Annotated in this window: 55 protein-coding genes and 1 riboswitch (1 of these 56 cut by a window edge); of the genes, 34 read left to right on the top strand and 21 right to left on the bottom strand. The window is 71.0% G+C overall.

From position 1 onward, the window contains the following. Positions 1-732, bottom strand: the 5' portion of a protein-coding gene (locus AB0H84_RS50035; RefSeq protein WP_357620917.1) for a carbohydrate kinase family protein. It extends 459 nt beyond the left edge of the window; 732 of the gene's 1,191 nt are visible here — the first part of the coding sequence; it begins with the start codon at positions 730-732; its stop codon lies beyond the left edge, outside the window. 140 nt (positions 733-872) lie between these two features. Between AB0H84_RS50035 and AB0H84_RS50030 the strand changes: the two genes are divergently transcribed. After that, on the top strand, positions 873-1,652 hold the full coding sequence (locus tag AB0H84_RS50030; RefSeq protein WP_357620909.1) for a DeoR/GlpR family DNA-binding transcription regulator: 780 nt from the start codon (positions 873-875) through the stop codon (positions 1,650-1,652). 10 nt (positions 1,653-1,662) lie between these two features. Further along, entirely contained in the window at positions 1,663-3,024 is a 1,362-nt protein-coding gene (locus AB0H84_RS50025; protein WP_357620907.1) for a 6-phospho-beta-glucosidase, read from the top strand. Here the strand turns inward: AB0H84_RS50025 and AB0H84_RS50020 are convergent. After that, a complete protein-coding gene (locus AB0H84_RS50020; protein WP_357620905.1) occupies positions 3,012-4,445 on the bottom strand; it encodes an amidase in 1,434 nt (477 codons plus the stop codon). The two genes, AB0H84_RS50025 and AB0H84_RS50020, sit on opposite strands and share 13 nt — an antisense overlap. Before the next feature lie 113 nt (positions 4,446-4,558). On the opposite strand from AB0H84_RS50020, the gene AB0H84_RS50015 reads away from it, so the two are divergent. From AB0H84_RS50015 to AB0H84_RS49985, 7 genes are all read left to right on the top strand, one after another. Next, entirely contained in the window at positions 4,559-4,972 is a 414-nt protein-coding gene (locus tag AB0H84_RS50015) for a CoA-binding protein (RefSeq protein ID WP_357620903.1), read from the top strand. 168 nt (positions 4,973-5,140) lie between these two features. Further along, a complete protein-coding gene (locus AB0H84_RS50010; RefSeq protein ID WP_357620901.1) occupies positions 5,141-5,284 on the top strand; it encodes a putative ATP-grasp target RiPP in 144 nt (47 codons plus the stop codon). Between the two features lie 17 nt (positions 5,285-5,301). Next, complete coding sequence (locus tag AB0H84_RS50005; protein WP_357620899.1) at positions 5,302-6,384, top strand: MvdC/MvdD family ATP grasp protein; 1,083 nt, start codon at positions 5,302-5,304, stop codon at positions 6,382-6,384. After that, positions 6,377-7,357 carry a TIGR04500 family putative peptide maturation system protein gene (locus AB0H84_RS50000; protein WP_357620898.1) on the top strand — a complete coding sequence of 327 codons (981 nt, stop codon included), beginning with the start codon at positions 6,377-6,379 and terminating at the stop codon, positions 7,355-7,357. Before AB0H84_RS50005 ends, AB0H84_RS50000 begins: the two co-directional genes overlap by 8 nt. Beyond that, the gene (locus AB0H84_RS49995) at positions 7,342-7,533 is read left to right on the top strand and encodes a hypothetical protein (RefSeq protein ID WP_357620896.1); all 192 of its coding nucleotides are present in this window, start codon (positions 7,342-7,344) and stop codon (positions 7,531-7,533) included. The genes AB0H84_RS50000 and AB0H84_RS49995 overlap by 16 nt, the downstream gene beginning before the upstream one ends. Further along, positions 7,530-9,671, top strand: a complete 2,142-nt coding sequence (locus tag AB0H84_RS49990; protein ID WP_357620894.1) for a peptidase domain-containing ABC transporter — start codon at positions 7,530-7,532, stop codon at positions 9,669-9,671. Before AB0H84_RS49995 ends, AB0H84_RS49990 begins: the two co-directional genes overlap by 4 nt. A 78-nt stretch (positions 9,672-9,749) precedes the next feature. Beyond that, positions 9,750-10,007 (top strand): hypothetical protein, encoded by a 258-nt coding sequence (locus tag AB0H84_RS49985; RefSeq protein WP_357620892.1) that lies wholly within the window; start codon positions 9,750-9,752, stop codon positions 10,005-10,007. On the opposite strand, the gene AB0H84_RS49980 is transcribed toward AB0H84_RS49985, so the two are convergent. The 6 genes from AB0H84_RS49980 to AB0H84_RS49955 all read right to left on the bottom strand — a co-directional run bounded on the left by AB0H84_RS49980 (position 9,958) and on the right by AB0H84_RS49955 (position 14,656). Further along, positions 9,958-10,755, bottom strand: a complete 798-nt coding sequence (locus AB0H84_RS49980) for an amino acid ABC transporter permease (RefSeq protein WP_357620890.1) — start codon at positions 10,753-10,755, stop codon at positions 9,958-9,960. The two genes, AB0H84_RS49985 and AB0H84_RS49980, sit on opposite strands and share 50 nt — an antisense overlap. A 43-nt stretch (positions 10,756-10,798) precedes the next feature. Continuing rightward, positions 10,799-11,467, bottom strand: a complete 669-nt coding sequence (locus AB0H84_RS49975) for an amino acid ABC transporter permease (RefSeq protein WP_357620888.1) — start codon at positions 11,465-11,467, stop codon at positions 10,799-10,801. 4 nt (positions 11,468-11,471) lie between these two features. Next, on the bottom strand, positions 11,472-12,308 hold the full coding sequence (locus tag AB0H84_RS49970) for a glutamate ABC transporter substrate-binding protein (RefSeq protein WP_357620886.1): 837 nt from the start codon (positions 12,306-12,308) through the stop codon (positions 11,472-11,474). Positions 12,309-12,317: 9 nt separating this feature from the next. Next, positions 12,318-13,061: an amino acid ABC transporter ATP-binding protein gene (locus AB0H84_RS49965; protein WP_357620884.1), complete on the bottom strand. Its 744-nt coding sequence runs from the start codon at positions 13,059-13,061 to the stop codon at positions 12,318-12,320. A gap of 81 nt (positions 13,062-13,142) precedes the next feature. Beyond that, a complete protein-coding gene (locus tag AB0H84_RS49960) occupies positions 13,143-13,973 on the bottom strand; it encodes a glutamate ABC transporter substrate-binding protein (RefSeq protein ID WP_357620882.1) in 831 nt (276 codons plus the stop codon). After that, complete coding sequence (locus tag AB0H84_RS49955) at positions 13,970-14,656, bottom strand: response regulator (protein WP_357620881.1); 687 nt, start codon at positions 14,654-14,656, stop codon at positions 13,970-13,972. Before AB0H84_RS49955 ends, AB0H84_RS49960 begins: the two co-directional genes overlap by 4 nt. Positions 14,657-14,819: 163 nt before the next feature. Here AB0H84_RS49955 and AB0H84_RS49950 point away from each other — a divergent pair, with 163 nt between their 5' ends. The 4 genes from AB0H84_RS49950 to AB0H84_RS49935 all read left to right on the top strand — a co-directional run bounded on the left by AB0H84_RS49950 (position 14,820) and on the right by AB0H84_RS49935 (position 19,605). Next, the gene (locus AB0H84_RS49950) at positions 14,820-17,654 is read left to right on the top strand and encodes a response regulator (RefSeq protein WP_357620879.1); all 2,835 of its coding nucleotides are present in this window, start codon (positions 14,820-14,822) and stop codon (positions 17,652-17,654) included. 83 nt (positions 17,655-17,737) lie between these two features. Further along, a complete protein-coding gene (locus AB0H84_RS49945) occupies positions 17,738-18,397 on the top strand; it encodes a hypothetical protein (RefSeq protein ID WP_357620877.1) in 660 nt (219 codons plus the stop codon). Beyond that, positions 18,397-19,275, top strand: coding sequence for a hypothetical protein (locus AB0H84_RS49940; RefSeq protein WP_357620875.1), 879 nt, complete (start codon positions 18,397-18,399; stop codon positions 19,273-19,275). The genes AB0H84_RS49945 and AB0H84_RS49940 overlap by 1 nt, the downstream gene beginning before the upstream one ends. A gap of 21 nt (positions 19,276-19,296) precedes the next feature. Then, entirely contained in the window at positions 19,297-19,605 is a 309-nt protein-coding gene (locus AB0H84_RS49935) for a YbaB/EbfC family nucleoid-associated protein (protein WP_357620873.1), read from the top strand. A 221-nt stretch (positions 19,606-19,826) separates the two neighbouring features. Here the strand turns inward: AB0H84_RS49935 and AB0H84_RS49930 are convergent, their stop codons facing one another. After that, complete coding sequence (locus AB0H84_RS49930) at positions 19,827-20,894, bottom strand: DUF5685 family protein (RefSeq protein WP_357620871.1); 1,068 nt, start codon at positions 20,892-20,894, stop codon at positions 19,827-19,829. A gap of 112 nt (positions 20,895-21,006) precedes the next feature. Here AB0H84_RS49930 and AB0H84_RS49925 point away from each other — a divergent pair, with 112 nt between their 5' ends. Genes AB0H84_RS49925 through AB0H84_RS49910 form a run of 4 tightly spaced genes read left to right on the top strand, consistent with a single transcriptional unit; the run spans position 21,007 to position 24,725 of the window. Then, entirely contained in the window at positions 21,007-21,912 is a 906-nt protein-coding gene (locus AB0H84_RS49925; RefSeq protein ID WP_357620869.1) for an ATP-binding cassette domain-containing protein, read from the top strand. Then, positions 21,909-22,700 (top strand): ABC transporter permease, encoded by a 792-nt coding sequence (locus AB0H84_RS49920; RefSeq protein ID WP_357620867.1) that lies wholly within the window; start codon positions 21,909-21,911, stop codon positions 22,698-22,700. Before AB0H84_RS49925 ends, AB0H84_RS49920 begins: the two co-directional genes overlap by 4 nt. A 43-nt stretch (positions 22,701-22,743) precedes the next feature. Then, positions 22,744-24,090 carry a histidine kinase gene (locus tag AB0H84_RS49915; protein ID WP_357620865.1) on the top strand — a complete coding sequence of 449 codons (1,347 nt, stop codon included), beginning with the start codon at positions 22,744-22,746 and terminating at the stop codon, positions 24,088-24,090. Continuing rightward, positions 24,081-24,725 (top strand): response regulator transcription factor, encoded by a 645-nt coding sequence (locus tag AB0H84_RS49910; protein ID WP_357620863.1) that lies wholly within the window; start codon positions 24,081-24,083, stop codon positions 24,723-24,725. The genes AB0H84_RS49915 and AB0H84_RS49910 overlap by 10 nt, the downstream gene beginning before the upstream one ends. A gap of 22 nt (positions 24,726-24,747) precedes the next feature. Here AB0H84_RS49910 and AB0H84_RS49905 read toward each other — a convergent pair whose 3' ends face one another. Then, entirely contained in the window at positions 24,748-25,455 is a 708-nt protein-coding gene (locus tag AB0H84_RS49905) for a sulfotransferase family protein (RefSeq protein ID WP_357620861.1), read from the bottom strand. A 133-nt stretch (positions 25,456-25,588) separates the two neighbouring features. Continuing rightward, a complete protein-coding gene (locus AB0H84_RS49900; RefSeq protein WP_357620859.1) occupies positions 25,589-26,347 on the bottom strand; it encodes a maleylpyruvate isomerase family mycothiol-dependent enzyme in 759 nt (252 codons plus the stop codon). Positions 26,348-26,410: 63 nt separating this feature from the next. Between AB0H84_RS49900 and AB0H84_RS49895 the strand changes: the two genes are divergently transcribed. From AB0H84_RS49895 to AB0H84_RS49880, 4 genes are all read left to right on the top strand, one after another. Then, positions 26,411-27,331 (top strand): MerR family transcriptional regulator, encoded by a 921-nt coding sequence (locus AB0H84_RS49895; RefSeq protein WP_357620857.1) that lies wholly within the window; start codon positions 26,411-26,413, stop codon positions 27,329-27,331. 68 nt (positions 27,332-27,399) lie between these two features. Then, on the top strand, positions 27,400-28,917 hold the full coding sequence (locus AB0H84_RS49890; RefSeq protein ID WP_357620855.1) for a circularly permuted type 2 ATP-grasp protein: 1,518 nt from the start codon (positions 27,400-27,402) through the stop codon (positions 28,915-28,917). A 19-nt stretch (positions 28,918-28,936) separates the two neighbouring features. After that, positions 28,937-29,827 carry an alpha-E domain-containing protein gene (locus tag AB0H84_RS49885; protein WP_357620854.1) on the top strand — a complete coding sequence of 297 codons (891 nt, stop codon included), beginning with the start codon at positions 28,937-28,939 and terminating at the stop codon, positions 29,825-29,827. Continuing rightward, entirely contained in the window at positions 29,812-30,618 is an 807-nt protein-coding gene (locus tag AB0H84_RS49880; RefSeq protein WP_357620852.1) for a transglutaminase family protein, read from the top strand. Before AB0H84_RS49885 ends, AB0H84_RS49880 begins: the two co-directional genes overlap by 16 nt. Here the strand turns inward: AB0H84_RS49880 and AB0H84_RS49875 are convergent. After that, positions 30,605-31,828 carry an MFS transporter gene (locus AB0H84_RS49875; protein ID WP_357620850.1) on the bottom strand — a complete coding sequence of 408 codons (1,224 nt, stop codon included), beginning with the start codon at positions 31,826-31,828 and terminating at the stop codon, positions 30,605-30,607. The two genes, AB0H84_RS49880 and AB0H84_RS49875, sit on opposite strands and share 14 nt — an antisense overlap. A 54-nt stretch (positions 31,829-31,882) precedes the next feature. Between AB0H84_RS49875 and AB0H84_RS49870 the strand changes: the two genes are divergently transcribed. Beyond that, a complete protein-coding gene (locus AB0H84_RS49870) occupies positions 31,883-32,812 on the top strand; it encodes a LysR family transcriptional regulator (RefSeq protein WP_357620848.1) in 930 nt (309 codons plus the stop codon). Between the two features lie 131 nt (positions 32,813-32,943). Here AB0H84_RS49870 and AB0H84_RS49865 read toward each other — a convergent pair whose 3' ends face one another. Together AB0H84_RS49865 and AB0H84_RS49860 are read right to left on the bottom strand one after the other, a co-directional pair. Continuing rightward, positions 32,944-33,420: an NUDIX hydrolase gene (locus AB0H84_RS49865; RefSeq protein WP_357620846.1), complete on the bottom strand. Its 477-nt coding sequence runs from the start codon at positions 33,418-33,420 to the stop codon at positions 32,944-32,946. Between the two features lie 30 nt (positions 33,421-33,450). Further along, positions 33,451-34,587, bottom strand: a complete 1,137-nt coding sequence (locus AB0H84_RS49860; RefSeq protein ID WP_357620844.1) for a helix-turn-helix transcriptional regulator — start codon at positions 34,585-34,587, stop codon at positions 33,451-33,453. Between the two features lie 1,004 nt (positions 34,588-35,591). Next, positions 35,592-35,691, top strand: a riboswitch (SAM riboswitch). A 7-nt stretch (positions 35,692-35,698) separates the two neighbouring features. Here AB0H84_RS49860 and AB0H84_RS49855 point away from each other — a divergent pair. Beyond that, on the top strand, positions 35,699-37,273 hold the full coding sequence (locus AB0H84_RS49855) for a GNAT family N-acetyltransferase (protein ID WP_357620842.1): 1,575 nt from the start codon (positions 35,699-35,701) through the stop codon (positions 37,271-37,273). Here AB0H84_RS49855 and AB0H84_RS49850 read toward each other — a convergent pair. From AB0H84_RS49850 to AB0H84_RS49825, 6 genes are all read right to left on the bottom strand, one after another. Then, the gene (locus AB0H84_RS49850; RefSeq protein ID WP_357620840.1) at positions 37,270-38,787 is read right to left on the bottom strand and encodes an acyl-CoA synthetase; all 1,518 of its coding nucleotides are present in this window, start codon (positions 38,785-38,787) and stop codon (positions 37,270-37,272) included. The two genes, AB0H84_RS49855 and AB0H84_RS49850, sit on opposite strands and share 4 nt — an antisense overlap. A 55-nt stretch (positions 38,788-38,842) precedes the next feature. Next, positions 38,843-39,598, bottom strand: a complete 756-nt coding sequence (locus AB0H84_RS49845; protein ID WP_357620838.1) for an aminotransferase class IV — start codon at positions 39,596-39,598, stop codon at positions 38,843-38,845. A gap of 5 nt (positions 39,599-39,603) precedes the next feature. Beyond that, entirely contained in the window at positions 39,604-40,626 is a 1,023-nt protein-coding gene (locus AB0H84_RS49840) for a hypothetical protein (protein ID WP_357620836.1), read from the bottom strand. Further along, positions 40,623-41,147, bottom strand: coding sequence for a SigE family RNA polymerase sigma factor (locus AB0H84_RS49835; protein ID WP_357620834.1), 525 nt, complete (start codon positions 41,145-41,147; stop codon positions 40,623-40,625). Before AB0H84_RS49835 ends, AB0H84_RS49840 begins: the two co-directional genes overlap by 4 nt. 105 nt (positions 41,148-41,252) lie before the next feature. Then, positions 41,253-42,218 (bottom strand): adenylate/guanylate cyclase domain-containing protein, encoded by a 966-nt coding sequence (locus tag AB0H84_RS49830; RefSeq protein ID WP_357620832.1) that lies wholly within the window; start codon positions 42,216-42,218, stop codon positions 41,253-41,255. A gap of 59 nt (positions 42,219-42,277) precedes the next feature. Further along, a complete protein-coding gene (locus AB0H84_RS49825) occupies positions 42,278-43,030 on the bottom strand; it encodes an FCD domain-containing protein (RefSeq protein WP_357620831.1) in 753 nt (250 codons plus the stop codon). 88 nt (positions 43,031-43,118) lie between these two features. Between AB0H84_RS49825 and AB0H84_RS49820 the strand changes: the two genes are divergently transcribed. From AB0H84_RS49820 to AB0H84_RS49785, 8 genes are read left to right on the top strand one after another with little or no spacing between them, the layout of a single operon-like run. Then, positions 43,119-44,615 (top strand): ABC transporter substrate-binding protein, encoded by a 1,497-nt coding sequence (locus AB0H84_RS49820; protein WP_357620829.1) that lies wholly within the window; start codon positions 43,119-43,121, stop codon positions 44,613-44,615. Beyond that, positions 44,612-45,550 (top strand): ABC transporter permease, encoded by a 939-nt coding sequence (locus AB0H84_RS49815; protein WP_357620828.1) that lies wholly within the window; start codon positions 44,612-44,614, stop codon positions 45,548-45,550. The genes AB0H84_RS49820 and AB0H84_RS49815 overlap by 4 nt, the downstream gene beginning before the upstream one ends. An 8-nt stretch (positions 45,551-45,558) precedes the next feature. Next, a complete protein-coding gene (locus AB0H84_RS49810; protein WP_344984243.1) occupies positions 45,559-46,380 on the top strand; it encodes an ABC transporter permease in 822 nt (273 codons plus the stop codon). Next, positions 46,367-47,281, top strand: coding sequence for an ABC transporter ATP-binding protein (locus tag AB0H84_RS49805; RefSeq protein ID WP_357620826.1), 915 nt, complete (start codon positions 46,367-46,369; stop codon positions 47,279-47,281). Before AB0H84_RS49810 ends, AB0H84_RS49805 begins: the two co-directional genes overlap by 14 nt. Continuing rightward, positions 47,250-48,050 (top strand): ATP-binding cassette domain-containing protein, encoded by an 801-nt coding sequence (locus AB0H84_RS49800; RefSeq protein ID WP_357620824.1) that lies wholly within the window; start codon positions 47,250-47,252, stop codon positions 48,048-48,050. Before AB0H84_RS49805 ends, AB0H84_RS49800 begins: the two co-directional genes overlap by 32 nt. Further along, positions 48,047-49,219, top strand: a complete 1,173-nt coding sequence (locus AB0H84_RS49795; RefSeq protein ID WP_357620822.1) for a M20 family metallopeptidase — start codon at positions 48,047-48,049, stop codon at positions 49,217-49,219. Before AB0H84_RS49800 ends, AB0H84_RS49795 begins: the two co-directional genes overlap by 4 nt. Beyond that, positions 49,219-50,664 (top strand): P1 family peptidase, encoded by a 1,446-nt coding sequence (locus AB0H84_RS49790; RefSeq protein ID WP_357620820.1) that lies wholly within the window; start codon positions 49,219-49,221, stop codon positions 50,662-50,664. The genes AB0H84_RS49795 and AB0H84_RS49790 overlap by 1 nt, the downstream gene beginning before the upstream one ends. Next, positions 50,661-52,118, top strand: coding sequence for an aldehyde dehydrogenase family protein (locus tag AB0H84_RS49785; RefSeq protein ID WP_357620818.1), 1,458 nt, complete (start codon positions 50,661-50,663; stop codon positions 52,116-52,118). Before AB0H84_RS49790 ends, AB0H84_RS49785 begins: the two co-directional genes overlap by 4 nt. Here the strand turns inward: AB0H84_RS49785 and AB0H84_RS49780 are convergent. Next, positions 52,115-52,567: a hypothetical protein gene (locus tag AB0H84_RS49780; protein WP_357620817.1), complete on the bottom strand. Its 453-nt coding sequence runs from the start codon at positions 52,565-52,567 to the stop codon at positions 52,115-52,117. The two genes, AB0H84_RS49785 and AB0H84_RS49780, sit on opposite strands and share 4 nt — an antisense overlap. A 358-nt stretch (positions 52,568-52,925) precedes the next feature. Between AB0H84_RS49780 and AB0H84_RS49775 the strand changes: the two genes are divergently transcribed. The 3 genes from AB0H84_RS49775 (at position 52,926) to AB0H84_RS49765 (ending at position 55,325) form a co-directional block, all read left to right on the top strand. Then, the gene (locus tag AB0H84_RS49775) at positions 52,926-53,126 is read left to right on the top strand and encodes a hypothetical protein (protein WP_357620816.1); all 201 of its coding nucleotides are present in this window, start codon (positions 52,926-52,928) and stop codon (positions 53,124-53,126) included. A gap of 164 nt (positions 53,127-53,290) precedes the next feature. Beyond that, positions 53,291-54,766, top strand: a complete 1,476-nt coding sequence (locus tag AB0H84_RS49770; RefSeq protein ID WP_357620814.1) for a hypothetical protein — start codon at positions 53,291-53,293, stop codon at positions 54,764-54,766. Between the two features lie 76 nt (positions 54,767-54,842). Then, positions 54,843-55,325, top strand: coding sequence for a hypothetical protein (locus AB0H84_RS49765; RefSeq protein ID WP_357620812.1), 483 nt, complete (start codon positions 54,843-54,845; stop codon positions 55,323-55,325). The last annotated feature ends 230 nt before the right edge of the window (positions 55,326-55,555 follow it).

Raw genomic sequence — 55,555 nt, 5'->3', positions numbered from 1 at the left:
GGCCATGGCGCCGTTGGCCCCGTCGGTCACCACAGCGACGGGCACCTTGTCGGCGATCACGTAGAGGGCGTCACGCGGGGTGTCGACGCCGGTGTAGGCCATCGCCTCGACCGCGTTGGGCATGAACGCGTGGCAGAGCGCGAGCTGGTCCAGCAGGGAGCGCGACCACACGCCCGAGGGGTCCCAGCCCACGTCGGCGAAGATGAGGGCGCCGTCGCGGCGGGCCAGCTCGGCCCAGTTGGACGGACTGTCGGGGGAGTCGAGCGGCTCCTCGGTGGAGAGCGGCACGATCACCGCCTTGGAGCGAGGCGGCTTGCCGATCATCTCGGAGGCCGCCATGGGCGCCGGGTGGCCGTGCGTCACCATGCTCCGGTCGCGGTCGACCGCCATGGAGACCGTCACCGGCGAATGCCACTGCTTGAACCGCCGCGACCTGGACAGATCGACCGACTCCTGCTCCTCCAGCGTCCGCCAGCAGAAGTCGCCGTAGTCGTCGTCGCCGAACGCGGCCGCCAGCGAGGTGCGCAGCCCCAGCCGGCTGGTCGCGATGGCGAGGTTGGCGATGCCGCCGGGGCACGAGCCCATGCCCTCGGCCCAGATCTCGGTGCCGGCCGCCGGCATCGCGGGCAGGCCGGTGAAGACGATGTCGAGAAAGACCGTGCCCGCCAGGAAGACGTCGAACTGCGGCGCGTCCGGGGTGCGCTCGTCGGCGAGAGGGTCGTAGGCCTGCATGGACACGGGAATACATCCTCCCCGGCACGAATCGAGATGTGGGAAATCTTGCACGTTTGCGCGCGCACTTCAAGTCTCTCCTGGGAGTTTTTGGTCAAAGGTGCATGTTCCTGCGCGAAACTGACTGATACACTCGCGCCGTGCTTCAGCGCCTCAGGCATGCGGAGATCATGCGCCGGGTCCGACTCTCAGGCGCCACCAGCGTTCGCGATCTCGCCAGCCAGCTCGGCGTGAGCCCGTCCACCATCCGCAGGGACCTCGAGGTGCTCGACCGCGACGGCACGCTGCGGCGCGTCCGCGGCGGAGCCCTGCTCCTCGACGACGGGGCGAGCGTCGACGCCGACGCGGACGCCGACCGGCCGTTCGCCGAGGTGGCGGTCGTGGACGAGCAGGACAAGGAGGCGGTCGCGGCCCGCGCCGCCGAGCTCGTGAGCGACGGCGAGGTGCTCCTGCTCGACATCGGCACCACGACCATGCGCCTCGCCCGCCGGCTGCGCGGGCGCCGCGTCACCGTGGTCACCTCGAGCCTCGCCGTGCTCGACGTGCTGCGCTCCGATCCCGAGGTCGAGCTGCTGCTGCTCGGCGGCATGGTGCGCCGGCCGTACCACTCGCTGGTCGGGGTGCTGACCGAGGCCGCGCTCAGCCAGGTGGTCGCCGACCGCGTGTTCCTGGGCGTCAGCGGCGTGCGGCCGGACGGGCAGCTCGTGGACACCACCCTGGCCGAGGTGCCGCTGAAGCGGGCGATGATCGCGGCGGCGGGACAGGTGGTGCTGCTCGTCGACCGGCACAAGTTCCCCGGCACCGGCGCTCTGCGGGTGTGCGGTCCCGACGACATCGACGTGATCGTGACGAACGAGGGCGCCGACGAGGCGACGCTGCGCACCTGCGCGACCGCCGGCGCCGAGGTCCTGCTGGCGTGAAGGGAATCCGATGAGACTGGCCGTTCTCGGGGGCGGCGGCTTCCGTGTGCCGCTCGTGTACGGCGCGCTCCTGCGCGACACCGCCAAGCCGCGCGTGGAACAGGTGGTGCTGTACGACGTGTCGCAGGATCGCCTCGAGGCCATCCGCCACGTGCTGCGCCGGCTCGCCGCCGGGCACGACGAGCCACCGGAGATCCAGATCACCACCGACCTGGACACCGCGCTCCGCGACGCCGCGTTCGTCTTCTCCGCCATCCGGGTCGGCGGCCTGGCCGGCCGCATCGCCGACGAGCGGGTCGCGCTGGACCTGGGCCTGCTCGGCCAGGAGACGACCGGTCCCGGCGGCATCTCGTACGGCCTGCGCACCATCCCCGTCGCGATGCGCGTGGCCGAACGGGTGGCCGCGCTCGCGCCCCAGGCCTGGGTCATCAACTTCACCAACCCCGCGGGCATGATCACCGAGGCCATGCGCCATGTGCTCGGCGACCGGGTGATCGGCATCTGCGACTCGCCGATCGGGCTGATCAGGCGGGCCGCCGCCGCGCTCGGGCTCGACCCCGCGCGCGTGTCGCCCGACTACGTGGGGCTCAACCACCTCGGCTGGCTGCGCGGCCTCGGCCACGACGGGCGCGACGTGCTGCCGGGGCTGCTCGCGGACGACGCCGCGCTGCGGCAGGTGGAGGAGGCGCGCATCTTCGGTGCCGACTGGGTGCGCACGCTGGGCGCGCTGCCCAACGAGTACCTGTACTACTACTACTTCACCCGGGAGTCGGTGGCCGCGATCTCCGGTCAGACGCGCGGGGAGTCCCTGGTGCGGCAGCAGGACGACTTCTACGCGGCCGCGCGGGCGCGCCCCGACGACGCGCTCGCCGAGTGGGTCAGGACGCGCAGGCTGCGCGACGAGTCGTACATGGCCGAGGCCCGCGACGCCACCGAGGCCGGCGAGCGCGCCGCCGCCGACCTGGAGGCGGGCGGGTACGAGGGCATCGCGCTGGCGCTCATGGCCGCCATCGCCCGCGGCGAGCCCACCTCCATGATCCTCAACGTGCGCAACGGCGCCGCGGTGCCCGGCCTGCCCGCGGACGCGGTCGTCGAGATCCCGTGCGCGGTGGACGGCTCAGGCGTCCGCCCTCTGGCCACCCGGCCCCTGCCGGGCCGCTTCCTGGGGCTGATGCAGCAGGTCAAGGCGGTGGAGCAGACCACCATCGAGGCCGCCATGACCGGGTCGGCCCGCCTGGCGGTCGAGGCTTTCGCCCTGCATCCCCTCGTGGACTCGGTGACGACGGCCCGTCGGCTGCTCGACGGCTACCGGGCCCGCATCCCTGAGCTCGCCGCCGCGATCCCCGGCTCCTCCGACTCTCAGAGGCCGTGACCGGCGGCCTCTTCGAGAGGACGGCCGGTGGCCTCTTGGAGGGGACGGCCGGTGGCCTCTTGGAGGGGACGGCCGGTGGCCTCCTGGACGGGGCGGCCGAGGGACCGGGCGGCGGCCTGGAAGAGGTGGAGCTCGCGCCCGGGACGGCAGACGAGCTGCAGCCCCACCGGCAGGCCGGCCACGGTGCCTGCGGGCACGGTCAGCGCGGGCAGCCCCAGCACGTTCCACGGACTGGTGAGGGCGAGCAGGGCGGCACGCACGGCGACGGTCCTGCCGTCCACCTCGGTCTCGCGCTGCTGGAGCAGCGGGGCCACGATGGGCACGGCCGGCAGGGCGAGCACGTCGTGCCGCTCGAACAGCGCCCCCACCTCCCGGGCGAGCCGGGAGCGCGCGGCCAGGGCACGGACGTACCGCCAGCCGGGCAGCTCGGCGGCCACGCGCAGGCGTTCCAGCACCTCGGGGTCGAATAGCTCGGGCGCCGCGGCCAGCCGGTCGGCGTGCACCGCCGCCGCCTCGCAGCTCTGGATCGCCGTGTACGTCTCCCGCAACTCCTCGTCCAGCCCCGGCCGCAGCCGCAACTCGCCCTCGTGACCCGACACGTCCCGCACCGCGCGCACCACCCGCGGGTCCGCGGCGAACAGCCCGGCGGGATCGAGCCAGCCCACCCGCGCCGGACCGGCGTCCTCGCGGAGCTGGGCGGAGGCCAGGCAGCGGTAGGCGATCAGGCAGTCGCGCACGTCGCCCGCCAGGATGCCGACATGGTCGAGGCTCTGCGACAAGGGGAACACGCCGTCCGCCGGTATCGCGCCGTACGCCGGCTTGAACCCGGCGACCCCGCACAGAGCGGCCGGGATGCGCACCGAGCCGCCGGTGTCGGTGCCGAGCGCGAGCGGCACCATGCCCGCCGCCACGGCCGCGGCGCTGCCGCCGCTGGAGCCACCGGTCATGCGCGCCGGATCCCTGGGGTTGCGTGACGGGCCGTTGGCCGAGCGGTCGCCCATGGGGCCGTACGCGAACTCGTGCGTGGTCGTCTTGCCCACGATGACCGCTCCGGCCCGGCGCAGCCTGGTCACGCATTCGGCGTCGGTGTCCGGGACGTGGCCGGCGAAGTGCCGCGAGCCCATCGTCGCGGGGATCCCCGCCACGTCGATGAGATCCTTCACGCCGACCGGCACGCCGTGCAGCGGACCCCGGTCGGTGCCCGCCGCCAGCTCGGCGTCCGCCCGCAGCGCCGCGGCCCGCGCCCCGTCGGCGTCCACGGTGACGAACGCGTTCAGCTCGCGGTCCTGCCCGGCGATGGCTTCGAGGGCCCGTTCGACGAGCTCTCCGGAGGTGGTGCGGCCTTCGCGCAGGTCCTCGGCGAGGCCGATGACGTCACGGCCGGTGAAGGGGCCGGTGAAGGGGCCGGGGGAGATCGGCATGGAGTCCTTTCCAGGCATCGTCGGGTGACGGATCCCACTGAACACCATGCGCCTGCCTCTTTCGAGGGCGGGTTTCCGGGAAGCTCAGGCCCGCCCGCCGTGTTGCTGCCGGCATGGACAAGCGTTTCGCGGACGGCGATGTCATCAAGCGGCTGCTGCACGAGGCACAGACCTGGGCCTTCGTCGGGCTGAGCGACAACCCCGAGCGTACGGCCTACGACCAGGCGCGGCTGCTCCAGGCGAGAGGCAAGCGGATCATCCCCGTCCATCCTGCCGCCGAGACCGTGCTGGGCGAGACCGGATACCCGTCGCTCGCCGAGGTGCCGGAGAAGGTGGACGTCGTCGCCGTCTACCGGCGCTCCGAGGTCGCGGGGGAGTCGGTCGACGAGGCGGTGGCGATCGGAGCCGGGGCGGTCTGGCTGCCGCTCGGCGTCATCGACGAGGCCGCGGCCCAGCGCGCTTCGGACGCCGGCCTCGACGTCGTCATGGACCGCTGCCCGGGCGTCGAATGGGCCTTGCGCCGTTAGGGCTCCTGCGCTTCCGTGACCAGCTCATGGGGCGACAAGTCACTACAAGTCCGATCCAAGTGCTCTTCAAGTCGTGATCCCTAACTTCGTCATCACAAGCACGACAGGTTCCACGGAATACCGGGGGAACGAGAACACGCCGCGGAAGCGGTGAAAAGGGGAGACGACATGTCGAAGATCACGCTCAACGACCTTGCCGTTGACGGTGCCGAGCTGACCGACGCCGAGCTGGGCGACGTGGCCGGTGGCCGGATGTCCGTGTCCTGGTACATCGGTGGCAAGCCCGCCGAGTGGGAGGGCACCAACAACTGACCCGTACCGGGTGAGTGGTGATCAGGCGGCGGAGCGGGCTCGTCCCGCTCCGCCGCCGCTTCTTCAGGGCACGAGGCGACGGGAACATGATCCTCATACTGAGCGACCCCCTGGACGACACGGTCGAACTGGTGATGCCGAAGCTGCTGCGCCGGAACGTCCCGGTGATCTGGTGGGACAGCGGGGACTTCCCCGCCAGGAGCCGGCTCACGGTGGCCTTCGCGGACGGTGAGCACCGGATGACACTCCACACCGAGCACGGCGCCCTCGATCTTTCGACGGTGACGGCGGTGTGGCGCAGGCGTCCTACCCGCTCGGCGGCGTCGGCCGAGGTGTCGGAGCCGAGCCATCGGGAGCACGTCGCCTGGCAGGCGCAGTTCCTCCTGGACGGAGCCTGGGACCTGATCCCCGCCCGGTGGCTGCCCTCCCGGCGCGAGCCGGAGCGGCAGGCCCACAACAAGATCATTCATATGGCCCGCGCGGCGGCGCTGGGTTTCTCCGTACCGGAGACGTCGTTCACCAACGATCCGGCCGAGCTGGTCCCGGCCTACGAGCGCGCCCAGGGCAGGCTCATCGCCAAGCAGATCAACTCCGACAACTTCACGGTCGACGGCGAGGAGCACCGTACGTACACGACCGTGCTGACCCGCCGTCACCTCACCTCACGGCACCTGCTGCAGCACGAGCCCGTGATCCTCCAGCCGTACGTGGCCAAGGCCGTGGAACTGCGCGTGATCGTCGTGGCGGACGAGGTGTTCGCCGCCGAGATCGACTCGCAGGCGTCCCGGACGGCCAGGGAGGACTGGCGCCACTACGACGACGACCGGGTCAGGTACGCCCCGCACGCGCTCCCCGCGGACGTGGAGAAGCGCTGCGCCGAGCTGGTCGCCTCGTTCGGGCTGACGTACGGGGCCATCGACCTGATCCTCACGCCGGAAGGCGACTACGTCTTCCTGGAGATCAATCCCAACGGCGCCTGGGGGTTCATCGAGACGCGTACGGGCCTGCCCATCAGCGACGCCGTCGCCGCCTGGCTCGCCCGCGACGAGACCCCCGGTCGGACGGCCGCGCACCAGCAGGAGGGAGAGCCCCATGAGTGACTTCGGCGCCGTTCTGGAGTCCGCCGTCGAACTGCTGCGCGGGCTGCCCCGCAGGCGCGCCCACGTGGACGCGGCCCGCAGGAGCGCCGCGCAGTGGACGGCGGAGCACCCGGGCACCGACGCCCAGCTCGTCGTCGACCTCCGGCCCGGTACGCCGGTGGTCGACTACGACCTCCTGCTCGCGCACCCGGACGGCGGGACGGTCGCGCTGACCGCCCCGGCCGACGAGGGCGTGCCCTGGCTGATCGAGCACTCGACCCACTGGGCGGCGGGCCAGCTGGTCAGCGTGGACCAGGTCCACCTGTCCGTGGCCCAGGCGCTCACCATGCTCCGTTCGCTCTCCCGCGCCGGCATGTCCCCGCACGACGAGATCGTCGAGCAGTGCCTGCTCCTCAACGAGGTGCTGGCCGACGACGAGCCGCTCGCCGCCGAGGACCTCCAGGCGGCGGCCGACGAGTTCCGCAGAGGGCGTGGCCTGCACGACCGCGCGGCGACCGTCGCCTGGCTGGAGCGGATCGGCATGTCCCTGCCGCAGTTCGAGCAGTATGTCGGCGGCATAGCCCGCCGCCGCAGGTTCCGGCGGCGCAAGGAGGCGGAGCTCGCCCCCGCCTACCTCGCCGCGCACCGCGCCGAGTTCGCCAGGGTACGGGCGCTGTGGGTGACGGGCCCGGCACCCCTCGCCGCCGCCACGCGCGATGAGCTGATCGCCGCGCTCACGACGGCCGCCGTCGAGGCCCAGGCGACCGCCGGTGACCGGTGGGAGCGCGAGCTGCCCGAGCCGCTGCGCGGCGCCGAACCCGGGAGCGTCGTCGGGCCTGTCCGGCACGGGAAGGGCTTCCTCACCGGCTCGGTGACCGAACGCCGGCCTGGCGAGGACGACCCCGCCGCCCTGGCCGCCGCGGGGCAGGCCGCCTTCGACGCCTGGCTGGCCGAGCGCCGCGAGCGCGCGTCGATCGAATGGCACTGGTCGTGAGCCGCCCCCTCTACCGCGAAGAGGCGCTGCGCCGGTACGCCGACGCCGCCACCCGGGAGAGCGCGGCGCTGGTCATCCGGCGAAGGTGGTTCGTGCTGCTCTGGGGCCTCGTCATCGTGCTCCTCGCCATCGGGGGCGGGCTCGCGCTCGCCGTGGCATCGGGGATCCCGTCATGAGCAGGCGCGTGCCGGTCCTGATGCAGAACACCGTCTCCGAATGCGGGGCGGCGTGCCTGGCCATGGTGCTGTCGTTCCACGGGCACCGCGTCTCGCTCCACGAACTCACCGACCGGCTCCAGGTCGGCAGGGACGGGCTCACCGCGCTCGCCGTCGTGGCGGCGGCCCGCGAGTCGGGGCTGACCGCCAGGGCCTTCTCGCTCGAGCCCGAGGACCTCGCCCGCATCCCCATGCCCGCCGTCGTCCACTGGGAGTTCAACCACTTCGTGGTGGTCGAGCGCTGGGCTCCCGGCCGCGTCGACATCGTGGACCCCGCGCGCGGGCGGCGCAGGCTCACGGCGGAGGAGTTCAACGCCGGGTTCACCGGCGTCCTGCTGGCCTTCGAGCCGGGCCCGGAGTTCAGGCGCGGGCGCTCCAGCGCGGCGCGCACGTGGCGGCGCCGGTTCCTGAAGGATCTCGTCATGCGCCGGCGCGGCCTGATCGCGCAGGTCGTCCTCGCGTCGCTGCTGCTCCAGTTGCTCGGGCTGGTGCTGCCGCTGTTCTCGCAGGTGCTGGTGGACCGGGTGCTGCCCATGGGCGCCGAGTCGCTGCTCGGCCTGCTCGGCGCGGGCGTCGTGCTCGCCACGGTGACGCAGTTCGTGCTCGGCGCGCTCCGTTCGGTGCTGCTGGTCGCGGTCAGGGCTGGCGCCGACGCCGAACTGACCAGAGGAGTGGTCTCTCACCTGATCGCCCTGCCGTACCGCTACTTCGCGACGCGAGGCACCGGCGACCTGGTCACCAGGGCGGGCAGCGTCGCGGTGCTCAGGGAGATGCTGACCGGCCAGATCCTGTCGGCCCTGCTGGACGGGCCGCTGGCGATCGGGTATCTGATCCTGGTCGTCGTACGGGACCCGCTGTTCGGCGCGTGCCTGCTGGGCGTGGCACTGCTGCAGATCGTGCTGCTGGTGGCGACCGGCCGCCGGGTCAACTACCTCGCCCAGCAGGGGCTGACCGCGTTCTCGGCGACACAGAGCCAGCTGATCCAGGCCATCGGAGGCATCGAGACCCTCAAAGCGTCCGGGGCCGAGAAGCACGCGGTCGGCCAGTGGTCCAGGAACTTCACCGCCCAGCTCAACGCGGACATCCGCGGCGGCATCACCCAGGGCCTGCTGGAGGCGGCGCTCGGCGCCATCCGCGTGCTCGCCCCGCTCGCCCTGCTCTGGGTCGGGGCCTGGCGGGTGCTGGACGGGGAGCTCACCTTGGGCGCCCTGCTCGCGCTCAACGCCGTCGCCGTCGGCGCGCTGACGCCGCTGTCGTCGCTCATGTCGAGCATGCGGAGCCTCCAGCAGGCGGGCGCCCACTTCGACCGGCTCTCCGACATCCTGACCTCCGACCCCGAGCCTTCCGACGGCATCGAGGTCCTCAGGCTGCGCGGCGCGGTCGAGCTGCGCGACGTCGGCTTCCGGTACGACCCCCGGGCGCCGTGGACGCTCCAGGGCATCTCACTGAAGATCGAGCCCGGCCAGAAGGTCGCACTGGTCGGCCCCTCCGGGTCGGGCAAGAGCACGCTGGCCCGGCTGCTGCTGGCACTTCACACGCCGACCACGGGCGAGATCCGTTACGACGGGGTGCCGGTGAGCGAGCTGAACCTGCGCACGCTGCGGCGGCAGTTCGGCGTCGTCACCCAGGACCCCTCGCTCTTCACCGGCACGATCAGGGAGAACATCGCACTGAACGAACCCGGCGCCTCCTTCGACCGGATCGTCGAGGCGGCCAGGACCGCCCGTCTGGACGCCGAGATCCGTGAGATGCCCATGAAGTACGAGACCATGCTCACCGAGGGCGCCGGACTCTCGGGCGGCCAGCGGCAGCGGCTCGCCCTCGCGCGTGCCCTGCTCTCCCGGCCGAAGATCCTGCTGCTCGACGAGGCGACCAGCAACCTCGACAGCGAGAGCGAGGCGGCGATCGAGAGCCACCTCGCCCGGCTGACCCAGACCCGGATCGTCATCGCGCACCGGTTGAGCACGATCCGCGACGCGGACCTGATCCTGGTGGTCGACGGCGGCCGCGTCGTCGAGCGGGGCACCCATGACCGGCTCCTGGCCGACGGAGGTCGTTACGCCGCCTTGGTGGCCGCTCAGACGGAGCGCGCCGCCTGATCGTGATGGCTTGCCACTGGACGGGGCTTGTGTCCCGATTGCCGTCCGGGGCGCGTCTGCCGCCGCGCCCGGGGCCGGGTGGGAGAGATCCTCGACCGGCTGGCGTCGTACGCGAGCGCGGACGACATGGCCCCCCTGCGGCCGGTCGCCGTTCTCGCCGCCCTCGACGCGGACGAGCCGGACCTGGCCCGCGACCTGATGGCCCGCTGGGACACGGAGATCAAGGACGACGGGACCGCGGAGTCCGAGAGGTTCCTGCGCGGGCCGCGGCAAGGCGCCGAGCCGGTCAGCGGGCCGCGCCGAGGCGGTGGGCCAGGCGGTCGAGGGAGAGGTTGATCAGGATGAAGATGGCCGCGATGAGGATGGCCGCCGGGATGACGTTGGAGAAGTTGGCCGCGATCCCGTTCAGCCCCCGGTCCACCAGCTCGTCGTAGCCCACGATGAGCCCCAGCGCCGAGTCCTTCAGCAGCACCACGAACTGGCTGACGATGGCGGGCATCATGGCGCGGAACGCCTGCGGCAGCAGGATGAGCCGCATGACCTGCCCCTTGCGCATGCCGATCGCGTAAGCCGCCTCCGCCTGCCCGCGCGGCAGGCTCTGCACACCGGCCCGGATGATCTCGGCGATCACCGAGCCGTTGTAGAGGGTCAGGCCGAAGACGACGGCGGCGAAGGCCGAGATGTTCACGCCGATGAGCACGTACGAGCCGAAGAACGCGAAGAAGATCAGCAGCAGCAGCGGGACGGAGCGGAAGAACTCCACCACCGCGGCCGCCGGCACCCGGATCCACCGGTGCTCGGACAGGCGGCCGGTGGCGAACACGAGCCCGAACAGCCCCGCCAGGATCACCCCCGCCACGGCCGCGCCCAGCGTCCCGGCCAGGCCCGGCAGGATGAACGTGGCCCAGACGTCGCCGCGCAGCAGCGGCGTCCACTTCTCGGCCGTCCACTGGTCCTTCGCGTCGAACCGCACGTAGACCACGTACGCCAGCGCCAGCAGCACGAGCGCGACACCGGCCGCCAGCAGCCGGTTGCGCCGGATGCCGCGCGGGCCGGGCGTCTCGTAGAGGTTCGCGTAACTCATGCCATGACCTCCAAGGGGACCTCCAAGGGGACCTCCAAGGTGCTCATCGAGCCACCGCCATCCGCCGCGACAGCCAGCCGAACAGCAGTCCCATCGGCAGGCACAGCAGCACGAATCCGGCCGCGAAGCCGAGGAAGATCTCGATGACCTGGTCCCCGTACGTCTCGATCATCTCCCGCATCCGCACGGACGCCTCGCTCACGCCGACCACCAGCGCGATCGTGGTGTTCTTGGTCAGCGCGATGAGGATGCTGCCCAGCGGCGCCACCACGGCGCGGAACGCCTGCGGCAGCGTGATCAGCCGCAGGGTCTGGACGAAGCCCAGCCCCAGCGACCGGGCCGCCTCCGCCTGCCCGACCGGCACCGTGTTGAGCCCGGACCGCAGGGCCTCGCAGACGAACGCCGAGGTGTAGGCGGTCAGGCCGATGACGGCGAGCCAGTAGTTGTTGGTCGCGATGTCGTCCGACAGCTCGACCCCGAGGTTCGCCCCGACGCCGAGGCCGGTGAAGAGCAGCACCAGGGTGAGCGGGGTGTTGCGGGCCACGGTCACGTAGCAGTTGGCGGCGGCGCGCAGGGAGGCCAGCGGGGCCACCCGCATGGCGGCCAGCAGCGTCCCCAGCACCAGAGAGCCGAGCGCGCTGACCGCCGTCAGCCGTATCGTCATCCAGAACGCGGCGAGGATCGTCTCGCGTTCGGTCAGCAGTGCTTCCATGCGATCAGTACCGCTCGAGCTGCGGGGCCTGCGGGAGGGCGAAGCCGGAGGCGCCGACGCTGGCCTGCAGCGCCTTCGTCCAGCTGCCGTCGGAGAACATCTTCTCCAGCGCGTCGTTGACCGCCTTGCGCCCGTTCGTGTCGTCCTTCTTCAGCCCGATGCCGTACTTCTCGGTGCTGAACGGCTTGCCGACCACCTTGAGCTTGCCCGCGTGCTGCGCGGCGTAGCCGGCGAGGATGACGTTGTCGGTGGTGATGGCGTCGAGCTGGCCGCCGAGGACGCGGTCGACGCAGGCCGAGTACGTCCGCTCCTCCTGCAGCTGCACCTCCTTGGCGTACTCCGTCTTGACCTTCTGCGCCGGGGTGGAGCCGGCGACGGAGCAGAGCTTCTTGCCGTTCAGCGTCTCCGGGCCGGTCAGCGCCGCCTCGTCGGCCCTGACGAGCAGGTCCTGCCCGGCCACGAAGTACGGCCCGGCGAAGGAGACCTTCTGCTTCCTGGCGTCGGTGATCGAGTACGTGGCCACCACCATGTCCACCTGGCCCTGCTCGAGGAAGGCCTCCCGGTTGGCGGAGACCGTCTCCTTGAACGTGATGTCCTTGGCCTCGACGCCGAGCTGCTTGGCCACGTACTTGGCGACCTCGACGTCGAAGCCGGCGAAGCTGCCGTCGGGCGTGCGCAGCCCCAGCCCCGGCTGGTCGGCCTTGACGCCGATCACCAGCTTCTTGTCGTTCTTGGCCTTGTCCACGATGGAGGCGTAGCTGTCCTGGCCGCCGCCGCAGGCCGTGGCGGCGGTGGCGAGCGCGATCACCGTGAAAGTGGCGTAAAGGGATCGGCCGAACATGTTGGCTCCTTAGTGGGTGAGGATCTTGGCGAGGAAGGACTGGGCGCGTTCGCTGTTCGGGGAGCCGAAGAACGCGTCGGGGGTGTTCTGCTCGACGATCTCGCCGTCGGCCATGAAGACGACCCGGTCGGCCGCGCGCCGGGCGAAGCCCATCTCGTGCGTGACGACGACCATGGTCATGCCCTCGCGGGCCAGCGAGGTCATGACGTCGAGCACCTCGTTGACCATCTCCGGGTCGAGCGCCGAGGTGGGCTCGTCGAAGAGGATCGCCTTCGGGTCCATGGCCAGCGCGCGGGCGATGGCCACCCGCTGCTGCTGCCCGCCGGAGAGCTGAGCGGGGAACTTGGCCGCCTGACCGCCGATGCCGACCCGGTCGAGCAGCTCCTGGGCCTTGCGCTCGGCCTCCGCCTTCGGCCGCTTCAGCACGTGGACCTGCCCGAGGACGACGTTGTCCAGGACGGTCTTGTGCGCGAAGAGGTTGAACGACTGGAAGACCATGCCCACCTCGGCGCGGAGCTTGGCGAGCGCCCGCCCTTCAGCGGGCAGCGGCGTCCCGTCCAGGCTGATCGTGCCGGAGTCGATGGTCTCCAGCCGGTTGATCGCCCGGCACAGGGTCGACTTGCCCGCCCCGGACGGGCCGATGATCACCACGACCTCGCCCTGCTTGACGGTCAGGTTGACGTCCCTGAGCACGTGGTGGTCGCCGAAGCGCTTGTTGACCTGGTCCAGCACGATCAGGTCCGCGTGAGTCATGCGTCACGCTCCTTGTCTCGGTCAGCGTTGGCGTAACCGTAGGAGCCGCATGTGTCACCGAAAGGCTTATGCGCTTTCTGCTCAGCGATTGGCGGGGCGAGATTGATCAGACGTCGCGCCGGAGACGCCGATGGTGTCCTTGAAGGCGCGGTCCCACTGCCCGTCGCCCAGCCAGCGGCCGATCAGCCCGTTGAGATAGTCGCGAAAGCCGGTGTCCTGTTTGCGCACGCCCATCCCGTACGGCTCGCGCCCGAACGGCTTGCGCGTCAGCCGGAACACGTCCGGATGCTGGTCCAGCAGGCCGAGCAGGATCGTGTCGTCGGTGCTGATCGCGTCCACCCGCCCGGCCATGAGCGCCGGCACGCACACGCTGTAGGCGTCCACGATCTCCAGGTGGGCGCCGGGCGCCAGGGCGCGCAGCCGGTCGCTGGAGGTGGAGCCCTTCGCCGTGCACACGTTCTTGCCCTCCAGGTCCGCCACGCCCTCGATGGTGGTGTCGGCGATCCTGACCAGCAGGTCCTGGCCGGCGTAGTAGTACGGGTCGGTGAAGCTGACCAGCTGGGCGCGGGCCGGCGTGATGGAGTACGTGGCGATGACGACGTCCACCACGCCCTGGGCGATGAAGTTCTCGCGCTCGCGCGACACCGTCTCCACGAACCGGACGTTGCGCTCGCTGCCGGTGAGGTCCTTCGCGATGAGCCGGGCCATCTCCGCGTCGAACCCGGTGATCCGCCCGCTGTCCGGGTCCTTGTAGCCGAACATCGGCTGGTCGAACTTGATGCCCACCGTGAGGGTCCCGCGCTCCCTGATGCGCCACATCGTGGAGCCCTCGGGGAAGGGGTTGTCCGAGCCGCAGCCCGTGGGCAGGAGGCAGCAGAGCAGCGCGGCGAGCAGCACCCTGAGCGTGCTCACCGGACGCGGTACCGGTGCTGGGGACGTCCGGTCGGCCCGTACTTGGGCCGCGCCTCGAGCAGCCCGCGGTCGGCGAGATGCTCCAGGTAGCGGCGGGCGGTGGCGCGGCTGACGCCGATCATCTTGGCCAGCTCGTGCGCCGAGGCGTCCTCCTCGACGGCGGAGAGCGCGTCGAGCACCAGCTGCTCGGTCGCCGCGGAGATGCTCTTGGGCCGGGGGCCCTGGTCGAGGTGGAGCGAGCGGAAGATGCGGTCGATCTCCTGCTGCTCGACCAGGCGCTCGCCCGCCTCCAGCTGCTCGGTCGTCGCCGCGTAGCGCAGCAGCGTCTGCTCGAGCGTGCCCGCTCTGGTCGGCTTGACCAGGTAGTACAGGGCTCCGCGCTGGATGGCCGCGCGTACCGTGGCCGACTCCTTGCGTCCCGAGATCACGATGACGTCGGCGGGCGGCTGCTCGGGCCGGCGCAGCCGGTGCGCCACCTCGAGCCCCGGCATGTCCGGCAGGTGCAGGTCGAGCAGCACCAGCCGGGGCGCGAAGCGCCCGGCGGCGGCGAGCGCCGCCTGCCCGGTGTGCGCGATCCCCACCACCCTGAACCCGAGTACCCTGTTCACCTGCGCGTGCAGCGCCGCGGTGACGACCGGATCGTCGTCCACGATGAGAACGGTGATGTCCCGGGCCTCAGGCATCGCCAGCTCCTCGTCCAGGTCCAGTTATTACAAATCAGAGTGAGCTTAAGCGGGTTTTGTTACAAAAGATCGAGTTTTGCGCCTTCTGCTCACGGAGACCCGCCGCTGGTGCCCTTTCCCTCCTACCCTGTACCCGAGCGGACAGGGGGAAGGACGGACGCCGGTGAGATGGCTGCTCGCGGTGACAGCCCTGTGGGTGGTGCTCGGCCTGCTGCCCCTGGCGCTGCTGACCTCCTCCAGCATCTCGCTGTCGGAGCGGGCCGTCAGCGACGAGGTCACCGACCGGGTCAGGACGACCGCCTCGGTGAGCCGGGTCGTGGTGGAGCAGCAGATGGGCTCGCTCGAACAGCTCGTCACCGCGTTCGCGCAGCGGCAGAGCGTGCGTGACACCGTCGCGCACGCCACCGTCGGCGCCATGCGCGACCACCTCGCCGAGCTCAAGCAGATGCGCGACGGCGTCAGCGGCCTGATCCTGGTCTCGTCCGAAGGACGCATGCTGGGCGCCGAGCCCAAGACCGTGCTGCCCCAGGACATCAGCGCCACCGACTGGTACCGCGCGGTGCGCGACCGGCGGGCGGCACACGTGTCGCAGGCGTACACGCCGACGATGGTCGGCGTGTCCAGGGCCGTCGCGGTGGCCGCGCCGATCCTCAGCGCCGACGGCAAGCGCATGCTCGGCATCCTCGCCGTCGTCTACAGCCTCGACGCCATCCAGGACTTCGCCAAGGAGGCCGCCGAGGCGCAGGACATCCGCCTGCTCATCACCGACCGGGCCGGCGTGCTCGTCGCCGACCCCGACAGGAAGCTGCTCGCGCTCACCTCCCTGCGCGAGGACCCGCGCGTGGACGCCGCGCTCGCCGGGCGCACCTGGAACGGCGAGTTCCACGGCATCGACGGCACCGTGCTGTCGGCCTCGGAGCCGATACCCGGCATCGGCTGGACGGTCACCGCCGAGGTCTCCGCCGACAAGGCACTCGCCTCGGCGCAGCAGCTCAGGGCGAACGTGATGACCGTCGCGGCGCTGCTGGCGCTGCTCATCCTCATCGGCCTGGCCCTGCAGATCCACACGACGCGCGGCCGCCGCAGGGCGCAGGTCACGCTGGCCAGGTACGCGTCCGAGCTGGCCGCCGCCCGGGATGACGCGGTCAGCGCCTCCAGCGCGAAGTCCGAGTTCCTGGCCAAGATCAGCCATGAGATCCGCACCCCGATCAACGGCGTGCTGGGCATGAACTCCCTGCTCATGGGCACCCGGCTGGACGACGAGCAGCGCCACTACGCCACCACCGCCCAGGAGTCGGCGCAGAACGTGCTGCGCCTGCTCGACGACTTCCTCGACCTGTCCAGGATCGAGGCGGGCCACCTCCAGGTGGACGAGGCGCCGTTCGACCTGGCCAGGCTCTGCGACGAGGTGGTGGCGCCGTTCGCGCCGCACGCGTACGAGCAGGGGCTCTGGCTCACGCTGCGGCTCGACGAGGACGTGCCGCGGCAGGTGTCGGGGGATCCGGCGCGGCTGCGCCAGATCCTCACGAACCTGGTGGGCAACGCGCTGAAGTTCACCGTTCAGGGCGGCGTCGACCTGCACGTCGCGCTCGAGGAGGGCGCGCCGGGCGACCCGCGCGCGGTGCTCAGGTTCGCGGTGGCCGACACCGGGATCGGGGTCGGTCCCGACGACCGGGAGAAGGTGTTCGGCGTCTTCCGCCAGGTCGACTCGCCGATCACGCGCAGGACCGGCGGGAGCGGCCTGGGACTGGCCATCGGCCGGCAGCTCACCGAGCTCATGGGCGGGGAGATCGGGCTGGACAGCGTGGAGGGCGTGGGCAGCCGCTTCTGGGTGCGCCTGCCCATGGACGTCCTGACCTGGCCCGGCCAGTCGCCCTCTGAGCCGTCGGTGGAGGCCCTGCAGGGGCGGCGCGCGCTGGTCGCCGACCCGCGGCCGGAGGACCGCGCGCTCGCCGTGCACGCGCTGGCCGGCGCGGGGCTCGAGGTGGAGGAGAGCAGGGACGGGGAGAGCACTCTCGCGCTGCTGCGTGCCGCCGCGGCGGACGGGCGGCCGTACGAGCTGGCGGTCGTGGCCCTCGACCTCGGCGCCGACGCCGAGTCGATCGCGCACGTAATCCTCACCGAGCCGATGTTCCAGGCCACCAGCGTCATCGTGGTCGTCACGCCCGGACGCTCGGGCTTCGCCTGGCCGGGCGCCGCGGGGGAGCGCGCCGTGCAGTCGATCACCCGGCCGCTCAGCCGCCGCCGCCTGCTCGCCGCCGTGGAGAACGCCCTGGGCACCGCCGAGTGCCCCGGCGAGCCGCGCGAGCGGACGGAGATCGCGGCGCAGGGCGCCCGGATCCTGGTGGCGGAGGACGACGAGGTCAGCCGCCAGGTGGCGATGCTCATGCTGCGGCAGGCCGGGCACGAGGTCGAGGTGGTGGAGGACGGCGAGCAGGCCGTGCGCGCCGTGCTGGGCGGCGGCTACGACCTGGTCTTCATGGACTGTCAGCTGCCCGTGCTCGACGGCCTGGCGGCCACCGAGGAGATCAGGCGGCGCGAGGAGACGCACACCCCGATCATCGCGATGACCGCGGCGGCGATGCCGGACGACCGGATCCGCTGCCTGGAGGCCGGGATGGACGACCACCTGGCCAAGCCCGTGGACTGGGCGCGGGTGCTGGGCAGGATCCCGGAGTGGGCGGCGTACGCCGGGCTTCCGCCCGAACTGGCGGGCCTGTCGCCGGAGGCGCTCACGGACGTGGCGGAGGCGTATCTCGCCACCGCGACGCGGACGTTGGAGGAACTGCGCGAGGCGGCCCGGAACGGCGACACGGCGGAGGTGGCCGCGCTCGCGCACCGGCTCAGGGGGAGCTGCGCGACCGTCGGGGCCGTGCGGGAGGCCGAGCTGTGTCAGCGCGTCGAGGATCTGGCGCGTACGGGGGCCGTCGAGCGGGAGCCGCTCGATGAACTGGGCGAACTTCTCAAAGCCACGCCCTCGTGGATGAACGTCCCGTAGCACTACATTAACGTCCGGGAAATTTGTCCGCGTTACTGTCTCATTGTTTATGGTCATGATCGTTTGTTGTGATTGGAGGGTTGATGGCTGATTCATCCGGTGAGCCCAGCCCTACGGGCACCCCAGGCCCCACGCCCCCCGCGAACCCGACGGGCTCGCCGACTCCGACGGCCTCGCCGAGCCCGACGGCGACGAGTGGCCCCACTCCCACGCCCACGGAATCGCCCAGCCCGACGGGCACGCCGACGCCCAGCCCGACCTTCTCGGGCACCCCTTCGCCCACGTGGTCCGGCTCCCCTTCGCCGTACCCGTATCCATACCCGTACCCCAGCCCTTTCCCGGAGCCGCAGCCCACGCCCACGCCGGGCACCCCCGGCAGCGCCGGCGGCCAGGTCCAGATCGACTGGGCGTCGATCCGCGGCCTGGCCGGGCTCTTCGACGACATCGGCGACGACGTTGTAGCGCTCCACCGCGGCTCCACCTCGCTGGCCACCACCTCCGACCTGGTCGGCGGGGACGACGACGGGCGCGCGTTCGCCGAGTGGTACAGCGACGGCTACGACTCGCTCACCGACGCCATGAAGCGCATCGCCGACAGGAACTTCAGCTCTGCGGGCAACTTCCGGGACCTGGAGAAGCTCTGGGCCTGGCTGGAGACGGAGATCATCAACACGCTGCCCAGCATCCCCGACGTCGGTGAGGCGCCGATCCCGCAGGCGCCGCCGCTCAAGGAAGGCGCCTGATGTTCGATCCCTTCCAGGCGCTGGCCTGGTTCGCCGACGTCCACGTGCCGGTGGCCGACGTGAGCAACCTCCGGGCGCGGGCCAAGGCGCTGCGTGAATTCGCCGCGTCCATAGAGAAGATCGCCCACCAGACCGACCTCGGCGTCGCCGAGGTACGCAAGGCGAACGACAGCCGCTCCGTGGACCGCTTCGCGGACGTGTGGCCGATGGAGCTCGCCCCCCGCTACGCGGCGCTCCAGGAGGAGCTGCTGGACCTGGCGGCGGGCTGCGAGAAGTACGCGCACGCCGTGGACGAGCACCGCGAACAGCTCAAGTGGATCGGCACGGCGCTCGCCGCCATGGCCTTCACGATGATGTTCGGCTTCGTCTACCCGGCGGCCAGGATCGCGGCCGAGAGGGCGTTCAACTGGCTGGTGGCCAGGGCCAGGCTGGAGCGCACGCTCTTCCAGAAGATCACCAAGATGATCCTGGAGATGCATATGGGCAAGCGCCGCGTCGGCAACTACCTCGTCCGGGAGGGGCTCGACGCGCTGGCGGACTCCGTCCTGTGGACCGCGCTCAAGACCGGCGTGCACGCGGGCAGCTCCGCGGCCACCGGGCAGCCGATGGGCAACCTCTGGGAGTACGCGGGCAAGCACTTCGTCGCCGAGATGGCCTACAACGGCGGCATCAAGTCGCTGAGCGACGTGCGCAAGTTCTTCCCCGCCACGAAGGTCACCGACACGTTGCTGGGTTCGGGCCCGGCGGGCAAGTTCTTCCGCCGCACCCTGTCGGCCGCCACCATTTACCCCCTCGTCACGAGTGGCTCGCTGACGGAACAGGGCGCGCTCCGCTCGGCGCTGGCGCACGCGCCCCGGGCATTCATCTTCAAGCGCTGATCGAGTGAGTAAGGAACAGCCATGACGACACCTCATACCGGTGACCCGGAAATCGATCGCGCTCTGGCCGAGATGGCAGCGCAGACGGCTCGCTTCGAGGAGGTGAGCCGCCGGCTGGAGGAGACCAGGGGGCGCGGGCAGAGCGCCGGCGGCCAGGTGGTCGTCGAGCTCAGGCACACCGGCTCGCTGGCCGCGCTGCGCATCGACCCCCGCGCGATGCGGCTGGGCTCGCAGGCGCTGGCGGACGCCATCGTCGAGGCGTTCCGGCTGGCGGAGGAGGACGTGACCGGCCAGTCGTACGACCTGGCCAAGACCATGTTCGACACCTGACGTCCCTCCCGTCCGTCCCACCGGCGGCGCCAACGCCTGCAGCCGCCCGTCCGTCCCACCGGCGGGCGCCAACGCCTGCAGCCCCCGTCTCCCGTGCCAGGCCGGTGCCCGACGCGGCGTCTGGCCGGCCGAGCCGGTGTCCGTCACCGACCCCACGACGGCGCCAACGCGGTGCTCGCGGCGATCGGCGCCGTCCGACCGGTGTCATAAGCGTTGGGGGGTCAGTTGCAGGAGCAGTCGCAACAGTCACAGGAATCGCAGCAGTCACAACAGTCGCAGCAACCAGAGCAGTCGGGGCAGTCCAGATCTCGCAGGAAGCAGGGCTTGTCGCCGCGATGGCGGCCCTCCTCGCTGCTCCACCATCCGGGCCGCCACAGGCCGCAGGTCACCAGCGTCGCGACGGCCGCCGCCGACGTGGCGAGCCGGCTGGGACGCACCTGCGGCCCCCGGAACGCCCGCTCCACCGCCCGGCGCACCTCGGTGCCGAGCAGCGCGTCCACCAGGTGGCGCTCCTCCAGCTCCACCTCCCGCATGGCCAGGGCGAGACCGTGCGTGGCGTCGTCGCACAGCCGCCGCGCCTCCCGCTCCGTGGTGCCCGTCGCCGTGAGCGGGTTGAACGCGCCCCGCTCGGCGTCCGCGGCCCGGTCCTCCACGGCGTCCAGCAGATGCGCGATCCGGCCGAAGAACCTGCCCGCCTCGGCCAGCGCGGCGGCGTTGCCCGGACGCCCGGCGAGGAGCGCCGTGTGCGCGAACGCCGCCGCCACCGCCTCCTCCGTGGGCGCGGTCAGCTCCAGCACGCCCACCCGGGACGTGGCGCGGCGTTCCAGGTCGAGCTGCCGGTCCACGGTGGCCGTCAGCACGGTCGTGGAGAACCCCACCTCGGCCCCGAGCCGCGCCCCGGCCGCCTCCCACCGCGCCGCCAGCCGCCGCCGGACCGCAGCCGTGCCGAGGGCGGCGTCGCCGTCGGCCACGTGGTCGCGGAGCTTGCCCGCGCCCAGCACCAGCGAGACCGCCGCCGCCAGCCGCGCCCCGGACGCCCGCGCGTCCACCACCTCGGCGCCGCGGAACCCGCGCAGCGCGCACGGCCCGGCCGTCCGGCGGGGTGCGGACGAGGGGAGCTGGGCCTCGGTGAGCACCGAGATGATCAGCGTGTCGTAGTTGGTGGCCAGCCGCGCCGCGTGCCCCTGCCCGTCCCGCAACGTCAGGCACAGACCGCACAAATGGGCCCGCCACGCCGCACGCAACGACGGGCACCCGTGCTCCCCGCAGGGACGAATGATGCCGAACACGGGGAAATCGTACGGGCACCTGTCCGGCCTCGCCTCTTACGGTTTCCCGCCATCGAAGTCGGCGGCCCGCCCCCATACCCACCGGCCCGGCCGCCGCCTAGCGTGATCCGGCGTGATCAGTCTGAGGGGTTTGAGCAAGCGGTACGGCGACCGCCTCGCGGTGGACGACCTGTCGCTGGAGCTGAGGCCGGGCACGGTGACCGGGTTCCTCGGCCCGAACGGGGCGGGCAAGTCGACGACGATGCGCCTGATACTCGGCCTCGACCGCCCCACCTCCGGCGCCGCGCTGATCGGCGGCGTGCCGTACCACCAGATCAGGAACCCGCTGCGCACGGTCGGCGCGCTCCTCGACGCCCGCGCGCTCCATCCGGGCCGCAGCGGCCGCGCGCACCTGGCGGCGCTGGCCCGGAGCAACGGCATCCCCCGGCGGCGGGTGAGCGAGGTGCTGGAGACGGTCGGCATGGCCGGGGCCGCGCGCAAGCGCGCCGGGGCGCTGTCGCTCGGCATGAGCCAGCGGCTCGGGATCGCGGCGGCGCTGCTGGGGGAACCTGAGGTGGTGATGTTCGACGAGCCGGTCAACGGCCTGGACCCGGACGGGGTGCGCTGGGTGCGCGGGCTCATGCGGTCGCTGGCCGAGGAGGGCAGGACGGTGTTCGTCTCCAGCCACCTCATGACCGAGATGCAGCTCACCGCCGACCACCTCGTCGTGATCGGCAAGGGCCGTCTCATCGCGGACGCGCCGCTCTCCGAGGTCATCGCGGGCAGCTCCCTGACGTCCGTGCTCGTCCGCACCCCGCACGCGGGAGATCTCGCGGTACGGCTGCGCGCCGCCGGGATCGCGGTGCAGCGGTACGGCGAGAACGAACTCGAGGCCACCGGCGCGGCCCTCGAAACGGTCGGCGACCTGGCGTACGAGGCCGGCATCCGGCTGCACGAGCTGCGGACCAGAGAGGCCTCGCTCGAACAGGCCTACCAGGAGCTGACGGCGGGAAGCGTCGAGTACGGGGCGGGATCATGAAGACGTTGTGGCAGGCGGCCGGGGCCGAGTGGACGAAGCTGTGGTCGGTCAGGTCAACGTGGTGGTGCCTGGCCTGCGCGGTGGCGCTCATGGTGCTGACGGCGCTCATGCTGGGCGGCGCGGCCGCCACCGACGCCCTGCGTGCAGGCCGGACCGGGGTGCGGGTGACGGCGAGCGAGCCGGTGGTGTCGGCGACCTCGTTCGTCCAGTTCGCACTGGTGGCACTGGCGATGCTGGCGATCACCTCGGAGTACTCGTCCGGGACCGTCCGGACCACGCTGCAGGCCACGCCCGTCCGAGGGATGGTGCTCGCGGCGAAGGCGCTGGTGGTGGCGCCCGTGATGATGGTGGCCGGAGTGCTGTCGGGCGCCGTGGCGACGGCGGCCGTCCGCGTCGTGCTCTCCGGCGACCTGTTCGGCGGGCTCGTCGTGCTGCCGGTCGGCGAGGTCGTCACCGACCTGCTCGGGGTGGGGGTGTTCTTCGCGCTGGTGTCGGTGATGACGATCGGCGTCGGCGCCGCGATGCGCAGCGCGGCGGGCACGCTGACCGTGGTGTTCATGCTGCTCATGGGCCTGCCGCTGATGCTGATGATGACCGGGAGCCAGGTGGCGCTGGACGCCTCCATGCGGATGCCGATGTTCGCCGGGCTCGCCTTCATGGGGAGCACCGAGAACCTGACCGGCGGGCCGATCCCGTACCCGGCGGGGGAGGGCCTGGCCTGGCTGCTCGTCTGGACGACGGCGGCCGTGGCGGCCGGCTACGCGGTCCTGCGCCGCCGCGACGCGTAGCGTGGCGCGCGCAGCGAGCGGGTCCCGCCTAGACTTCACGCCCATGTCAGGTAGCAGGCTCGCCCGGGTGCTGGCCGGAGTCGCGCTGGGAATGGCCCTCGGCCTCGTCGAGCTGGCCTTCCTGTGCGTGGCGTGGATCGGCCGGCTGCTCCCCGCGGCCCGGCCGGTCGTCGAGGCCGCGCGCGGGAAGCTGATGGCGGCCGAGCGGGCCAGGCTGTCGAGGTGGCTCGGGCACGAGACGACGCGCCAGGACGGCGGCTACGGCTTCCTCGTCGCGCGCGCCGCACTCGGCGTCCTGAGCGGGTACGGGTGCGCGGCGGGCCTGTTCGTCGGCGGGCTGCTGCTCTTCGGCGGGCTGTGGGATCTGGCGTGGGGCCGGATGGAGCCGGTGCCCGTGAACTTGCCCGGCGTGAAGATCGTCACCAGCAGCGGGGTGCTCGGCCTGACCGGCGGCGCCGTGCTCCTCGCCCTGGTCGCCCTCATGGCCCTGGCCGTCGGATCACTCGAACGGCGGCTGGCCGACCGCTTCCTCGGCCCCGGCAGCCACGAGCTGATGCGCAGGCGGATCGCCGAGCTGACCGCCACCCGCTCCGGCATCGTCAGAGCCGTCGACGACGAGCGGCGCAGGATCGAACGCGACCTCCACGACGGCGTGCAGCAGCGCGGTGTCGCGCTCGCCATGCTGCTCGGCCGCGCCCGGCACAGCTCCGACACGGAGACGACCGCCGGGCTGATCAGCCAGGCGTACACCGAGTCGCGCCGGCTCCTCGACGAGCTGCGCAGCGTGGCCTGGCGCATCTATCCGACCGCGCTCGACGAACTGGGGCTGCGCGCCGCGCTCGCGGGCGTCGCGGAACGGTCGGGCGTGCCGGTGACCGTACACTACGGGCTGGCCGAGCGGCCCGTGTCCGAGGTCGAGACCGCGCTCTACTTCGTCGCCCGCGAGGCGATCACCAACGCGATCAAGCACGCCGGGGCGCGTGACATCCTGGTCGTGTTGACGGAGGACGAGCGGGCGGTGGGCGTGGCCATCTCAGACGACGGCGAGGGCGGGGCCGACCCCTCGGGCGGCGGGCTGTCGGGGCTGGCCCGGCGCGTCCTGGCGCTCGACGGGGAGTTCGCGGTGCACAGTCCGCGGGGCGGCCCCACCAAGATCACCGCCACGCTCCCGAAGATCCCGCCCGGCGGCTTTCCCGGAGCGACGTCCGGGACGGCCTCTGGGGCGGCCTCCGGCACGGCGTCCGGGGCGTCCTCCGGCACTACGTCTGGGGCGGCGTCGGGGACCGTGCCCGGAGCGGCTTTCGGGACGGCGTCCGGGGCGGCGTCCGGAACGGCCGCCGAGGCGGCGCGGCTTGACGCCTCCGGGACGGAGGCGGGCCCGTGCGGGTGATCCTGGCCGACGACTCCGTGCTGCTGCGCGAAGGGCTCACCCGCCTGCTCGACGACGCGGGCCACGAGGTCGTCGAGGCCGTCGGCGACGCCCCCGCGCTGCTCGCCGCCGTCGGGCGCCACCGCCCCGACGTGGCCGTGATCGACGTACGCATGCCGCCCGGCCACAAGGACGACGGCCTCCGGGCGGCCCTGGAGATCCGCGACCGCCATCCCGGCGTCGGCGTGCTCGTCCTGTCCCAGTACGTCGAGCAGCACTACGCGGCCAGGCTCCTGGCCGGCTCCCCGCGCGGCCTCGGCTACCTGCTCAAGGACCGGGTCTCGGAGGTGGCCGACTTCCTCGACTCGCTCGAACGCGTACGCGCGGGCGGCACCGCGTTCGATCCCGAGGTGGTGCGGCAGCTCCTGGCCCGCACCACCCACGCCGATCCACTGAGCAGGCTGAGCCCGCGCGAGGGCGAGGTGCTGCGCCACCTCGCCCAGGGCTTCGTGAACGCGGCCATCGCCGACCGCCTCCACGTCTCCCTCAGCACGGTCGAGAAGCACGTCAACGCCATCGTCGAAAAGCTCGACCTGCCCCACGACCCCGACTACAGCCGCCGCGTCCTGGCGATCCTCCGCTACCTGGACACGTGACCGGCCGCGCGGTGCGGGCTCCTCACTCGCGCCGGTCGAACGGCGACACGACGGTGCCCTCGGTGATCAGCCGGTCCATCGTCTGGCGGATCGCCTTCGCGTCGTTCAGGTGCGGGAACGGCTCTCCGTCGGGGACGTCCACGCCCAGGAACCGGCAGAGCGGCTCCCACCCTTCGCGCACGTCGAACACCAGCAGCCGCTCCGCGGGCAGGCTCTCCTTGACGGTGGCCACATGCCGCTCGAACGCCGCCACCGCCACGTCCTCGTCGGGCAGCCCCTCCCTGAGGCTCCCATGGCCGTCGAACACGGACCGGCTGATCAGCTCGAGCACCGGGCCGAGCCGCTTCATCCCGTCGAACACGGCCGCCGCCGCCTCCGGCATGTCCTCCGGGAGCTGCCTTCCCGGGCCGCTGGCGGCGAGCGCTTGCATGCTCACGTACCAGTCGTGCGGGTCGCGTACGGTCAGGACGACCTTTGCCTCCGGGTACGCCTTCGCCTGCTCCCGCCAGAAGAAGGACGCGGGCCAGTCCTGCGTGGAGCGGAAGCCGTCGAAGACCTCCTCCCAGTCCACCTGCCCGCCGGTGGCCAGGGGCAGCCACCTGTCGACGCGGGCGGGGTTGGTGAGGATGTCGAACATGTGGTGGCACGGCCCGAACCCGAGTCGTTCCAGTGCCGCTTTCATCGAGGTGGTCCCGGTACGCGGGAATCCCGCGCCGATCACCGTTAACACTGACTGCCTCCATGGGGTGATTGGCTGGCATCTTCGATGCTGACCCGCGACGGCGGTCCCCGCAATCGCAGCTCCCGTCGTCATGGGGCGCATCCCGGTGGGACCCTACGCCCGGCCGGGCGCGAGCGCGCAGCTAGATCGCCATGTGGGCCAGCCAGTGCTCCAGCAGCGCGCGGTCGCCGGTGACCGTCACCCGGTCGTCGTCGAGGGGGAGTCGGCGGTTGCACACCAGCATGACGTACGCGACGGCCCCCGACAGCACCACATCGGCCTCCACCGGCCCGTGCTCCCACCACATCCCCTCGGGCGACCTGATGATCACCCACCCGTCCCCCTGACGGGGTTGCAGCCCGAGCCGCTCACCGTTGCCGCGCAGCTCGACCAGCTGCGGCTTGAGCGCCTCCGCGCCGGGGGACACCAGCATCTCCAGCCCCTCGACGATCACGTCGGCCGCGAGATCGTCGGCGATCCCGAACCCGCCGCCCGTCGTGACCGCCGCGTCGTAATGGTGGACGGCGGTGTCGTTCAGCATCCTGCGCAGCCAGAACGCCGCGGGCCGCGGCCCCAGGAACGTCCAGACCTCGGTGTCCGCGCCGGCCTCCTGGACGGCGCCGATCAGCTCCTCGGCGCCGTCGCGCAGCCACGCCGCCCACCTGTCCGGAGCGCCGGGAGCGGCCTGCCGCGGGTCCGGCACGGGCTGCGGCTCGCCCTTGCGCAGCACCTCGGCCGCGTACCGATGGGCCTGCCCGATGTGTCCCACGAGCGTACGCAACGGCCAATCCGGACAGGTGGGCACCCGCGCGCCGGGGTCCCCTCCGGCGGCCGCCCGGGCGAACCCCGCGGTCTGCTCGCGCAGCCCCTCGGCCAGCCGCGCGGTGTCCAGTGTCGTCATGACGAATCTCCTCTCGATCACGTACGCCGGTACCGTAGAAACTCCAGTCCAGTGGAGGTGCAAGTGCCTTTACGTGACGAGACGCTTGGGATCGGAGACCTGGCGGCGCTGACCGGCGTACCGGTGCGGACCATCCGCTTCTACTGCGATGAGGGCATCATCGAGTCGGTGCGCAGCGCGGGCGGGCACCGCAGGTTCGGCCGGGCGGCCGTGGAGCGGCTCGGCCTGGTCAGGCGGCTGCGTGGGCTCGGGCTCGGCCTGCCCGCCATCACCGCCGTGCTCAACGGCGAGCGTTCCATGGCCGAAGCCGTCGCGGCCGAGCGGGCGGCGCTCGACGTACGGCTCGCGGACCTCGCGTGGCGGCGCGCCTCGCTGCGGGCGGTCGAGGAGGCGAGCCCCGCCGAGCGGGGCGCCCGGCTGGACCTGCTGGCCGCCGTGGAGGACGGCTGCGCGGCCCGCGACGCGCTGATCGACTTCTGGCGGCGCACGATGGTGGCGCAGGTCGCGGAGGAGATGTTCACCGGGTTCGTCGCCATGGCCGTGCCCGAGCCACCCGTCGATCCGACGCCGTCGCAGGTGGTCGCGTACGCCGAGCTGGTCACCCTGGTCGCCGACCGGTCCCTGCTGCGCGGCCTGCTGGCCAGGGGGCGGGTCAACGTCGAGCTGATCGCCGACGAGAACGAGCTGATGTACGGGATCGCCGAGGCGTGCGGCATGGTCGAGCCCATGGTGAAGGCGGGCGAGCCGCCCAGGTCAGGTCCGGAGCTCGATCGGTTCGTGGCGGCGCACGCCTCGGTGCGGGGGAGGGGTGACACCCCGGAGTTCCGGCGTGAGCTGCTGGCGAACGCGGTGCCCGACCGGGATCCGCGGATGCGGCGGTACTGGCGGCTCGTGGGGGAGGTCAGCGGTGAGACGGCCACGCTGGGCTCGACGCACCTGTGGCTGACAGACTCACTCGAACGCTGGCTCCGTACCGACCATTGAGCCACCCCGGCCGCCATCCGTAACATGCGACGCGATCGGACGAAACAAGGATTTCCTAATCTCCGGACATGGCGGACATCTTCGACAAATACGTCATGGCCGAAGCATGGGACGAGATGTTCGAGCGGGCGGGCGTCCCCCGCCCCCAGTACCAGGCGCTCTTCGCCGCTCTCCAGCCGCTGGGGGTGCGCGAGCTGCGGTCCAGGGCAGACCAGCTCGCCAGGATGTTCACCGACCGGGGCGTCACCTTCGACTATGCGGGCGTCGAGCGGCCCTTCCCGCTCGACCTGATCCCGCGGATCATCGACGCCGCCGAATGGGACCTCGTGACACGCGGCGTGCGCCAGCGGATCCGCGCGCTGGAGGCGTTCCTGGACGACGTGTACGGCGGGCACCAGGTCTTCCACGACGGCGTGGTTCCCTGGCGGCTGCTGCACTCCAGCCCTCACTACCACCGGGAGGCGCACGGCTGGCGCCCGCCGAACGGCGTCCGCGTGCACGTAGGCGGCACCGACCTGATCCGCGACGAGCGCGGCGCGCTGCACGTGCTGGAGGACAACGTCCGCACGCCCAGCGGCGTCAGCTACGTGCTGGAGAACCGGCTCGCCATGACGCGCACGCTGCCGACGCTGTTCTCGGAGCAGTTCGTGCGTCCGGTCGAGGAGTACCCGGCCAGGCTGCTGGCCGCGTTACGCGCCGCCGCCCCCGCCGGGGTGTCCGATCCCACCGTGGTCCTGCTCACGCCCGGCGTCTACAACGCCGCCTATTTCGAGCACGCGCTGCTGGCCCGCCTCATGGGGGTGGAACTGGTCGAGGGCCGCGACCTGGTCTGCGAGGGCAACCGCCTCTACATGGTCACCACGTACGGCCGCCGTCCCGTCCACGTCGTCTACCGCAGGGTCGACGACGACTACCTCGACCCGCTGCACTTCCGCGGCGACTCCGTGCTCGGCTGCCCCGGACTGGTGAACGCCGCGCGCCTGGGCAACGTCACGATCGCCAACGGCGTGGGCAACGGGGTGGCCGACGACAAGCTCGTCTACACGTACGTGCCCGACCTGATCGGCTACTACCTGGGCGAGTCGCCGCTGCTGCCGAACGTGGAGACGTACCGGCTGGACGATCCCGACGTACGCGACGACGTGCTGGCCCGCGCCGGCGAGCTGGTGCTGAAGCCCGTGGACGGGGCCGGCGGCAAGGGCATCGTGATCGGGCCCGTCGCCACGGACGAGCAGCTGGCGGTGGTGCGGCGGGCCGTACGCGACGACCCGCGCGGGTGGATCGCCCAGCGGCCGGTACTGCTGTCCACCTCACCCACCCTGATCGGCGAGTGGCCCGTGCCGCGCCACATCGACCTGCGGCCCTTCGCCGTGAACGACGGCGAGGACGTGTGGCTGCTGCCCGGCGGGCTGACCCGGGTGGCGCTGCCGGAAGGGGAGCTGGTGGTCAACTCCAGCAGGGGAGGCGGGTCCAAGGACACCTGGGTGCTCGGCGAGACCCCGGCCGCGGCCATCCCCGCCGCCGTCGCGCCGCCCGCCGCGCAGTGGAGCCCGAGCCGCACGGCCGCATGGGAGGACGAGCAGTGACTTCTTGGGAGGCTATGCCGTGACACGACCGCTCCTGAGCCGGATCGCCGAGACCCTCTACTGGATCGGAAGGTACGTCGAGCGCGCCGACGACACCGCCAGACTCCTCGACGTGTCCGTGCACCGCATGCTTGACGAGCCCGAGACCTGCCGCTCCATCTTCGCGGTCCTCGGCCTGAGCCCGGTCGCCTCCGTCAGCGCGCCCGCCGTGATCCGGCGCCTGGCCTACGACCTGGACGAGCCGGCCTCGATCGCTGCCTCCATCCAGTCGGCCAGGGACAGCGCGAGAGGCGTGCGCGAGGTGCTGGCCAGCGAGGTGTGGGAGTGCCTGAACGTCACCTGGCACCACCTGTCCGCGCTGGAATCGCAGCCGCCGCACGCTTACCTGTCGTTCGTACGTGAGCGGGCCGCGCTGTTCTTCGGGCTCGCGGACACGTCCATGAGCAGAGACGACTGCTGGCGCTTCATCGTGCTCGGCCGCAGCCTGGAGCGTGTGGACATGACCACGAGGCTTCTCGCCGTCCACCTGGACAGCGACTGGCGGCTGCTGCTGCAGGCCAGCGGAGCGGACGAGTCGTTCACCAGGACGCACGGGGCGAGGGACGGCGAGGTGCTGGAGTTCCTGCTGCTCGACCGGCTGTTCCCGCGCTCGGTCGTCTACTCGCTGCTGACCGCCGAGAAGTGCCTGCGGGCCCTGGCCCCCGACACGACCAGGGCCGGCGTGGCCGACTCGGCGCAGGCGGCGATCGGGCGGGTGCGCGCCGGGCTCGAGTACGCCGACCTGAACGAGCTGCGCGACCGGCTGCCCGAGCTCCTCGGCATCCTCCAGGAGGCGTGCGCGGCGGCGGGAGAGGCGATCGCGAAGCGGTTCTTCCAGCACAGGGAGGCAATGGCATGGGTTGGCGCTTGAGGATCTCCCACGTGACGCGGATGGAGTACGACGGGGAGGCGCATTCGTCCTACAACGAGGTACGGATGACGCCCGCGCACAACGTCCTGTCCAGCCGCGTCGTCGTCAGGCCTGCCACGACGGTCCAGACATACGAGGATTACTGGGGGACTACGGTCTCGGCGTTCGACGTGACGGAGCCGCACCGGTCGCTGACCATCGAGGCGGTCAGCAGGGTGGAGACGTCCGGTCCGCGTCGGCCCCGGATGGCCGTGACGGAGCCGGATCCCTCGATGTACGAGCTGCTTCGTCATACCCCGATGACGGCCGTGAACGAGGAGCTGGTGGAGCTGGCCAGGACGCAGGCGTCCGGTCGCGATCCGCACGAGAGCGCTGAGGCGATCTGCGAGGTGGTGGCTGCGCGGGTGGCGTACATGCCGGGCTCGACCGGCGTGCGCACCTCCGCGCAGGAGGCGTGGGACCTGGGGCAGGGCGTCTGCCAGGACATGGCGCACCTGACCGCCGCGCTGCTGCGCGCGGCCGGGCTGCCCGCCCGCTACGTCTCCGGCTACCTGCACCCGCGGCCCGACGCCGAGATCGGGGAGCCGGTGGAGGGGCAGAGTCACGCGTGGGTGGAGTACTGGGCGGGGGAATGGCTGCCGCTCGACCCCACCAACCGGTCGCCCGTCGGCGAGGCGCACGTGGTGGTGGCCAGGGGCCGGGACTATTCGGACGTGCCGCCGCTCAAGGGCGTCTACCAGGGGCCACCGGAGAGCCACCAGGAGATCACGGTGACCGTCACCCGCCTGTAGGCGCCTGTATGCGAGCGGGTGAGCGCCGGCGTATGAGCACCGCCGCGATCGCCAGCAGCAACCAGGCCGAGGTCAGGGCGATGAGCGAAGTCCAGCCCGCGTGCCCGTACACGATGCTGCCCACCGTGCCGCCCGCGCCGCTGCCCAGGTAGTAGCAGAGGGTGTAGACGCCGGCGGCGCGGCCACGGGCGTGCGGCGCGGCCTCGGCGGTGACCCAGGCGTTCGCGATGGCGTGCGCGGCGAAGAACCCGGCGGTCAGCACGGCGAAGCCGGCCGCCACGAGGGGGAGCGACGTGGAGAGGGTGAGCACGGAGCCCGCCGCCGTCACGAGCAGCGCCGCGACCAGCGCCTTGGAACGACCGAGACGGCCAGCCACGCGTCCGGCGGCGGCCGAGGAGGCGGTGCCCATGGCGTAGGAGAGGAAGACGAGGGAGGCGGCGGCGGGGGTGAGGGAGAGGGGAGGGGAGGTCAGGCGGAACCCGGCGGCGTTGTAGAGCGCGACGAACGCCCCCATGGCCAGCGCGCCCACGGCGAAGGGAGCGACCAGCCCGGCCCCCAGCCGCCTCCCCGCGCCGTCCTTCTGACCGGTCACGCCTTCAGCAGTGCGCTCAGCCATGGGATCGGTGGGCTGAGGGAGAGTCCGTGCCGCGTACAGGGCGCACAACCCGGACACTCCCGCCACCGTCAGCAACGCGCCGTGCCACCCCATCGGCCCGGCGGCGAACCCTGCGCCGAGCCGCCCCAGCATCCCGCCGACCGAGTTGCCCGCGATCATCGCTCCCACCGCGCCGGCGAGCCGCACCGTACCCACCACGTCGGCCAGGTACGCCGCCGCGACCCCGGCGAACCCCGCGATCGCCACTCCCTGGACCGCCCGCATCACCAGCAGCACCGGGAAGGACGGCGCCAGCGGCAGCAGCAGCCCGATCGCCGCGGAGAGCACCACGGACCAGAGGATCACCCGCCGCCGCCCCACCAGTCCGGCCAGCCATGCCAGCGGGAGGACCGCCACGGCCAGCGACCCCGTCGCCACGCCGATGGCCAGCGAAGCGCTGCCCGGATCCAGCTGGAACGCCGCGGCGAGCTGCGGGAGCACGGGCTGCGGTGCGTACAGGAGCGCGAAGGACGACACGCCGGCCGCAGCCACAGCGGCACTGACCCGCCGCGTGTCGGGAACCGGAGGAGCGTCGACGACCACCACGTTTGCCACGCTAAGCCAGGCTAATAAATACGTCTAATACGCGAACGAGCGATAATTCATACCATGACGGATGAATCGGATGATGAGCTGGCCGCGCGCCTGGCCCCCGCCCTGGCCATCCTGGCTGCCGTGGGTGAGACGGGACACGTGACGCGCGCCGCCGAACTCCTCGGCATCCCCCAGCCCACGGCCAGCCGCCGCCTCGCCGCCCTGGCGGACCTGATCGGCGCTCCGCTCGTGGTCCCCTCGGGCCGCGGCATCCGCCTCACCAGGGCGGGCCGCACCCTGGCCGCCGCCTCCACCCGCGCGCTGATCACGATGGCCGCCGCCGCCCGTGAGGTCCGTGAGGAGATCGACCCGGCCACCGGCCGTGTCGTCCTGGGCTTCCTCCACCTCCTGGGCCGCGCGCTCGTGCCGTCCCTCATCCGCGGCTTCCGCGAGCGCCACCCGGGCGTCCGCTTCAGCCTGGTCCAGGGCTCGCGCCAGGACATGCTCGACGCGCTCCGCGAGGGCGCGATCGACCTGGTGTTCGCCGCCCCCATGCCCCTGGACGACCCCGAGCTGGCCGGCACCCCGCTCGCCGACCAGGAGCTGGTGCTGTCCGTGCCGCCGTCCCACCGCTTCGCCCACCGGGCGCGGGTACGGGCGGCCGAGCTGGTGGGGGAGGAGCTGGTGACGTTGGAGCACGGGTACGGCCTGCGCCAGATCACCGACGACTTGTGCGCGGCGGCGGGGTTCGAGCCGAGGATCGCGTTCGAGGGGCAGGAGTCGGAGACCGTACGGGGGCTCGTGGCGGCGGGGCTCGGCGTGGCGATCCTGCCCCGCTCGGAGTCCGCCTCGGGCGTGGTGGAGATACCGCTGTCCCCGCCGGTGTTCAGGACGATCGGGGTGATCTGGTCGAAGGAGGCGCGGCTGACGCCGGCCGTACGAGCCTTCAGAGATCACGCCCGCTCGGGATCCACCGACCTCGGCCCCGGTTTCCGCCCCGCGTAACTCACCCATAACTTCGTACAGCAATCAGGAGAAGACTGGGACTTTGGGTGATTAGAGGCTCCACTTGGGGAGACGTTCCCCCTAGATCATCGGCTGTCCACGCTCGTCCCGGGCCGTTGGTACGCAGATAGTCACTCAGCGGGAACGGTCCGCCCGTGCTCCAGATAGACAGTCTCTCCCTGCGCGCGGGCGGCGGCAGCGGCCTCGAGGCGGTGGGCAAGGCGCTCGATCAGAAGCTCGCCCAACTCTTCAACGGGACGGAATTCGTACGCGCTCAGTTCGTTGTCGGCGAATGTGATCTTCTTGATCGTCTCACTGTCGAGAATGCCGCCGTCGAACACGAACAAGACTTTGTCGCCCTCTTTCGGGAGGGGCGCCCAATCCACCACAAGGAGGCGACCGATGGCCGGCTGAATGCCCAGCTCTTCGCGCACCTCTCGGACACACGCCTCGTACGGGGTCTCGTCCGGCTCGACGTATCCGCCCGGGATGTCCATGTAGGACTTGTACGTAGGCCGGACGAGCAGCACACGACCGCCGTCGTCGAAGAACAGCGCTCCAGCGGCGGCGCGGGCCTGCGCGAACGGCGGGGTCTCCTGATCGTTCACGGCCTCGACCTTACGCCATCAAGGCCGCTCTCACACGATGTGCAGACGCCGGGCAAGAGCAGCGAGCTGAAAGCTGGGCTTGCCCTTCTGCCTTCTGATCCATGACATCGTCAGCTGGCGGCTGAGGTAGTGGTGGCGTACCTGCTCAGGGGCGATGGCCTCGGCCTCCAGCAGAGCTGCCAAGGCCTCGTCGGTACGGTTCCACAGGCTTAAGGCATGCGCCACAGCCAGACCATGACGAGCGCGACGTTCGATCGGAAGTCCGCTGGTGTCCAACCTCGGTCCGAGATTTACGGCGACTTGGATGTCCCCCAGTTCGATCGCCGTCGCAACTTCGTGGATGCGGACGTTCGTCGGGCCGAACGCTGTCCACACGTAGTTGGCATCCCTGCCCAGTCGCGCCGCCGACTCCCCCGCTTCGGCAAGGAAGGCCCGCGTTGTCCCTCGGTCATCGTCTCGCGCCGCCGCCATCGAGCCTGCGAGGTACAGCGTGCCGTAAACCGACAACAGTTCAGGTGCGGCGAACGAAAGCCCAGGAGACAGTAGTTCAGCGGCATCCATCGTGAGCTGCTTGGCCGCTCCGTAACGGCCGTTGGACAGCAAGGCGTGCGTCACGGAGCGAAGCAACGAGGCCGTCTTGGTCAGAATGCTGGCAGCAGCGTGATAGACCTGCCCGAGTATGCCCAACGCCGCTAGGCGTGCATCGCTCTCACCGGCACGTGCAGCGTGATGCGCTTCTCCCAATAGTCCTGGGAGAGTCCGTATCACGTAGCTGTATCTGGCCTCTTGATACGCCCGCCACACTTCGGCGAGGGCACGCTCCAGCTCGGTCAGACTCGACGGCTCCGCGTTCTCCATCAGCTCAGCCATCAGCGACAGCTGCCGGTAGTCGGTGATCGCCGCCCGCAGTGCGGGGATGGTGTGGTCTCCGCTCTCATCCGTCCACTCGAAAAGGTGCGGCTCAGCAAGCAGATCACCGAGAGACACATCCAATGCGTTCGCCAACGACTTGATCACTGACAACCGGTCCAAGGTAATGCGCTCGTTCTCGACCTTGCTCAGCCAATCGGTGGTCCGCCCCACCAGCCCGGCCAGTACGTCCTGAGACATCCCCCGCCGTCGCCGGTACCAGGCCACGCGCTGGCCGATGGACAGATCGCTGGTCATTCCCCGCATGCCCTCATCGTCATCGGACGACCACGACAGACCCCGGAATTTCTTTCCGACCTAGCAGCCCACTCGACACATACCGTCACGCTACGTCATCGCCACACGTGATGGGAGGCTGCTCATGCAAGTACCAAGCCCGAACCGTGCTCCTGAGAAGCACGCCGCAGATGCCCTGGCCAACGCACTCGCAGCCCAAGGCATCTCCGCAGACGTCCACGCTGGCTACGGTCTGACCCTGGTATCCGTGTGGGTCGGGCTCGTCGTCTGGTGCGACGGTGAGTGGTTCTGGTGGCGCTCCGGTTGGGACGAGCACCGTAAGCGTGTCATATACGCTCGCCATCCGGCTATCGAGCCATCACGCGCTGCACGGCGTATCGCCTTCCGTTACGCGGATGTCCGAGGGCGTCCTGTACTCGCAGGAGCGCTCGGCGAGCTTGCTTGCCCAGGGGCGGCGGAAGCAAACGCCTCATGAAAGAGTCTCGCGAAAAGCTTGGCTGCCTAGTCAAGATCGTGGCCATGCTGCACAGTCCCGCCTGTACTCGGTCCGTTGGTGAATTGCTGATAGGGCAGCGCGGGACGGTGGCGGATGTCCTACGAGGCGGCATGCTGGCACTGGTGAAACTGAACGGTAACGGGGCCGACCTTCCGGGCGGCGTGCGGCGCTGGCCCGTTCACTGGGACGATCTGCTGGTCTCCCCGATAGAGAGCCGACCGGTCGCCTCTGGCGCCGACTATCGCGTTGGTTTGTCCGGCTCGGGTCGCGAAACGATACAGCACGCAGTGTTGGCAGACACTAAGAAGAGCCTATGCGGAGAGGAGGTCTATCCTCTCCCCATCTGCGGTTGGTCGCTCAGTTTCTCCCCCACGGCCACACGCACGTGCCCGAACTGCGCCGGCCTGGCAGCGCGTGCGGGGACGCTCAGAACAAGCGCTTCCTATGGAAAGGACACCCTCGCGGTGGATTGACGGTGTCCGTCTGTTCAGGCATGATCCTGACTCGTTGATCATCCAGAGGATCTGAGGGACCTGGCCCTGTGACGGTCCGGCAACCTCCCCGGCGGAGCTCCGCGGGAAAGGTGCCAATGCCAGGAACGATGAGGGAGAGCTGATGAGCGTACGGCTTGATGTTCCTGTCCTTGCCGGTGATCTGGTGCGGCTGGAGCCGCTGGCGATGCGACACGCGCCGGATCTCGCGGAGGCGGTCGAGGAGGATCGGTCGTCCTACGGCTTCACACTGGTGCCTCGCGGAGACGAGATAGCCGAGTACCTGGCGGCCCAACTCGTCCGCGACGGGCTGACCCCGTTCGCGCAGGTCCGGCTCACCGACGGCAAGGCGGTGGGCTGCACCGGCCTGTGGGATCCGCGCACGTGGCCGGGGCGGCCGGACCTGCGGGCGATCGAGATCGGCTTCACCTGGCTGGCCGCCTCGGCGCAGGGCACCGGGATCAATGCCGAGGCGAAGCTGTTGCTGCTGTCGTATGCGTTCGACGTGCTCGGCGTCGCTCGGGTCGACCTGAAGACCGACGCCCGCAACCACCGCTGCCGCCGGGTCTTGGAGCGGCTCGGCATCCCCTTCGAGGGCGTGCTGCGCGCCTGGTCCATGTCGTGGGCGCGCGGCGAGGAGGGGAAGGTCCGGGACTCGGCCATGTTCGCCGTGGTCGCACCGAATGGCCTGCCGTCGAACCGGTACTGCGAGCCCGTATCACCGCCGCGAGCTCCCGTTCGCCGGGCCTCTGAGAAGCTTCGGCTGGGTGAGGGTGACCCGGATGTCGCACACCCCGCACACGCCAAACTGGTGACCATGACACATGATGGCGACGCGGGGGTGTCGGGGTCGTTGGCGAGGGTGCTCGCGGACGTGGCGGCCGAGCGAGTGGCTCAGGACGCGAGGTGGGGCATGCAGATCCTGCCGGACGGGACCGGAGACGAGGGGACGGTGGCCGAGTCCGACCGGGTCAGGCGCGAGACGGAGGCGGCGGCTGCGGGCGGGGCGCTCACGTGGAGGCACATCCTGGCGGAGGAGGTGATGGAGGCGTTCGCGGAGACGGATCCCGAACGGTTGCGCGCCGAGCTGATCCAGGTGGCCGCCGTCGCGGTCAAATGGACCCAAGCCCTCGACCGCCGGCCACCTTCAGGCCCGTCATCAGTGGAGAGCGACTCTGGCGGCGCAGCACCGCGAGAGCGCTTCCGGGCCATCGTTGACGTGCACGTGCTCCTCCTCCGCGACATGCACGACGAGTCCGGCGACGGCATCCACGGCGAGACTCACCCCGGCACCCATGTGCTGCTCGGCAGGCGCAAGGGCACCGGCTTCGGGGACGGTCTGTGGCACCTGCCCTCCGGTCACCTCGAGGCGGGGGAGTCGGTCACCGAGGCGGCAGTGCGCGAGGCCAGGGAGGAGCTGGGCGTGGTGATCGACCCGGCCGACCTCGCGTTCGCCCACGTCATGCACCGCGCCCCGGAACGCGTCGGCCTCTTCTTCGCCACCCGCAAGTGGACCGGTGAGCCCTGCAACGCCGAACCGGACAAATGCTCGGAGCTCGCGTGGTGGCCCGTGGACGACCTGCCTCGCGGCGAGATGGTCGACTATCCGGCCGCCGCCATCGCGAACGTCCTGGACGGAGTCCCCTTCGCCCTGCACGAATGGCAGATCGCCGCCGACCTGCTGGACAAGGCCCCTTAGAACGCGTCGCGCAGCTCCCGCTTGAGCACCTTGCCCGAGGCGTTCTTGGGCAGCGCGTCCACGAACACCACCCGCTTGGGCGTCTTGAAGGCCGCCAGCCGCTCCCGCAGGAACGCGATCAGCTCCTCCTCGCTCGCCCCCGCCCCCTCGCGCAGGACCACCGCCGCCGTCACCGCCTCGACCCACTTGTCGTCCGGCACCCCGAACACCGCCGCCTCCGCCACCGCCGGATGCTGGTAGAGGGCCTCCTCCACCTCGCGGCTCGCCACGTTCTCGCCGCCCGACTTGATCATGTCCTTCTTCCTGTCCACCACGGACAGGTAGCCGTCGGCGTCCATGACGCCCAGGTCGCCGCTGTGGAACCAGCCGCCCCTGAACGCCTCCGCGCTCTTGTCCGGGTCGTTCCAGTAGCCGAGCATCGCGTGCGGGCTGCGGTGGACGATCTCGCCGACCACGCCGGGCGGCACGGGCCGGTCCTGGTCGTCGACGATCCGGGTCTCGACGTTCAGCGCGGGCCTGCCGGCCGAGCCGAGCCGGGTGAGCTGCTCCTCCGGGCCGAGGATCGTGGCGACCGGGGCCATCTCGGTCTGGCCGTAGAAGTTGAACAGGCGGACGTCCGGCAGGCGGGTGGCGATCTCCTTCAGCACCTCCACGGGCATGATCGAGGCGCCGTAGTAGCCCTTGCGCAGGGACGACAGGTCGCGGCGGTCGAAGTCGGGGTGGCGCAGCAGGCTGATCCAGACGGTGGGCGGGCAGAAGAGCTTGGTGGCCCGCTCGCCCTCGATCGTGGCCAGGATCGCCGCGGGGCTCGCGCCGGGCAGGACGAGGTTGGTGGCGCCGAGGTAGATGCCGGGCGTCAGGAAGCAGTGGAGCTGGGCGCAGTGGTAGAGGGGCAGGGCGTGCACCTCGACGTCGTGGTGGCTCATCTCGCCGTCCACGACGCACGTGACGTACTGGGCGATCAGGCCGCGGCTCGACAGCGTGGCGCCCTTGGGGCGTGACTCGGTGCCGCTGGTGTACATGAGCTGGATCGGGTCGTCGTCGGCGATCTCCACCTGCGGCTCCGACGCGTCGCCGTAGGCCATCCACTCCTCGAACGGCTCCCAGCCGTCCGCCGACCCGATCACGCCGCGCACCCTGACCTCGGGGCCCACGGCCCCCTCGGCCACCGGGACGAGCGCCTCCTCCACCAGCATCCCGGTCGCTCCGGAATGCTCCAGGATGTACGCGACCTCCGCCGAGCCGAGCATGAAGTTGATCGGCACGGAGATCGCGCCCAGCCGCGCCAGCGCGAAGTACGCCACCACGAACGCGTGGTTGTTGTGACTGAGGACGGCGAACCGGTCACCTTTGGCGACCCCGCGCGCGGCCAGCGCGTTGGCCGTGCGGTTCACCGCGAGGTCGAGGTCGGCGTAGCTCTGGCGCAGGCTGCCGTAGACGACGGCGGTCTTGGCCGGGTAGCGGGCGGCGGAACGACGGAGGAGGTCACCGATGGCGTGCCGGCGAGTCGTCATGCGGGGCTTTCCTTTGATCGCAGAACGATTTCGGCGATCGTACCCCGCGAACAGCTCAATCCAGAGGATCTCCCGCAATGCGGTCATAGTGCTCGCGCAGCCGGCCCATCAGCGCGTCGTCCTGGGGCAGCGGCACGTCGTCCACTCTGCCGACCGGCCACACGCCCCAGGAGTTGCAGAGGAAGACCTGATCGAACCCCGCCAGGTCGGCGACCTTGACCGGCCGCCGCTCCTGCGGGACGTCCATCCGCTCCAGCAGCCGCATCGTGATGCCGTGCAGCATCGGCATGTCCGGCCAGATCAGGCGGCCATCGGCGAACGCGCCCAGGTTGGTGATCGAGCCCTCGCTGATCAGGCCGTCCTCGGTGGTGAGCAGCGCCTCGTCGAAGCCCTCGCGCTCGACCAGCCGCCCGACGTGGCCCTGCAGCATGCCGGAGGCCTGCTTGATGTGCGGCAGGTAGCGCTGGACCGCGACCGGCTTCACGCTCTGCGGGTGGCTGGGCGCCTCGTGGGGCGGGCCGGCGGTCGCGATCACGTGCGGCCGGTCGGTCTCGACGACGTACACGCGCACGCTCGCGTCCCGTACGTCGTCGCCGAGCACGGACCGGATGGAGCCGAGCACCGCGCCCCGGTCGAGCGGCGCGCCGAACAGCTCCGCGCTGGCCGCCTCCAGCCGCTCGAAGTGCAGCTCCAGCCCCCGCACCCGGCGATCCCTGACCTGCATGGCGGTGAAGTGGCCGTAGCGCGCGTGGAGCATGAAGCGCGCGTCGGCGTCCACCAGCCTGCCCTCGATGGCAACGCGTTCCGTCACGCGAGCTACTTTACGAACACTCCGACCGACCAGCGAACTGGGCGATTGGTGTACTCGCCCAAGAAGCTCATCTTCCCGCTGATCGTCACCCGCTTGCCCTTGGGCACCGTGATCTCGGCCACGGCCATCGGATACGACCTGCCCTCCCGCCAGACGCCGCAGTTCGACGAGGAGGGGGAGAGCTTTCCGTCGATCCGGAACTGGAACCACATCCGGGAGGCCAGGTCGCCCGCGCAGAGCTGGTCGATGCCGATCTTCCCGCTCTCGCTCGTGGCCGTGAGCGTGAAGGAGGGGTCCTGCGGCCACATGCCCCTCACGGTGTAGGCCCGCTTCATGCCGGCCGCCCGGTCGGGGAACGGCTTGATCTGCGGAGGTTCGACCGGCCGGGCGGGCGGGGTCCACTCGTAGACGGCCAGGCTCCAGTTCGCCGGCCGGGCTTCGACTGGCAAGCAGGGGCTGTCCTTCGTCCTCCGCACGCAGCCCGGGCGGAGGCGGGTCGTGTCGAAGGTCACGGTGACCTCCGTGGCGCCGCGGGGCACGATCAGCGGGACCAGCGGCATCTCCTTCGAGCACCGCAGGGAGTCCGCACCTCCGATGGGCCTGCCGTTGACGAGAACGGCAGGGCTGTCGCTGCGGGGGCCGCCGTCACACCGTCCGGACACCTCCAGCGGCTTGCCGGAGACGGGGACGTTTATCGAGGTCTTCTTCTTGCCCTTCACCTCGAGCGTCGTGATGGCCAGGCGGCGGTACTCGGTGCCGTCGGCCGAGGTGAACCGCTCCGGCAGCCCGGCGGGCTGGGCCGCCGCCGTGGCCGTCGCCGTCGTGTCGCGGTCCGGCGCGGCGGCCGTGCCGGGGATGAGGTAGATGCCGGCCGCGATGACCGCCACCGCCCCCGCACCCGCCGTCACGCGTCTGCGCAGGCTGGTCCTGCGGATGCGGGAGCGGACCTCGTCGTGCCGGTACGGGTTCGCGGGCGACGGGGACTCAGCGCGCTCCCGCAGGACGTCACGCAGGTCTTGCACGGTCATCGGTGCAGCTCCTTCACGATCGACTCGTCTACTCGCAGCTTGGCCAGCGCCTTCGCGGTCTGGCTCTTGACCGTGCCCTCCTGGCAGCCCAGCAGCCTGGCCACCTCGGCCACGGGCAGGTCCTCGTAGAAGCGCAGCACGATCACCGCGCGCTGCTTGGCGGGCAGCCGGCCGACCGCCTCCCACAGCTCCTCGCGCCGGCCCGCGTCGCCGGGCGCGGGCTCGTCCGGCAGGTCGCCGCTGGGCAGCTCCCTGCGCCACCTGCGGCGCCACCAGGACGTGTACGTGGTCACCAGAACCCTGCGCACGTACGCCTCGGGCTCGTCGATGCCCGGCCAGGCGAACCACGCCTTGGCCAGCGACTCCTGCAGCAGGTCCTCCGCCGTCGCCCAGTCGTGGGTCAGCAGGTACGCGGTGCGTAAAAGCCGGTCCGACCTGGCCACCACGAAGTCCTGAAATATCGACCTATCCGCCAACTTGACCCGCCTTCTGCTCGGAGCCTGCCGACGGTAGTGACGCATCGACCGCGACACGAGGTTGCCCGCAGCCCGACGAACCTGCCGGCGTCAGACCGGGCCTGCCGGGGTCAGACCGGACCGGCCGGGGTCAGACCGAGCCGGCCGGGGTCAGACCGAGCCGGCGCGGGCCACCGTGAAGGGGGCCAGCTCGCCCAGCCCGCGCACCGACAGCCGGTTGACCTCCCGCAGCCGGAAGGCCCGGTCTCCTTCGAGCTCCTCGGCGAACTGGGGATCGGCCAGGATCGTCCCCGGCAGCGACAGTGCCGTCAGCCTGCTGGCCAGATTGACCGTGGTGCCGAACACGTCCCCCATGCGCCAGATCACCGGCCCGGACGCCAGCCCCACCCGCAGCTCGGGCATGTCCTTGACCCGCCCGTGCGTCTCCACCAGCCGCAGCGCGATCTCCGCCGCCACGTGCGCGTGGTCGGCCACGAACAGCACGGAGTCACCCAGCGTCTTGATCACCCGCCCGCCGGTCGAGGTGACGATGTCGGCCGAGCGCCCCTCGAACCTGTCGATCAGCCTGGCCAGCTCGGTCCCCGTGATCTGCCTGCTCAGCCGGGTGAACGCGACCAGGTCGGCGAAGCCGACGGCCAGGCGTACTGCGCTCATGTCCTGCTCGGCGATGCGCCCCGCGGCGGCGGCGAGCTGGCGCTGCCAGGCGTAGACGAGCAGCCGCGCGAGCTCGGGCACCACCCGCTCGGCCCGCCGCCGCCAGGCGCGCGGGCGCTCGGCCAGCGGGACACCCGTCTGGTCGAGGGTCTCGACGCCCATCTCGGCCTGCGACTCGGCCAGCCTGGCGGTCGCGCTGCCGATGGAGCGGGCGACCAGCAGCATGTGCTCCTCGTCGTAGATGCCCGAACGGACCAGGCCGAGCATGGTCTTGAGGGCCTCCACGTCGGACGCGGTGAACTCGACGGCGTCGTCGGCCACGTTCGCGAACCCCAGGGCACGCCAGTATCGCCGCGCGCGGTAGACCGGCACCCCCGCCATGTCGGCGACCTGGTGGCTGGTGTAGCGGCGCGGCTCGCGCAGAAAGGCCTCGATCAGCCCGTCCCCATCCACGCCCGCCACGCAGGCAACATAACACCCGTTCCCACCGGTCGGAGCTGGGCCCGCCCCCGGGGAGGCGGTCAGTCCAGCAGGGCCCGGAGGGCGGAGCGTTCGTCGGCCGGGACGTAGCCCGCGTAGTAGTCGTACATCGCCTTCCTGGACAGCCGGGCGGCCAGCGGGCCGTCGCCCGCTCGCACCGCGGCCAGCACCTCCTCGTGGTGCCGGATGCTCTGCCGCATCAGCGCCACCCGGTCGTCGGCGTCGGCGAGCTTCTCCGCGACCAGCTTCAGCACGATCGAGCGCACCACGTCCGTGCAGATCTGGATGAGCTTGTTGCCGCTCGCCCGCGCCACCACGTCGTGGAAGGCCACGTCGGCCTCCCCGAACGCGTCCTGGCCCGCCTCCACGGCCTCGCGCATCGCCGCGACGGCCGCGGCCATCTCGGCAAGCTCGGCGTCGGTGCGCAGCCGCGCGGCCAGCAGAATGGCGGAGGAGTCGAGCACCATCCTGAACTGCACCAGCTCGGCCAGCGACAGCTCCGCCACCCTGGCCAGGGTGGTCATCGACTTGTGCAGCGTGGCAGGGGAGAACGGCAGCACCTCCGCCCCGTTCGGGTCGCCGGGCCGCGACCGCACCAGGCCGCGCGCCTGGAGCACGCGCAGCGCCTCGCGCACGGTGGAGCGGCTGACGGAGAACTGCACCATGAGCTCCCGCTCGCTCGGCAGCCGCTCGCCCGGTGAGAGCGCGCCGCTCTCGATGGCCTCTTCGACCTGCTCGACCACCCGCTCATAGGCGCGTACGGCACGCACCGGCTCGAAGCGCGGACCACCCATGTAAGCCCCCTTGACCCGAGCCAGCGTCGACTGGCAATGTGCGTAGCCTACTGGTCCGACCAGTGCACTAGCCAGGAGGCTGTAAGACATGAGGCGAATCGGGATCTGGATCGCCGCCGGCGGTCTCCTGCTGGCCACGGCCGCCTGTGGCGGCACCTCCAGCGGCGGCGGCAGCTCCAGCACCCCCAAGAACCAGAGCCTGTCCGTGGGATTCGTGGCCGAGCCGGCGAACCTGGACTTCACCTCGACCGAGGGCGCCGCCATCCCGCAGGCGCTGCTGGTCAACGTCTACGAGGGCCTGGTCAAGCTCGACCAGGACGGCAAGATCGTGCCGCTGCTCGCCGAGAAGTGGGAGGTCTCGCCCGACCGCAAGACCTACACGTTCACGCTGCGCAAGAACGTCAAGTTCAGCAGCGGCGCGCCGTTCACGGCCGACGACGTGGCGTTCTCGCTCGACCGGGTGAAGACGGACTGGAAGCTCAAGATCAAGTCCCAGCTGGACGTCGTCGACAAGGTGGAGAAGAAGGACGACTCCACCGCCGTCGTCCAGCTGAAGAAGCCGAGCAACGGCTTCCTCTACTCGATGGCCACCAGGCTCGGCGCCATGTTCAGCCGGACCGGCGTCTCCGACCTGGCCAACAAGCCCGTCGGCACCGGCCCGTACACGCTGGGCTCGTGGCGGCGCGGCGACTCCATCCAGCTGACCGCCAACCCCTCCTACTGGGGCACCAAGCCGTCGCTGACGTCGATCACGCTGAAGTACTTCAAGGACGCCACGGCGATGAACAACGCGCTGCTGACCGGCGGCATCGACGTCATCTCGGCCGTGCAGGCGCCCGAGTCGCTGCAGCAGTTCGCCGACCCCAACCGCTTCCAGACGGTCGAGGGCACCACGAACGGCGAGGTCGTGCTGTCGATGAACAACAGCCGCCCGCCGTTCAACGACAAGAAGGCCAGGCAGGCCGTCCGCTACGCGATCGACCACAAGGCGCTCCTGGAGACCGCCTGGGCCGGGCGCGGCCAGCTGATCGGCTCGATGGTGCCGCCCACCGACCCCTGGTACGAGGACCGCACGGGCGACTACCCGTACGACCCGGCCAAGGCCAAGCAGCTGCTCGGCGGCAAGACGCTCAACGTCAAGATGCGCATCCCCAACCTGCCGTACGCGGTGGCCAGCGCCCAGGTCGTCAAGTCGCAGCTCGCGCAGGTGGGCATCAACGCCGACATCGAGCCCCTGGAGTTCCCGGCCCGCTGGCTGGACGTGGTGTTCAAGCAGGGCGACTACGACCTGTCCATCATCAACCACGTCGAACCCCGCGACATGGGCATATTTGCCGATAAGTCGTACTACTTCCGCTACGACAACCCCGAGTTCGGCAAGCTGCTCGCCGCCGCCGACGAGGGCACCGAGCAGCAGCAGACCGACGACCTGAAGCAGGCCGCCAAGCTGCTGTCCGACGACGCGGCGGCCGACTGGCTCTTCCTCTTCCCGAACCTGATCGTGGCGAAGAAGGGCGTCACCGGGCTGCCGAAGAACGCCATCGCCGAGTCCTTCGACTTCACCGCACTCGCCAAGCAGCAGTGACGCTTTACTTGATCAAACGCCTGGCGGTGCTCGTCGCGAGCACCGCCGTGGCCGGCGTGGTGGTGTTCGCGTTCATGGCCCTGCTGCCCGGCGACCCGGCCGAGGTCGCGCTCGGCGTGAACGCCACCCCTGAGGCGGTGGCGGCGCTGCGCAAGCAGTTCGGCACCGACCGGGCGCCGGTCGCGCAGTTCCTCGACTGGTTCGGCGGGCTGCTCCACGGCGACTTCGGCACCTCGTACGTGACCAGCTCGCCCATCGGCCCGCAGATCACCGACCGGCTCGGCGTCACCGCCGTGCTGGTGCTCGGCGGCATGGTGGTGGCGCTGGCCATCGCGGTGCCCCTCGGGACGTTCGCGGCCGTGCACCACCGCAACCCCCTGGGTGCGGCCATCAGCGCGGTCAGCCAGGTCGGCATCGCGATCCCCGCCTTCCTGGCGGGCATTCTGCTGGTGTTCGTGTTCGCGGTGCAGGCCCAGGCGCTGCCGTCCGGCGGCTACGTGCCGATCGCCGAGAACCCGGGGGAGTGGCTGCGCAGCCTGCTGCTGCCGTGGCTGTCGCTCGGGCTCGTGCAGGGCGCGGTGCTCACCCGGTACGTGCGCAGCGCCGTGCTCGACGTGATGCGCGAGGACTACCTGCGCACGGCCCGCGCCAAGGGCCGGGGCAGCACCGGCGCCCTGTGGCGGCACGGCCTGCGCAACGCCTCGATCCCCGTCGTCACCGTGCTCGGCCTGCAACTGGCCACGCTGCTGATCGGCGCGGTCGTGGTCGAGCGGGTCTTCGTCATCCCGGGGCTCGGCGACCTGCTGCTCAACGGCGTCGCCGGTCGTGACCTGCTGCTCGTCCAAGGCGTGGTGATGGTGCTGGTGGCGGCCGTGCTGCTGATCAATTTCGTGGTGGACGTGGCGTACCACCTGCTCGATCCGAGGCTGCGATGAGGGGCCGCGTGAACGCCGGGCTGGTGGTCGGCGGCCTGCTGGTCGGGCTCGTGGTGCTGGCGGCGGTCGTGTCGTTCTTCTGGACGCCGCACGACCCGACCCTCGTGGACGCTGCGCGCAAGCTCCAGCGGCCGGGCGGCGGCTACCTCCTGGGGGCCGACAAGTTCGGCCGCGACACCTTCAGTCAGCTCATGGTCGGCGCCCGGACGACCCTGTACGTCGGCATCGTGGCCGTCGGCATCGCCGCCGTGATCGGCACGCCGCTCGGCGTGGTCGCCGGGATGACGCCGCGCGGCTGGCTCTCCGAGCTGATCATGCGGGTCAACGACCTGGTGTTCGCGTTCCCCGCGCTGCTGCTGGCCGTCATGCTCGGCGCGGTCTACGGGGCGGGGACGCTGACCGCGATGATCGCCATCGGCGTGGCCACCGTGCCCGCGTTCGCCCGGGTGGCGCGCGCCGCCACGCTCCAGGTCATGGTGACCGACTACATCCTCGCCGCCAGGGCGGCCGGGCGCCGCCGCACGGCCATCGCCGTCCGGCACGTGCTGCCGAACATCGGCTCGGTGCTCATCGTGCAGGCGTCGGTGTCGTTCGCGATCGCGATCCTGGCCGAGGCGGCGCTGTCGTTCCTCGGCTTCGGCACCCGCCCGCCCACCCCGTCGTGGGGGCGCATGCTGCAGGAGTCGCAGGAGCTGCTGTTCGCGACGCCGCGCCTGGCGCTCTGGCCGGGCCTGGCGATCGCGCTGGCCGTACTCGGCTTCAACCTCCTGGGAGACGGCCTGCGCGACTTCCTCGACCCGAAGCTCAGGAGGATCCGTGCTGAAAGTTGAGGGGCTGACGGTACGGGCCGATTCCCTCGCATTGGTGCACGAGGTGTCGTTCGCCATCGCCCCCGGCGAGCGCGTCGGGCTGATCGGCGAGTCCGGCTCCGGCAAGTCGCTGACCGCGCTCTCCCTCATGGGCCTGCTCCCCGAGGGCGTCACCGCCGCCGGCAAGGCCACGATGGGCGGGAACGACCTGGTCGGCGTGGCGGAGAGCCGGTTGAAGCGGCTGCGCGGCCGGGACGTCTCCATGGTCTTCCAGGAGCCGATGACCGCGCTGAACCCGCTCATGCGCATCGGCGCCCAGGTCGCCGAGGTCATGACCCTGCACGGCACACCCCGCGCCCAGGCCCGTCAGAAGGCGGCCGAGCTGCTGGAGCGCGTACGCCTGCCCGAGCCCGGGCAGATCGCCCGCGCGTACCCGCACCAGCTCTCCGGCGGCCAGCGGCAGCGCGTCATGCTCGCCATCGCCCTGGCCAACGAGCCCGACCTGCTCATCTGCGACGAGCCCACCACGGCGCTCGACGTCACCGTGCAGAAGCAGATGCTGGAGCTGATCGCCGAGGTCGCGCCCGCGCTGCTGTTCATCACCCACGACCTCGCCGTCGTCGCCTCCGTCTGCGAGCGGGTCCTGGTCATGTACGGGGGGCGCGTCGTCGAGAGCGGCCCCATCCGCGAGGTCTTCACCAGGCCCCGCCACCGCTACACCGAGGGCCTGCTGGCCGCCTCCAAGCTCACCCCGCGCGGCACCCGCCTGCCCACCATCAAGGGCAGCGTCCCGCCGGCCGGGCGCTTCCCCGACGGCTGCGTCTTCCGCAACCGCTGCCCGCAGGCCACCCCCACGTGCGAGACCGTACCGGCGCTGACAGGAGACGGCCATGCCTTCGCATGCTGGCACCCCGCTGATTGAGGCCCGGAACCTGAGCCGCGTCTACCACCGGCCGCGCACCTCGCTCACCAAGCCAGGGGCCGCCGTGCAGGCGCTCAAGGACGTCTCCCTCACGGTGCGGCGGGGCGAGCGGTACGGCATCGTGGGCGAGTCCGGCTCGGGCAAGTCGACGCTGCTGCGCCTGCTCTGCGGGCTCGACCAGCCGACCGGCGGATCCATCCGGTTCGACGGGCAGGAGATCGTCGGCAGGCCGGAGCGGCGGCTGCGCTTCCTGCGGGAGAACCTGCAGATCGTCTTCCAGGACCCGATGAGCTCGCTCGACCCGCGCATGCGCGTCCGCGACCTCGTGGCCGAGCCGCTGGTCGCGCTCGGCCTGCCGGTCGGCGGCCGCGTGACCGAGCTGCTGGAGGAGGTCGGGCTGCCCGCGTCGGCCGCCGACCGGTACCCGCACCAGTTCTCCGGCGGACAGCGGCAGCGCATCGCCATCGCCCGCGCGCTCGCGCCCCGCCCCAAGGTGCTGGTCGCCGACGAGCCGGTGAGCGCCCTGGACGTGTCCGTGCGCGGGCAGATACTCAACCTGCTGGCCGACCTCGTGGACGAGCTGGGGCTGACCCTCGTGTTCGTCTCGCACGACCTGTCCGTGGTACGGCACGTGTGCGAGACGGTCGCGGTGATGAGCCGCGGGGAGATCGTGGAGAGCGGGCCGGTGGACGAGGTCTGGGCCGCGCCCGCCCACCCCTACACGCGTACGTTGCTGCAGGCCGTACCGACTCTGGAGGGATTGTTTTGATCGACGTCGATGCCGACGGAGTGGTGGAGTTCACCCAGGCGCTGGTGCGGATCCCCAGCACCAACGACCCGGGGCGGCGCGAGCGCGCCGCCGCCGAGCTGGTGGCGGCCAGGATGCGCGAATGGGGCTGGCAGCCCACCGTGTACGAGGTCGAGCCCGATCGGCCGAACGTGGTGGCCGTGGTCGAGGGCGGCGGCGGTGACGGGCCGACGCTGATGTTCGAGGGCCACACGGACGTGGTGACCGAGGGCGACCTGTCCACCTGGACCGTGGATCCGTTCGGCGGGGAGATCCGCGACGGGAAGCTGTGGGGGCGGGGCAGCGCGGACATGAAGTCCGGCCTGGCCGCCACCCTGTACGCCACCCGGGCGCTGCAGCTGGCTGGACCGTTCCCCGGGCGGATCAAGGTCTGCGCGCTGGCCGACGAGGAAGGGCTCATGATCGGCGCGCACCACTTCGTCTCCGAGGGGCTCACCGCCGACGTGGACGGCGCGATCGTGGCCGAGCCCGAGGCGGGCGAGATCTGCGCGGTGGCCAAGGGGGCGCTGCGGCTGCGGGTCGACTTCACCGGCAAGATGGCGCACGGCGCCATGCCGCAGCACGGCCGCAACCCCCTGCCCGCGGTGGGCTCGCTGCTGGTGGGGCTGGGGTCGCTGCAGGAGGAGCTGCAGGCGAGCCACCCCGCGCACGAGCACCTCGGCGAGGTGTACGTCACGCCGACCGTGCTCCGGGCCGGTTCCGAGGAGCAGGTGAACGTGATCCCGGCGGTCGCGTCGGTCTTCGTGGACGTGCGGACGATCCCCGGGGTCGAGCACAAGCTGATCGCCGACCGGGTGGCCGCGCTGGCCTCCTGCGACGGGGTCGCGGCCGAGGTGTCGGTGCTGGTGGACCGGCCGCCGGTGGACGTCCCGGTGTCCGACCCGGTCGTGGCCGCGCTGGCCGCCGCCCACCGCACCGTCACCGGGCAGGAGCCCGTCTACGGCGGGGTGCCCGGGTCCACGGACGGGACCGTGCTGACGCACTGGGGCGGCATCCCCTCGGTGGTGTACGGGCCCGGAGGGAAGTGGATCGCGCACCAGGCGGACGAGTTCGTGGAGGTCGCCGAGATCGTCCAGTGCACCCGTGTCTTCGCCGAGGCGGCCCGGCGGTTCCTGAACGGTGACCTCTGATGCGTCCGGGTCCTACGAACTCGCTGGCCGACGTGTCCGGTCTGCGGGTCGGCCACGCGCAGCGGGCGGGCGGCGGCCACCTCACGGGCACCACCGTCGTCCTGGCCCCTCCCTCGGGAGCCGTGGCGGGGGTCGACGTGCGGGGGGCCGCCCCCGGGACTCGCGAGACGGAGCTGCTGGACCCGCGGAACCTGGTCTCGCGGGTCCACGCCGTGGTGCTGAGCGGCGGGAGCGCGTACGGGCTGTCGGCGGCCTGCGGGGTGATGGACCGGCTGGCGGACGCGGGCATCGGGTACCCGGTCGCCGGCGGCGTGGTGCCCATCGTCCCGGCCGCGGTCATCTTCGACCTGGGGCGCGGTGGCACGTTCCGCGCCGTCCCGGACGCGACGTTCGGCGCCGCCGCCTACGACGCCGCCGTCGCCTCTGACGGCGCCTTCACCTCCGGCGGCGGTGTCGCGTCTGACGGCGCCTTTACCTCTGACGGCGCCTTTACCTCTGACGGCGCCGTCGCCTCCGGCGGCGGCGTGCCGCTCGGCGGCACCGCGCCACTCACGCCCTCCCTTCCCGGAGCCGCCACCCCGGACGGTGAGGTCGCGGCTCTCCCGCCGCTGGCCGCTGGGGTCCCTCTGGGGAGGCGGAAGAGGAAGGGCAGCACGCGCGGCGGCGGCCCACCACTCAGCGGCGCGCCGAACGGTGGGGCGGTCGCGCCGGGCACGGCCCGTGCGTCCCATGGCGGAATGGCCGCCCCGGGTACGGGCCATGCGCCACACGGTGACGCGGTCGCGCCGGGCGCTGCCCGTTCGTCACATAGTGAGGCAGTCGTGTCGGGTACGGCCGGCGGTTCACACGGTGGGGCGGTCGCGCCGGGGACGGCCAGCGGGTCGATCGGGGCGGGCACCGGGGCGCGGGCCGGCGGCCTGGCCGGGGGCGTGGGGACGGCGAGTGTCGTGCTCGCGGACGGTACCACCGTGGCCGCCCTCGTCGTGGCCAACCCCGTGGGCTCGGTCCTCGACCCCCGCGACGGCACCGTCGCGGGCGCCAGGTACGGCCTCCCGGGCGAGTTCGACTACCTCCGCCCTCCGCTCCAGGAGGAGATCGACGCCTGGCGGCCCGAGAACGCCCCGTCGTTCAACACCACCATCGGCGTGGTGGCCACCGACCGCACCCTCACCAAGGCCCAGTGCGGCAAGCTCGCCGCGGTCGCCCACGACGGCCTGGCCAGGGCGATCAGACCGGCGCACACCATGACCGACGGCGACACGATCTTCGCCCTGGCCACCTGCGCCCGCCCCGAGCCCGACCACGAAGCGCTCCAGGAGATCCTGGCCGCCGGAGCCGACGTGTTCAGCCGCGCCATCGCGCACGCCGTCCTCGCCGCCACCGGCCGCGACGACGCGCCCGCGTACCTCGACGTGTTCCCCAGCGCCCTACGGAAGCGATCATGACCTTCGACACCGCCTGGCCGTCCGGCCTGCCCATCGAGTCCGCGTGGCCGTCCGGCCTGCCCGTCGGCGACGGATGGGTGCAAACGGCGGAGACCGACGACATCATCTTCCCCTACGACGGCTCCGTGGTGGCCCAGGCCCCGCGAGGCACCAAGGCGCTCGCCGAGCGGGCCGTGGAAGAGGCGCTCGCCGTGGCGCCCGCCATGGCGGCGCTGCCGTCGCACGCCCGCCGCGCCGCCCTCATGCAGGCCCACGACGCCGTCGAGGCCAACCGCGCGGAGTTCGAGCGGCTGCTGGTGCTCGAGACCGGCAAGCCCCTGGTCGACTGCAAGGTCGAGGTCGCCAGGACGCTCGTCACCCTGGCCACGGCCGCCGAGGAGGTCGCCAGGCTGCACGGCGAGACCGTGCCGCTCGACCTGCTGCCCTCGGGCGAGGGGCTGATCGGGTTCTGGACGCGCCGCCCGATCGGGGTGGTCGTCGGGATCACCGGCTTCAACTACCCCCTCCTCCTCGCCGCCCACAAGATCGCTCCCGCGGTGGCCGCGGGCTGCCCTGTGATCGTCAAGCCCGCGCCGGCGACCCCGCTGGCCACGCTCTGGCTGGTGCATCTCATCCGCTCGGCGAACGCGCTCCCCCCGCAAGCCGTGCAGCTCGTCACCGGGGACGTCGAGGTCGGCCGGGCGCTGGTGGAGGACCGGCGGATCGGCGCGGTCTCGTTCACCGGCTCGGCCGCGGCCGGGCACGCCATCGCCCGCAACGCCGCCCCCACGAAGGTCCTGCTGGAGCTGGGGTCGAACGCGGCGCTCGTCGTGGCGGCCGACGCCGACCTCGAGGCCGCCGCCGACGCCGTCGTGCGCGGCGGCTACTACGCCTCCGGCCAGGCGTGCATCTCCGTCCAGCGGGTGCTGGTCGAGGAGCCCGTACGCGAGCGGTTCGTCTCCCTGCTGGCCGAGCGCGTCAAGAACGTCGCGGTCGGCGACCCCCGCCTGCCCGAGACCCGCGTCGCCCCGCTCATCGACCAGGCCGCCACCGACCGCGTGCTGGAGTGGATCGCCGGCTCCGGCGGCGAGCTGGTCACGGGCGGGCACCGCGAGGGCCGGGCCATCGCCCCGACCGTGCTCGCCGGCGTCGGCGACGGGGCCGCCGCCTGGGACGAGGAGATCTTCGGGCCCGTGGTGGTCGTGCGCCCGGTGCCCGACATCGACGCCGCCTTCACCGCCGTGAACCGGTCCAGGTACGGCCTGCACGCGGCGGTCTTCACCCGTTCGCTGGCCACGGCCTTCGCCGCCATCGAGCGGATCGAGGCCGGGGGAGTGGTGGTCAACGAGGTGCCGGGGTTCCGGGCGGACAATATGCCGTACGGCGGGGTGAAGGACTCCGGCATCGGGCGCGAGGGGCCGCGGTTCGCCATCGAGGAGCTGACCGTGACCAGAATGGCGATCATCCGGCCCTAATGCTGATCGCCGGTCTTGGCGAGCTTGTTGAGGTCTCCCATGGAGACTGCAATGGTGTTTGTTGGCAGCGGAACCAGATTCCCGGCTTCATCGATATCGTACTGTCCCTGGTCGGGGTTGAGGAGAGTCGCCGGGAGATCTGGATAGGTATTCAAGAAGAGAACCTGGACCTTGCCGGCCTTCAGCGAGGAGGTTCCCTTCTCTGAGTAAGTTATGCCATCGAGAGCACCACCGAGCTGGCGAACCTCGATGGTGCTTCCGGCATCTATGGTCCCCTTGAAGACCTTCAGTGCTCGGGCGTCGAAGACGGTCGATACAACTGAGCTGTCGCGCTGAGGCTGATCCGCGCCGCCCGTCACGCCCGCTGAGGGATTCAGACGTGGGTCTTCCCCGCCAGGCGGCTGAGGGTTCATCCGAATAATTCGCGTTTGCTGGCCCAGCTGAGCCATGATGACAAGCCCTGCTTTTTCCTATAACACGGCTAAACTGTCATAGCTCGGGTAAGCCGCGTGGTAGGTGGCCGTGGCTCCCGCTCGTGGTTTTCCGTCGACGCCGAGGCCACCGAACCGAATAACTCCCCCTGATCCCGCAGGGTACGGATGTGCCGGATCGCCGTCCCACCATCAGCGATCATCACACTTAGAAATGCTTCGCCAATGCCGCCCGGTACCTCTCTCCCGGCGGCAGGTTCGTCGTCGAGGCGTTCGTCCGCCGCCCCTGCGACGGCTTGCAGGAGCCGCACGTGCAGGACTTCGACGAGGATCAGGTCATCCTGCGGGCCCGCAGGTGGGCCCGGCAGCCCGGACCGTGCTGATCCAGCGGGTGCACCTCTACTCCGACGGCACCTTCGCGCTGCGCCCGACCATCTTCCGCCACGTCCATCCCGAGGATGCCGACGCCATGGCGGGCAAGGCCGGGCTCGCCCTGGAGGAGCGGTTCGGCGGCTGGGAGGAGCAGCCGTTCACGCCAGACTCCTCCTACCACATCTCCGTTTACGTCAACCGGTGACGGGCGCGGCGCGCGCCCAAAAACGCCAGATGTGAATACTGCATCAGGAAATCTCGAAGGACATATCACGATCGCATCACAAGATGATCTATGGCATTGATCAAGCCTTGACGTCATGTGTTGATGATGTTGTTCGTGGGAGCCAGTCGAGGCGGGAGCCGGAAATGGGATCGAGCGTCAACGGTGCCAAACAGAGTAAGACACTTCTGTCGGCGGCGGTCTTTTCGCTGGTGGCGTCGGGGTTAGTCGTGACGCCCATTTCCATGGCGAGCGCGTCGGCGGCGGAGCCGTCGCGAACCATTCTGCGAGAGTTCAAGCCCACCCCACGTCCGACCCTCGACAGTATTAAGCGCCAGGCCGCCGGGCGCGGAATTTCGCTGATGGAGGCGATCAAGGAGTATGCCTTCGCGCATGCGGACACTTCGCGCCGGGTCGATGGCGAGAAGCTGGACGGGCAGGTCATAGATCCGGATGCTGTGATCGATGACCTCACGTACGTGGAGCTCGTAGACCTGGAACGCATCGCACAGAGTTCCCATGTCTCATTCGAGGAAGCGATAGACAGACATGGATCGCATAACGCGAGGCGCAAGGCCATCGACGCCATCGCGGCCGGCTTCCCGAATGATTTCGCGGGTTCGTCCGTGATCGATGACGGCCGAGGAGTTCGCGTCGGCTTCAAGGCGGCGGCTCCTCGGCAGGCCACCGACCTTCTCATGAACCTCCCGATAAAGGTCGAGGTCGTGAGCGGCCGGGGTTACTCGGAGATCGAGATGCACGAAGCGCTGGAGAAGGCCGCCTGGTCCCTGTCCGCTCGAACTGAGCTCGGGGGGCACAAGGGCTCGGTCGACACCGAGGCCGGACGTATCACCTTCAACGTGGTTACCAAGAAGGGGAGATCGGCCGCGGTGGATGCGGGGAAACTCCAAGAGGAAACACGAGCGGCCGTGTCAGCGAACCCCGCAATTCAGATAGACGTCACCACCGTTACCGATCTGGGTACCGCTGCCGCAGCTGCTGACGACAAATACCTGCGTGGCGGAGGCAAGCTCAGCGGGAACGGGATCAGCTGCACCACCGCCTTCAACGTCAAGCACACGGACGGCAGCTACGGGAGCATAACGGCGCGGCACTGTGCGGACCCCGGCCCTTACCTGACCTATCGCAATTACCCGAACCAGGGGGGCAACGACCTTTCGACGACCATCTCCCGGATGCACAGGGCGGCGAACTACGACCTTGCCCGATTCACCACCGGCGGTTTCACCGCCACTCGAACCTTCTACTACGCACAGGATCTCCCCAGGTATGCCGACGGTATCGCCGGCTCGGTCTCTCTCAATGACGAGGTCTGCGGCATGGGGACGACAAGCGGCTGGATCGGGTGCGGAAGAGTGACTAAAACGGCCACTTCCTGGGACGATGGTTCCGGCCGTCCAGCACTCGGGATCGTCGAGCAGGAGGGAGCACCGGTGCGAGGCGGTGACAGCGGCGGGGTGTTCTACAACTCCGCGATTCTCTACGGCGTCACCAACTACACCCTGACCCGGAACAACGTGATTGTGGGAGGTGGATTCACCCGCGCCACCGTCCTCAATACCGGAGCAGTCGGGTCCGGTTGGACCGTGTTCACGCGGTAGCTCTTTCGAAACCTTCGCGCCGAAGAAGCCGTTGGCCGGGTACGGTCATATCGATCTGAGTCGAGAAGGGGTTGCGATGACCGAGCGCCGCTCAGGCTGCTACCGCCTCGCCACGGCTTGCACGATCCTGGCTACGGTGATCGCCTGCACACCACAGCCGCCTGGCAGCCGACAACCGGGGGCATCGAGCGGCGCGACGAAATTCCACACGCAAGGCGTGGATCCTGTTATTCACCTTCATGACTTGGACAAGGGTCCTGCTGCGCGCTACACAGGTCGACTGGAGTATCGGGCCGACACCAAGTGCCTGTACCTTGTCTCGGCTGACGGTAAGACGAGCTCGCCGATCTGGCCGACCGGAACGCGAGAAGTGGCCAGCGGTGCCAGCAGAGGCGTGCGGATTCCGGACGGCACCGAGTTCTTGTCGGGTCAAAGCGTGTCGCTGAGTGGAGGGGCGGCCGATTGGAACGAGCAGGTGCCGGCTGGGATCAGGGAGAACTGCCTGCTGGAGCGCCCCAATCGGATTGTTTTCCTGGTGGCGGGTGCCGGTCCCACTTAGCCTCGATTCTTCAGCGGGCGGTGCTGTGTGAGTGGCTCCGCGGTCTGCCCGTAATGTCCCCAACGCGGTTGGGGCGGGCGGTCGCATGACGCTGCGGGGGCGCCGGGTTCTACGGGCCCGGAGGGGGCTCCTTACTGAGCTCTTTCCATCGTGACGGCACTGGTCAGTGTGCTTGCTCGCTGAAGTTGGCAGTTACACACGCAAAATGTCATGAAGCCGGCAAACGATCG

It is taken from the genome of Nonomuraea sp. NPDC050786, from assembly GCF_040654115.1.
Taxonomy (GTDB): domain Bacteria; phylum Actinomycetota; class Actinomycetes; order Streptosporangiales; family Streptosporangiaceae; genus Nonomuraea.
Note: the sequence above shows the minus strand (reverse complement) of the source record. Positions and strands in the feature narration are given on the sequence as shown.

Coding starts and splice junctions, on each gene's coding strand:
- AB0H84_RS49970 (WP_357620886.1), bottom strand. CDS start 12,308: ATGTTCGGCCGATCCCTTTACGCCACTTTCACGGTGATCGCGCTCGCC.
- AB0H84_RS49940 (WP_357620875.1), top strand. CDS start 18,397: ATGTTCGATCCCTTCCAGGCGCTGGCCTGGTTCGCCGACGTCCACGTG.
- AB0H84_RS50020 (WP_357620905.1), bottom strand. CDS start 4,445: ATGCCGATCTCCCCCGGCCCCTTCACCGGCCCCTTCACCGGCCGTGAC.
- AB0H84_RS50000 (WP_357620898.1), top strand. CDS start 6,377: ATGAGTGACTTCGGCGCCGTTCTGGAGTCCGCCGTCGAACTGCTGCGC.
- AB0H84_RS49890 (WP_357620855.1), top strand. CDS start 27,400: ATGGCGGACATCTTCGACAAATACGTCATGGCCGAAGCATGGGACGAG.
- AB0H84_RS49945 (WP_357620877.1), top strand. CDS start 17,738: ATGGCTGATTCATCCGGTGAGCCCAGCCCTACGGGCACCCCAGGCCCC.
- AB0H84_RS50015 (WP_357620903.1), top strand. CDS start 4,559: ATGGACAAGCGTTTCGCGGACGGCGATGTCATCAAGCGGCTGCTGCAC.
- AB0H84_RS49835 (WP_357620834.1), bottom strand. CDS start 41,147: ATGCGTCACTACCGTCGGCAGGCTCCGAGCAGAAGGCGGGTCAAGTTG.
- AB0H84_RS49870 (WP_357620848.1), top strand. CDS start 31,883: ATGACGGATGAATCGGATGATGAGCTGGCCGCGCGCCTGGCCCCCGCC.
- AB0H84_RS49785 (WP_357620818.1), top strand. CDS start 50,661: ATGACCTTCGACACCGCCTGGCCGTCCGGCCTGCCCATCGAGTCCGCG.
- AB0H84_RS50025 (WP_357620907.1), top strand. CDS start 1,663: ATGAGACTGGCCGTTCTCGGGGGCGGCGGCTTCCGTGTGCCGCTCGTG.
- AB0H84_RS49965 (WP_357620884.1), bottom strand. CDS start 13,061: ATGACTCACGCGGACCTGATCGTGCTGGACCAGGTCAACAAGCGCTTC.
- AB0H84_RS49980 (WP_357620890.1), bottom strand. CDS start 10,755: ATGAGTTACGCGAACCTCTACGAGACGCCCGGCCCGCGCGGCATCCGG.
- AB0H84_RS49935 (WP_357620873.1), top strand. CDS start 19,297: ATGACGACACCTCATACCGGTGACCCGGAAATCGATCGCGCTCTGGCC.
- AB0H84_RS49955 (WP_357620881.1), bottom strand. CDS start 14,656: ATGCCTGAGGCCCGGGACATCACCGTTCTCATCGTGGACGACGATCCG.
- AB0H84_RS49990 (WP_357620894.1), top strand. CDS start 7,530: ATGAGCAGGCGCGTGCCGGTCCTGATGCAGAACACCGTCTCCGAATGC.
- AB0H84_RS49855 (WP_357620842.1), top strand. CDS start 35,699: ATGAGCGTACGGCTTGATGTTCCTGTCCTTGCCGGTGATCTGGTGCGG.
- AB0H84_RS49860 (WP_357620844.1), bottom strand. CDS start 34,587: ATGACCAGCGATCTGTCCATCGGCCAGCGCGTGGCCTGGTACCGGCGA.
- AB0H84_RS49850 (WP_357620840.1), bottom strand. CDS start 38,787: ATGACGACTCGCCGGCACGCCATCGGTGACCTCCTCCGTCGTTCCGCC.
- AB0H84_RS49880 (WP_357620852.1), top strand. CDS start 29,812: ATGGGTTGGCGCTTGAGGATCTCCCACGTGACGCGGATGGAGTACGAC.
- AB0H84_RS49780 (WP_357620817.1), bottom strand. CDS start 52,567: ATGGCTCAGCTGGGCCAGCAAACGCGAATTATTCGGATGAACCCTCAG.
- AB0H84_RS49920 (WP_357620867.1), top strand. CDS start 21,909: ATGAAGACGTTGTGGCAGGCGGCCGGGGCCGAGTGGACGAAGCTGTGG.
- AB0H84_RS49995 (WP_357620896.1), top strand. CDS start 7,342: ATGGCACTGGTCGTGAGCCGCCCCCTCTACCGCGAAGAGGCGCTGCGC.
- AB0H84_RS49825 (WP_357620831.1), bottom strand. CDS start 43,030: ATGGGTGGTCCGCGCTTCGAGCCGGTGCGTGCCGTACGCGCCTATGAG.
- AB0H84_RS49915 (WP_357620865.1), top strand. CDS start 22,744: ATGTCAGGTAGCAGGCTCGCCCGGGTGCTGGCCGGAGTCGCGCTGGGA.
- AB0H84_RS49900 (WP_357620859.1), bottom strand. CDS start 26,347: ATGACGACACTGGACACCGCGCGGCTGGCCGAGGGGCTGCGCGAGCAG.
- AB0H84_RS49765 (WP_357620812.1), top strand. CDS start 54,843: ATGACCGAGCGCCGCTCAGGCTGCTACCGCCTCGCCACGGCTTGCACG.
- AB0H84_RS49790 (WP_357620820.1), top strand. CDS start 49,219: ATGCGTCCGGGTCCTACGAACTCGCTGGCCGACGTGTCCGGTCTGCGG.
- AB0H84_RS50010 (WP_357620901.1), top strand. CDS start 5,141: ATGTCGAAGATCACGCTCAACGACCTTGCCGTTGACGGTGCCGAGCTG.
- AB0H84_RS49975 (WP_357620888.1), bottom strand. CDS start 11,467: ATGGAAGCACTGCTGACCGAACGCGAGACGATCCTCGCCGCGTTCTGG.
- AB0H84_RS49800 (WP_357620824.1), top strand. CDS start 47,250: ATGCCTTCGCATGCTGGCACCCCGCTGATTGAGGCCCGGAACCTGAGC.
- AB0H84_RS49770 (WP_357620814.1), top strand. CDS start 53,291: ATGGGATCGAGCGTCAACGGTGCCAAACAGAGTAAGACACTTCTGTCG.
- AB0H84_RS49820 (WP_357620829.1), top strand. CDS start 43,119: ATGAGGCGAATCGGGATCTGGATCGCCGCCGGCGGTCTCCTGCTGGCC.
- AB0H84_RS49840 (WP_357620836.1), bottom strand. CDS start 40,626: ATGACCGTGCAAGACCTGCGTGACGTCCTGCGGGAGCGCGCTGAGTCC.